Below are 56,508 nucleotides of genomic sequence, written 5' to 3' on the forward strand. Positions count from 1 at the left end.
CCTTTGGGGGGAACTTTTAGCGTTGTTGCTTACTTTCCTTTGCCTTTGTGGGGAGGGGGGGATGTGGGAAGGCGACAAACTTCCAAAAAAGGCCGGTCGCCCCCGGAGCGCGTGCCCCCTTCCCTGGGCCCGACGGGCTCAGCCCTTTAGAGGGCGAGGCACAACGTCACTTGTTGATGCAGGTGTTGCCGAAGGCAGGGTTCAGCAGCCCGATCACCGAGATCGTGTTGCCGCAGACGTTCACGGGGACGTGAATCGGCGCCTGGACGACGTTGCCCGACAGGACACCCGGGGAGTGCACCGCGGCACCCTGGGCACCGGAGTCGGCGACGGCGAGGCCCGCGCCCGCGAGAACCAGGCCACCGGTGGCAGCCGCAGCGGCGACGACCTTCTTGATCATTATTCCTCCTTGTTGGCAATGCGATCACAAGTAGCTGATCGCATCACCTGTAACGAGGAGGAACTAATAGGGCTACGACCTGATGAGCGCGTTCACCCGCGCCGGTCACTGTCAGTACGTCTGGTCGAATACAGAAGTGTGCTTTCAGCGGGTCAATTCAGGACGCATCGATGAACCGGTCGAGCACCCGCACCCCGAATTGCAGCCCGTCCACGGGCACTCGCTCGTCGACGCCGTGGAACATGCCCGCGAAGTCCAGCTCCGGCGGCAGCTTCAGCGGGGCGAAGCCGAAGCCCCGGATGCCGAGGTCGTCGAAGGACTTGGCGTCGGTCCCGCCGGAGAGCATGTAGGGGATCGCCTTGGCCGCCGGGTCCTCGGCCACCAGCGCGGACTGCATCGCCGCCACGAGCGCCCCGTCGAAGCCCGTCTCGACCGCCTTGTCGGCGTGTACGTCCTCGCGGCGCACGTTCGGCCCGAGAAGCAGGTCGAGGTCGGCGAGGAACTCCTCCTCGAAGCCGGGCAGGAAGCGGCCGTCGACGTGCGCGGTGGCCTCGCCGGGAATGACGTTGACCTTGTAGCCGGCGCCGAGCTGCGTGGGGTTGGCCGTGTTGCTGAGGGTCGCGCCGATGAGCTTGGCGATGCCGCCGAGCCTGGCGAGGGTGCCCTCCATGTTCTCCGGGTCGAGTTCGGTGCCGAGGGCGTCGCCGAGTTCGTCGAGGAAGGCCCGGGTGGTCTTGGTGACGCGCACCGGGAACTTGTGCCGGCCCAGCCGGGCCACGGCCTCCGACAGCTCGGTGATCGCGTTGTCCCGGTGGATCATCGATCCGTGCCCGGCGGTACCGGCCACGGTCAGCTTCATCCAGTGCATGCCCTTCTCGGCCGTCTGGATCAGATAGAGCCGCCGCTCCTCGCTCACGGTGAACGAGAACCCGCCCACCTCGCTGATCGCCTCGGTCACGCCCTCGAAGAGCTCCGGGTGCTTGTCGACGAGGAACCGGGCGCCGAACTTGCCGCCGGCCTCCTCGTCGGCGAGGAACGCGAGCACGATGTCCCGCGGGGGGCGGCGCCCGCTGCGCAGCCGGTCGCGGACGACCGCCAGGGTCATCGCGTCCATGTCCTTCATGTCGACGGCCCCGCGCCCCCACACGCACCCGTCCGCGACCTCGCCGGAGAAGGGGTGGTGGGTCCAGTCGTCCGCGTTGGCCGGTACGACGTCGGTGTGGCCGTGGATGAGCAGTGCGGGCCGGGACGGGTCCTCCCCCGCGATCCGCGCCACGGTGGAGGCGCGCCCCGGATGGGACTCGAAGATCCTCGGTTCGAGGCCGACTTCGGCGAGCTTCTCGGCGACGTACTCGGCCGCCTTGCGCTCACCGGGACCCGAGTGGTCGCCGTAGTTGCTGGTGTCGATCTGGATCAGCTCGCGGCAGAGGTCCACGACCTCGTCCTCGCCGGTGACGCCCCTGGCCGTGTCCGTCTCGCTCACGCTGCTTCCTCCCGCGCTGTCGCTGCTGGTGGTTCCCCCTCATCCTCCCCCTCACACCGCCGCCACCCAAGACCGGCCGCGTCCCGTCACACGCCGTTCACGCCACGACGGGGGGTGATCAGGCACCCTCGAAAGCCTGGTAATGTTTCCTCTGTCGCCGCGGGGGAAACCCCGCACGACAGACACCTTGTCCGGGTGGCGGAATGGCAGACGCGCTAGCTTGAGGTGCTAGTGCCCTTTATCGGGCGTGGGGGTTCAAGTCCCCCCTCGGACACCAGCGAAACCCCTGTCAACCAGGGGTTTTTTGCTTTTCCTGGCCGTCTCGGCAACCTGCGGTTCATCTCCGTTTCCACCCTGTCACGCACCGTGTGGGGCATGTCTCGTCCGCCGAAGATCACCAGGTCAACGCAGGTGTACCACCCCCGCGCACGCCCCGAACGGCCTCCCCGAGTGGTGAATCAACGACCGCGAACCTAGCGTCGTACTAAAATTTCCGGCTTGTTACGGAGCTGGAGCCGGACAACCCCAGGCAAACCTGCGGGCCCGCCAGCGCCCCGGAGGCATCCGGGATCAAGACGCGAGGACCGGATGGCAGCCATACACGAGGGCAGCGCTCTCGGCCTGCTCGACGACGAGATCCGCGAGAAGTTCGGCGACACGGCCCGCTTTTCCGGGGGCCAGGCGGCCTCCCCGCGCACCCTCGTCGACATCTTCGAGGCGTCCGTACGCTCGTGTCCCGACGAGCCGGCGCTGGACGACGGCACGACCAGCCTCACCTATCGTGCGCTGGCCGTCGAGGTGCAGCGGCTGCGGCGCAGGCTCGCCGCGGCCGGGGTCGGGCTCGGGGACAGGGTGGGCGTGCGGGTGCCGTCCGGGACCAATGACCTCTACGTCGCGATCCTCGCCGTGCTCGCGGCCGGTGCCGCCTATGTCCCCGTCGACGCCGAGGACCCGGACGAGCGGGCCGAGCTGGTGTTCGGGGAGGCGGACGTACGGGCCGTCGTCGGGGCGGGGCACGAGATCGCCGTGCACGGCACGTCCGGCTCCCCCGCCGCCCGGCCCGGCGTCGAGCACGACGCGTGGATCATCTTCACCTCCGGGTCGACCGGGAAGCCGAAGGGCGTCGCCGTCTCGCACCGCAGTGCCGCCGCGTTCGTGGACGCCGAGGCCGCGCTGTTCCTCACCGAGGAGCCGATCGGGCCCGGCGACCGGGTCATGGCGGGGCTGTCGGTCGCCTTCGACGCGTCCTGCGAGGAGATGTGGCTGGCCTGGCGGTACGGCGCCTGTCTGGTGCCGGTGCCGCGCTCGCAGGTCAGGAGCGGGGCCGATCTCGGGCCGTGGCTGGTGGAGCAGGAGATCACCGTGGTGTCCACGGTTCCCACGCTGGCCGCGCTCTGGGAGCCCGAGGCCCTGGGCGACGTACGCCTGCTGATCTTCGGCGGTGAGGCCTGTCCGCCCGAGCTGGTGCAGCGGCTGGTGACCGAGGGCCGCGAGGTCTGGAACACGTACGGGCCCACCGAGGCGACCGTCGTGGCCTGTGCGTCGCTGATGGGCGGCGAGGAGCCGGTGCGGATCGGGCTGCCGCTGGACGGCTGGGAGCTGGCCGTCGTCGACGAGGCCGGGGAGCCGGTGCCGATGGGCGGCAGCGGGCAGCTGGTGATCGGCGGGGTCGGGCTGGCCCGCTATCTGGACGCCGAGAAGGACGCGGAGAAGTACGCCCCGCTGGAGTCCCTGGGATGGGAGCGGGCGTATCGCAGTGGCGACCTCGTCCAGGCGGAGCCCGAGGGGCTGGTCTTCCTCGGGCGGGCCGACGAGCAGATCAAGCTCGGCGGGCGGCGGATCGAGCTCGGTGAGGTGGATGCCGCGCTGCAGGCGCTGCCCGGGGTGGCCGGTGCGGCTGCCGCCGTGCGGACCGCTCGCAGTGGGAATCAGCTGCTCGTCGGGTACGTCGTCACCCAGGACGGCTGGGATCAGGCGGCGGCGGTCGAGAAGCTGCGGGCGGAACTGCCCGCCGCGCTCGTGCCGCTGCTCGCGCCGGTCGCGGAGCTGCCGACCCGTACGTCGGGCAAGGTGGACCGGGCCGCGCTGCCCTGGCCGCTGGAGGGCCTGGAGAGCGGCGGTGGTCCGGCCGAGCAGCTCTACGGCACCGAGGCCTGGCTCGCCGAGCAGTGGACCGAAGTGCTCGGCATCCCCGTGACCAGTGCTTCCGACGACTTCTTCGCGATCGGTGGCAGCAGTCTGGCCGCCGCTCAGCTGACGACGCGGCTACGGACCCGGTATCCGAGTTCGGCCGTCCTGGACATCTACCAGCAGCCGGTGCTGCGGAAGCTGGCCCGGCGGCTCGAGGCGTCCGTGCACGACGACGGGGCGGAGCGGGTGGTCGCGCCGGTGCCGAAGCGCGCGCAGGTGCTCCAGCTCCTGCTGCTCGTCCCGCTGTTCTCGCTGCTCGGCCTGCGCTGGACGGTCGCGCTGGCCGTGCTCGGGAATCTGCTGCCCGCCTACGGGTGGCTGCCTACGGCCCCTTGGTGGCTGCTCGCCGTCGGAGTCGTCGTCCTGTTCAGCCCGCCGGGACGGCTCGCGCTGGCCGCCGGGGGCGCGCGTGTGCTGCTCAGGGGCGTGAAGCCCGGTCGGTACGCGCGGGGTGGCCGGGTGCATCTGCGTCTGTGGACCGCCGAGCGGCTGGCCGAGTTCAGCGGGGCGACCTCGCTGACCGGGGCGTGGCTGGAGCGGTACGCCAGGGCGCTGGGCGCCAAGGTCGGGTCCGATGTCGACCTGCACTCGTTGCCGCCGGTCACCGGGCTGCTGAAGCTGGGGCGCGGCGCGGCCGTGGAGTCCGAGGTGGATCTGTCCGGGTACTGGCTGGACGGGGACCGGCTTGAGATCGGCGCGGTGAAGGTGGGCGCGCATGCCGTCGTCGGCACGCGCAGCATGCTCTTCCCCGGTGCCCGGGTGGGCAAGCGGGCCGAGGTGGCGCCCGGTTCGGCGGTCACCGGGCAGGTTCCCACCGGTCAGCGGTGGGCGGGCGCACCGGCCGTCAAGCTGGGCAAGGCCAAGCGCAACTGGCCGAAGGACCGGCCGGGGCGCGGAACGTACTGGCGGGTCATGTACGGCATCACGGGCTTCGCGCTGACCGCGCTGCCGGTACTGGCGGGTGCGGCCGCGTTCCTCGTGGCCCGGGTGTTCTTCACGCCGGACGCGCCCCTGGCGGGTGCGGCGCTGGCCCTCGTACCGGCGACGCTCGCCTTCGGGCTGGCGTACGCCGTGCTGATCCTGATCGCCGTGCGGCTGCTGAGCCTCGGTCTGCGCGAGGGCACGCATCCGACGCACAGCCGGGTCGGCTGGCAGGCCTGGACGGTCACGCAGCTGATGGACCGCTCGCGGGAGACGCTGTTCCCGCTGTACGCCGGGCTGGTCACACCGGTGTGGCTGCGGCTGCTCGGGATGCGGATCGGACGGGGCGCCGAGGTGTCGACCGTGCTGGCGCTGCCCAGTCTGACCACGGTCGGTGAGGGCGCGTTCCTGGCCGACGACACGCTGACCGCGCCGTACGAGCTCGGTGGTGGCTGGATGCGGATCGGGCGGGCGGAGATCGGGCGGCGGGCCTTCCTCGGGAACTCGGGGATGACCGCGCCGGGGCGTTCCGTGCCGGACGGCGGGCTTGTCGGTGTGCTGTCGGCGACGCCGAAGAAGGCCAAGAAGGGCACGTCGTATCTGGGGCTGCCGCCGGTGAAGCTGCCGCGTGCCGCGGCCGACGGCGACCAGAGCCTGACGTACGACCCGCCGGCGCGGCTGCTGTGGGCGCGCGGTCTGGTGGAGCTGTGCCGGATCGTGCCGGTGTTCTGCTCGGCGGGGCTGGCGGTGCTGACGATCGCCGCGCTGTGTGCGCTGGGGGTCTGGGCGCCGCTGCTGGCGGGGCTGGTGCTGCTCGGGGCGGGTGCCGCCGCCGGGCTGGTGTCGATCGTCGCGAAGTGGCTGCTGGTGGGGCGGCATCGCAGCGGTGAGCATCCGCTGTGGTCGTCCTTCGTGTGGCGCAACGAGCTGGCGGACACCTTCGTCGAGGTGCTCGCCGTGCCGTGGCTGGCGGGTTCGGTGCCGGGTACGCCGGTGATGACGGCCTGGCTGCGCGGGCTCGGTGCGCGGATCGGCAAGGGCGTGTGGGTGGACAGCTACTGGCTGCCGGAGACGGATCTGGTGACCCTGGAGGACGCGTCCACGGTGAACCGGGGCTGTGTGCTCCAGACGCACCTCTTCCACGACCGGATCTTGCGGACGGATACTGTGGTCCTCCGAGAGGGCGCGACGCTGGGTCCTGGCGGGATCGTTCTGCCCGGCAGCGCGATCGGGGCCCGTACGACGCTGGGTCCCGCGTCGCTCGTCATGGCCGCGGAGTCCGTCCCCGACGACACCCGGTGGCTCGGCAATCCGATCGAGGCGTGGCGTCCCTGATGCCGGCCCACTCGGAGCCGGACAGCGGTGGGCCGGCGGGGAGTGGCATCGGTACGGCGCAGGGAGCACAGACAGCAGTGGCAGTTCAGCAGGCGGCGGGCGCGGACCCGTACTTCCCGGAGCACGGCGATCCCCGGTACCGGGTGCACCGGTACGAGCTCGCGCTGGACTACCGTCCGGGCCCGAACCGGCTCTCGGGGACGGCCCGGATCAACGCCATCGCGGGGCGGGCGCCGCTCACCGAGTTCGTGCTGAACCTGGCCGACTTCAGGATCGGGCGGGTCCGGGTCGACGGTCGGCAGCCGCACTACACGCATCGCGGCGGGCGGCTACGGGTGCGCCCCGCAAAGCCCGTGCGCGCCGGGGCGGCCTTCACGGTCGAGGTGCACTGGTCGGGCAACCCCAGGCCGGTGAACAGCCCCTGGGGCGGTCTCGGTTGGGAGGAGCTGGAGGACGGGGCGCTGGTGGCGAGCCAGCCGATCGGGGCGCCCTCGTGGTACCCGTGCAACGACCGGCCCGCCGACAAGGCGTCGTACCAGATCTCGATCACCACGCCGTCGGCGTACGCGGTGGTCGCGGGCGGGCGCCTGCTGACCCGTACGACGAAGGCGTCCACGACTACCTGGGTGTACGAGCAGTCGGCGCCGACGTCCAGCTATCTGGTCGGACTGTCGATCGGCAAGTACCAGACGGTGCTGCTGGGCGACCCGGGCCTGGGCGGGGTTCCGCAGCACGGGCACATCCCGGCGCATCTGCTGCCGGAGTTCTCCCGGGACTTCGCGCGCCAGCCGCAGATGATGGAGCTCTTCCAGGAGCTGTTCGGGCCGTACCCCTTCGACGAGTACGCGGTCGTGGTGACCGAGGAGGAACTCGACGTGCCCGTCGAGGCCCAGGGGCTGTCGCTGTTCGGCGCCAACCATGTCGACGGGGCGCGGGGTTCGGAGCGGCTGGTGGCGCACGAGCTGGCGCACCAGTGGTTCGGCAATAGCGTGTCCATCGCCGACTGGCGGCACATCTGGCTGAACGAGGGCTTCGCGAAGTACGCGGAGTGGCTGTGGTCGGAGCGGTCGGGTGGGCGTACGGCGCAGCAACTCGCGGCCACCGCGCACCGGTTGCTGTCGTCGATGCCGCAGGATCTGCGGCTGGCGGATCCCGGGCGCAAGTCGATGTTCGACGACCGGCTCTACGAACGCGGCGGGCTCGTGCTGCACGCGGTGCGCTGCGCGATGGGCGACATCGCCTTCTTCCGCATGCTGCGCGCGTGGGGCCAGCTGCACCGGGGCGGCACGGTGACGACGGCCGCCTTCACCTCACACGTGGCCCGCTTCGCGACCGAGCCGGTGGACGAGCTGTTCGAGGCGTGGGTGTATGGGGCGGGGCTGCCGCCGTTGCCGTAGGACGGGGCATGCGACTTACCGAAAAGCACCCCCTCCCGGTATGCAAATCGGTACTCTGACCGGTCCATCGGCTGACGGAAGTGGCGTCGTCGGCTGGCCCCGGCACCTGGACGGTCAGATGGTCCGCAACAGCATTACCTGGTGGCAGCTTTCCGATCTGCACTGGCCGTGTTCCCCTGAACCCGAGCGGGAACAGTACATCGCCGTACTGCTCGACCATCTCCGTGACGTACATGCCAACGAAGGCAGCCCGGACTTCGTGATCTTCACGGGTGACATCGCGCAGTCCGGAAGGGCAGAGGAGTACGACTCCGTCTCGGAGGTTCTCTTCGCTCCGTTGCGCGCCATCGTCGGGGAAGACACTCCGCTTCTCTTCGTTCCCGGCAATCACGACATGGACCGGGAGGAAGCGCAGTTCAAGGCGGCGCATCTGGTGACAGACCTCAAGGACGCGGACGCTGTCGACGCCTTTCTGAAGCATGCGCGCCAGCGCGACAACTTCGGGGATCCCTTCCGGAACTACGAGACCTTCGTCCGCCGCTGGGGCCCTGCGGGCACGGAAGACGTCTATCACTGGTCCCATGACGTCGTCGTGGCCGGCCGACGCTGTCGGGTGCTGGGCATCAACTCCGCCTGGTCGGGCTACTATCACGCCGCCCAGTCGGGGACCGACGATGACCGTGGACGGCTGTTACTGTCCATCTCGCAGATCCCGCGGCTGGAATCAGACGTCGACTACGCCCTCTTCGCCCAGCACCACCCCTTCGACTGGCTGCACCAGCAGATCTCGGCTCCCGCCGTTCAGAGACTGCGGCTCGAGTACCAGGCGGGCCTGTTCGGCCATCTCCACGACCCCCGTGACACGGGAATGCTCACGACGCCTCAATCCCGGCTGCTCCGCGTGCCCTCGATGCTGCTCTTCGGTCGCCCGCACGGCGACTACTCGGCGGAATTCGCCCGCGGTTACGCACGGGGGGAACTGCTCTTCGAGAAGAACCGTTGCCGTATCCGCTATTTCAAGTACGACAACGTCCACAGCGGCCGCTTCCGTGAGTACACCGACGTCTACCCCGAAGGCAAGGGTGCCTCGATGGAGACACTGCAGCCACTGCACCATCAACCCGCGTCGACGGCCGCGCAACAGGTGTCCACGTCATCGCTCGTGACGCTCCTGCCCAGGATCCGGCAGATGCAGTCACTCATCCCCGACCTGTGTGATCTGGACGGCGACTCGGCCCACACCCTGGGCGTCTTTCAGAATCTCCTGGAGCTGATCGACTCCGAGCTACCGCTCACCGCCTTCGGTGACGGCGCACAGGTCGCGCTGGCCCACGTGGCGGCTGAGCTGACGATCGTGCACGGCAGCTCCGGCATGATGCTTCCGGGTGGCGAGGCAGGCAGCACGGCGCGCGTAGCACGTGCCCTGGAGCCTCTTGCCGAAATGACGGACGAGGTCACCGACAAAGACATCACCGCGCTGTGCCGGCTCCTGGGCCACCTCAGCCTGGACGAGCCCGAGCACATTCGGCGCGCCGGAGACCTGCGGGGAAGTCAAGCCGCCGACAGCTTCGCGTTCCTGTGGGGCCTCGCGCGTCTCGCCCAGCTGCTCGACAACCCGGGGCTCATGGACGCGGATGCCATACAGCTGGGCCAGTACCGCAAGAACGTGCTCGGCGTGCGCCGACGCCAGCCTTCGGACGGCACGCTGGTGTTCGACCTGCTCACCACGGACCGGCGGTCGTTCCATCTGACCGCCGAGGCGCAGCACCTGGTCGGTCAGTACTTCACGGAACTGGAGAACGTCTGGCGCAGCTGGCAGGTGGTGCGCCCGCCCGTCCGGTTCGAACTCAATACGCCTCACTGGCGGGATCGCTCCCTGCGCAACCACGAACTACGGGTCGACGCCCGCCCCATCACACGGCTCCTGATGGGATCCGCCCTGTACGGAGACCGGCCCCATGTCTGGCTTCGTGAGCTGGTCCAGAACGCCGTCGACGCCACGGAGATGCGTGCCGCCACCAGCCCGTCCGGCTACGAGCCCCGCATCGACGTGCACCTTGAGGACGCACACCGCCTGGTCATTCGTGACAATGGTGTGGGCATGACCTACCAGCAGGTGGTCAGCCAGTTGTCGGTGCTCGGCCGTTCCGGATGGCGCGATGCTGTCGCCAAGCCCACCGAGGCGGTCACGGACGGGCCCGCGATCTTCGGCCGCTTCGGCATTGGGTTCGCGTCCGTGTTCAGTGTGGCGACCGCGGTCGAGGTACGGACGCGCACAGCCGACAGCCGCCCGGTGGACGGCATCCTTGTGCAGTTCTCCACGCCCGACCGCCCCTTCTACACGGACCACACGACGTGCGAGCCGGGCACGGAGATCCGGGTCCAGCTCGCGGACTCTCTGACCAGCACGGCGTTCCGTGACGCGATGACGGATCTTTTCGCGTACTTGCCGTCCTCGGTCAATGTCTCCCCCGACCTGCGGATGCCCAGCACACTGACCGAGTTTTCTCCGCTGGACCGCAAGCGCAAGCATCTCAACGGCTGGTCGGTGCAGCGGCGCCAGGGCACCACTCACCTCGGGCCGTATCCCGTCGACTTCCAGCTGGACGTGATTCACGATCCTCGGCCGCAGAACCGCAAAGAGGGCCATGTCCGGTCCCAGCAACGCAGCGGGAGCCAGCACGACCGACGGCCGAATTCCAGCGAGCTGGGGCGCACATCCGTGACCTTCTGCGTGGACGGCATCCGCATCACGGAACATGTCGGTCTGCACCCCAACGACGGAGGACGGCCTCGGTCGGACGAGATGAAACACGGGCATCTCACCGGATGCCACCTGACAGTCGACTTCCGTCGGGACAACGCACCCGTGACGGCTTCCCGCAACGCCCTGGAGAGCGACGAGGAGCTGCACAAGGAGGTGGTGAAGCTCGTCCAGACCACCGTGGCCGACATGCTCACGGAGCTCGTCCACACCGTCCAGGCCAACTGCGCCAACGACGCGGCGAGACGGCGCGCCGCATATCGGGCGCTCCGCGACACGCTCATCGGCTGGGACAGCTACCGACCGGACAGCTATCAGTCCTGGGGAGGCTTCCACGCTTCGCCGGAGCTGTCGCGGGCAGCCGCCGAGGTCTACGTCAAGCACTGCCCTGTCACCGTTCGCTCGGCCAACGGCATGAGCAGGTACGTTCCGCTGGCCGAGGTCGACCCGACCCATTGCTCGGTGGCCACGACCACCAAGCTGGCGCAGCACGACCTCTTTCCCACCTTCGCTCGCGCGGCCGGCCTGAACGACTGGATCGTCGCCCTCGAAGGTCGGGAACTCAACCTGATCGAGGAGGCCTGGCCGCATGAGCCGTCGCTCAAAGTGGTCAGCGAACCGTCGCACCTCATGGATGACTTCCAGACCATCTTGCCCGAGGTACGCGAGGGTCACCTGTGGCAGCTGTTGCGCTCCGACTACGCGCTCTCGGAGAGCCAGATCTTCGGGGACGCCCTGGTGGTTCCGCTGCCGACCCGTCGCAATACGGTGAAACCCGCAGACGGCGTAGCAAGACGGCGTCTGAACACCGCCCAAGGGGAACGGCCACGCAAGCTGCTCAACCGGCGGCATCCCGTCCTGTTGGCCGTTGAGCAGTATCTGGGTCGGACGGCCACAGCCGACGACTCGGATACCGCCACAGCCGTGAATGAAGTGATCGGTTGGCTTGATCTCCTGTGCGACCAGGTCCTGGACGAGGACCGCGTCACCGTACGCCGTGAGCGCTGGAACCAGCTCCGGCTGAGGCTCAGGGACATGACCGGCGAGAGTTTCTCCGGCACGTCCGCTGATGCCCTGCACCTGTCGTGGGCGGATACGCACGGCTGAGTCGGCCCACCGCATCCGGGCCATGGCCAGGATCTCCTCGCCCAGGAGCCGACGGCGCCTTGGACATCGGCACCGTGGACAATGGTGACCATGGCTTCCCGACGCAGTTCAGCTCCACGCCGTCAGGCTTCGCGGCCCGCGGTCTCGACAGCGTGTCCGTGTGGGAGTCCGCTGTACACGGCATGCTGTGAGCCGTTCCACCGGAACGAGGTCGGCGCACCCACCGCCGAGGCCCTCATGCGCTCCCGGTACAGCGCGTTCGTCAAGGGCGACGCGGCCTACCTGCTGCGGACCTGGCATCCGCGGACGCGGCCGGCGCGGCTGGAGCTCGATGCGGGGATGCGGTGGAGCGGGCTGGAGATTCTGGGGACGACCGACGGTTCGGCGTTTCACGCCGCGGGGACCGTGACCTTCCGTGCCTCGTTCCGGGGTGGGTCGCTGCATGAGCGGAGCCGGTTCGAGCGGGTCGACGGGGCTTGGGTGTACGTGGACGGGGAGTTCCTGGACCAGTAGGTCTAGGGCGCCAGGATGTCCAGTTCCTGGAGGGCGCCCATGGTGATCTCGCGGGTCAGGTGTTCCGCGCGGACCGCGTCGCCCGCGCGGACCGCCTCCGCGACCTGGACGTGCAGCGTGACCGCGGCCGGGTCGGGGTCCTCGAACATGACCTCGTGGTGGGTGCGGCCCGCGAGGACCTCGGCGACGACGTCCCCGAGGCGGGCGAACATCTCGTTGCCTGAGGCGTTGAGGATGACGCGGTGGAAGGCGACGTCGTGGATGAGGTAGCCCTCCAGCTGGTGGCCGCGTGAGTGGGCGACCATGCCGAGGGCGCACTCGGTGAGTTCGGCGCACTGGTCGGCCGTGGCGTACTTCGCCGCCAGTCCCGCCGCCGCGGGCTCGATCGCCGAGCGCAGCATCGTGAGGGAGCGCAGCTGCTGGGGGCGGTCGGCGCCGGCCAGGCGCCAGCGGATGACCTGGGGGTCGTAGACGTTCCACTCGGCCTTGGGGCGGACGGTGACGCCGACACGGCGGCGGGATTCCACCAGGTGCATGGACTCCAGGACGCGGACCGCCTCGCGCATCACCGAGCGGGAGACGTCGAAGCGCTGGGCCAGTTCGTCGGTGCGCAGCACGCTGCCCGGCGGGTACTCGCCCGCGGTGATCGCGGGGCCGAGGGTTTCCAGTACTTGGCCGTGCAGCCCCCGGCCCGTTGCGCTCATGCACTCAGCGTACGGGTCAGATCACGCGATCAAAAAGTCAGACTTATATGTCACAGCCTCTTGAATTCGTCGTACCTAATGAGTTTCAGTTGCGTCGACATCACGTGTCGACGAAGACAGCAGACAGTGAGGCAGCGATGAGTACCCCCCATGTCGTCGTGGTCATGGGCGTCGCGGGCACCGGCAAGACCACCATCGGTCCCCTGCTCGCGGCCCGGCTCGGCGTCCCGTACGCCGAGGGCGACGACTTCCACCCGCAGGCCAACATCGCCAAGATGTCGGCCGGCACCCCGCTCGACGACGACGACAGGTGGCCGTGGCTGGACGCCATCGGCGCCTGGGCGCACGAGCGGGCCGGACTCGGCGGGGTGGTCAGCTGCTCGGCGCTGAAGCGGTCGTACCGTGACCGGCTGCGGGCCGAGGCGCCCGGGGTCGTGTTCGTGCACCTCGCGGGCGACCGCCCGCTCATCGAGGACCGGATGTCGCACCGGCAGGGGCACTTCATGCCCACGGCGCTGCTCGACTCCCAGTTCGCCACGCTCCAGCCGCTCCAGCAGGACGAGGCCGGAGTGGTCGTGGACGTGTCCGGCGGCCCCGAGGAGATCACCGAACGGGCCGTGTCGGCCCTGACCGTGCTCCCCGAGCCGACCCCGTAGCCCCCACCCCCCGCGCTCCTCCCCCATCCCCGTACCTGCAAGGGAAACCCCCGTGACCAGACTCAGCGTCGAGATGCTGGCAGCAGACACGGTCGAGCCCATCACCTCGGCCGGCCACGCGCAGCTGGGCATCGCCGTTCTGGCGGGCATCGCCGTCATCGTGCTGCTCATCACCAAGTTCAAGCTCCACGCCTTCCTGTCGCTGACCATCGGGTCGCTGGCGCTGGGCGCGTTCGCCGGGGCGCCGCTCGACAAGACCATCGTCAGCTTCACCACCGGCCTCGGCACCACGGTGGCCGGCGTGGGTGTGCTGATCGCGCTCGGCGCGATCCTCGGCAAGATGCTCGCCGACTCCGGCGGCGCCGACCAGATCGTCGACACGATCCTCGCCAGGGCGAGCGGCCGTTCGATGCCGTGGGCGATGGTGCTGATCGCCTCGGTGATCGGGCTGCCGCTGTTCTTCGAGGTCGGCGTCGTGCTGCTGATCCCGGTCGTGCTGATGGTCGCCAAGCGCGGCAACTACTCGCTGATGCGCATCGGCATCCCAGCCCTCGCCGGACTGTCCGTGATGCACGGACTGGTCCCGCCGCACCCGGGGCCGCTGGTCGCGATCGACGCGGTCCAGGCGAACCTCGGTGTCACCCTCGCGCTCGGCGTGCTCGTCGCCATCCCGACGGTGATCATCGCCGGTCCGGTGTTCTCGCGGTACGCGGCCCGCTGGGTGGACGTACCGGCGCCCGAGCGCATGCTTCAGGCACTTGGGGAGTCCGGCCAGACGTCCGACGAGGGCGTCTCCAAGGAACCGGCGAAGCGCCCTGCCTTCGGGCCCACGCTGTTCACGATCCTCCTGCCCGTCGTCCTGATGCTCTCCAAGGCACTGGTCGACATCGTGATCGACGACCCCGAGAACACCGTGCAGCGCGTGTTCGACGTGATCGGCTCGCCGCTGATCGCCCTGCTCGCCTCCGTGCTCGTGGGCATCTTCACGCTGCTCAGGCCGGCCGGGTTCCACAAGGAGCGGATCTCGCCGCTCGTCGAGAAGAGCCTCGCCCCCATCGCCGGCATCCTGCTGATCGTGGGCGCGGGCGGCGGCTTCAAGCAGACGCTGATCGACACCGGCGTGGGTCAGATGGTCCTGGACATCTCCAAGGACTGGTCGATCCCGGCACTGCTGCTGGCCTGGCTGATCGCGGTGGCGATCCGGCTGGCGACGGGTTCGGCGACGGTGGCGACGGTCTCGGCCGCCGGGCTCGTGGCGCCGCTGGCCGCCGACATGTCGACGACCCACGCGGCTCTGCTGGTCCTCGCCATCGGCGCCGGCTCGCTGTTCTTCAGCCATGTCAACGACGCCGGGTTCTGGATGGTGAAGGAGTACTTCGGCCTCAGCGTCGGCCAGAACATCAAGACCTGGTCCGTCATGGAGACGATCATCTCGGTGGTCGCCGGCGGTCTGGTCCTCCTGCTCTCGCTGATCATTTAGGGGTACGACGATGACGGCTCACCCTCTCTTCGACATCAGCGGCCGCACGGCCCTGGTCACCGGCTCCAGCCGGGGCATCGGCCTCGCGCTCGCCCGCGGTCTGGCGGAGGCCGGCTGCACGGTAGTCCTCAACGGACGGGACGCGGAACGCCTCACCAAGGCCGCCGCCGAACTGCCCGGTGACGTCCACACGGCCGTTTTCGACGTGACCGACGGGCCCTCGGTGGCCGCCGGAACAGCGGATGTCGAGGAGCGGGTGGGCCCGCTCGACATCCTGGTCAACAACGCGGGCATGCAACTGCGCGCCCCGCTCCTCGAGTTCACCGACTCCGACTGGCATCGCATCCTCGACACCAACCTCACCAGCGCGTTCCTGGTGGGCCGGGAGGTTGCCCGCCGGATGACGGAACGCGGCCACGGAAAGATCGTCAACATCTGCTCGCTGCAGAGCGAGGTGGTCCGCCCGGGCATAGCGCCCTACGCCGCCACCAAGGGCGCGCTGAAGATGCTCACCAAGGGCATGTGCGCCGACTGGGGCCCGTACGGCGTCCAGGTCAACGGCCTGGGTCCCGGCTACATCGAGACCGAGCTCACCCAACCCCTTGTCGCGGACGAGGAGTTCAGCGCCTGGGTGCGGCGACGCACCCCGGCCGGACGCTGGGGGCGTACCGAGGACCTGGTGGGCGGGGTCCTGTTCCTCGCCTCGCCGGCCGCGGACTTCGTCAGCGGCCAGGTGCTGTACGTCGACGGCGGCATGACGAGCGTGCTGTGAAGGAGGCCATGGGGATGCTCGGTTGTGTGATCCACGGTGCGGGCGACCTGCGGGTCGAGGAACTGCCGGTGCCGGTGCCGGGCCCCGGACAGGCGCTGGTGGCCGTGCGGTACGGCGGGGTCTGCGGCTCCGATCTGCACTACTGGCGGCACGGCGGGGTCGGCGACTTCCGGCTCAGGGAGCCGATGCTGCTCGGGCACGAGGTGGTCGGGACGGTCGTCGCGTACGGCGACGGGGCCTCGGGTCCGGTCGTCGGTACGGCCGTCGCGGTGCACCCCGCCACTCCCTGCACGGTGTGCCCGGAGTGCGCGGACGGTCGGCGCAACGTCTGCCGGGACACCCGCTATCTCGGCAGCGCGGCCCGCTTCCCCCATGTACAGGGCGGATTCGCCGCCCAGGTGGCGGTCCCGGCCGACCAGTTGAGGCCGCTCCCGGCCGGTCTCGACCTGCGGCGGGCGGCGCTCGCCGAGCCGCTGTCCGTCGCGCTGCACGCGGTGCGGCGGGCCGGAGAGCTGGCCGGGAGGCATGTCCTGGTCACCGGGGCCGGGCCCATCGGGTGCCTGGTCGTGGCGGCGGCGAAGGCCGCGGGTGCCGGACAGGTGACGGTGACGGACCTGCTGCCGACGGCTCTCGGGTACGCGCGCACCGCCGGCGCCGACACCCTCGTACAGGCCGATGATCCGGACGACTCCGGGTGGCCCTTCGAGGTGGACGTGGCGATCGAGGCGTCGGGCGTCGCCGCGGGCCTGGACACCTGTCTGCGGCTGGTGCGGCGTGGCGGCGTCGTGGTGCAGCTGGGGATGCTGCCGCCGGGGCGGAGTCCGTTCGCGGGGAACCTCGTCGTGAGCCGGGAGATCGAGCTGCGCGGGGCGTTCCGCTTCGACACGGAGTTCGACGCGGCGCTGGAACTGCTCGCGGCCGAGGCGTCGTTCGACGGGCTGGTCAGCGCGGTCGTGCCGGTGCGGGAGGCCGAGGCGGCGTTCGCGCTGGCGGCGGACCGGGGCAGTTCCTGCAAGGTGCTGCTGGACTTCGCGGGCCCGGATTCCGCGGTGCCGGGTGTCTGAACTCGCACCGACGATCACCTGAAGCGCCTTCCCCGAAGGCGTCTTCGGCCCGATGATGAGGTGTCCCCTGGAGGCTGCCGCAGCCCCCGGGGGCGCGGACGTCGGGGGGTGTCATGGCGGTTTCCCTCGGGATGCGTATCTCGGGGCTGCTCGTCGTGGGGGCGGTGGCGGTGGCCGCCGCGGCCTTCACGAGTGACGGCGGTGGCACTGCCCACGGCGGGGGTGGCGGGGGCGGCTCGATCGTCTCCGCCGGCCCCTCGGCCGGTCCGCGCACGCCGCCGAACGGCCCGCCGTCCGGCGGCACTTCCCCGAAGCGGCAGTCCCCCGACGGTCATGTGCGCGGGCCGGCGGACACCGGCACGCCCAGCCCGTCCCGGGGCGACGTGGTGCGGGAGACTCCGAGCCCCTCCCCCAGCCCCTCCGTGAGCCAGAAGCTCCTCGAAGTCCCCGCCTGGCTCCCGCCCGGCCCCGGCTCGCCGGACGCCGACGGCCTTGCGGACCCGGCGAGCGGGTACGACGCGCTCCGCGATCCCGGCGAGTGCCGGGCCGCCCTGAGCCTGGTCCCCCGGACCACGACCGACGCCGAGTGGACGGTGCTGCGCGCACTGGCCACCGCCTGTCTGGCCGTACAGGGCGAGGGCGGCAGCTGGGCACAGGCGGTACGGGACCATGCCGCCCTCGCGAACAGGGTCGGCACCTGCAAGGGGCGGGCCGCGTACGCCGTGCTCGGGGGTCTGCTCGACTTCCGTCGGCGGCATCCCGGCGCCACCGTGCGTCTGAAGCCCTCGTCGAGCGGCGCCCCCGCCGCCTGCGGCTGTCGGATCGCCGGCGTGGACACCGGCGGTGACGGCGAGGCGAAACCCGGTGAGGTGATCGGGATCGAGGTCGCGGACGCCTACTTCGACCCTGCCGAACTGCCGCGGGGCGGGAGCGTGAGCATCGGTGGACGGCCGGTGCCCGGGGTGCCCGTGCTGACGCCGGGGGCGGGCGCCGGGGTGGTGCTCTCCGTCGTCGTACCGGCGCTGGAACCGGGGGCCGTGGGCGTGGCCGTACGGTACGGCGGAACCGAGACGAGCGTGGCGGCCGCGTTCACGGTCACCGCCCCGGATGTCCCGGAACCCGGTGCCGGCGCGCCGAGCCCGCCGCGCACCGCCTCACTTCCGCCAGAGCGGGTGCTCCCGCTCGGCCCACTCCCGGCTGACCGATCCGGTCCGCATGCCCCTGCGGGCCTCCGGATCGCCCAGCGCCATCCCGATGTGTCCCGCGAGGACGATGCCGATGGTGAGGGCCAGCCAGTCGTGGACGAAGGTCGCGCTGGTGCGCCACACCAGGGGCGTGAGATGGGTGAACCACATGATGAGGCCGGTGCCGAGCATCACCAGCGTCGCGCCGGCGATCCACGCGGCGTAGATCTTCTGCCCGGCGTTGAACTTGCCCGCCGGACGGGACGAGGGCCGCTTGTCGCGGCGCAGGGCGGCGCGCAGCCAGACGCGGTCGTGCGGGCCGAAGCGGTTGAGGAAGCCGAGGTCACCGCGGAAGGCACGGGAGGCGAGGCCGGCCAGGACGGGCACGGGCAGGGCCAGGCCGGCCCACTCGTGGACCCGGACCACCAGCTCGCGGCGCCCGACGAGTTCGGCGAGCTGCGGGACGTAGAGGAAGGCCGCGGTCACCACGCACACGCCCATCAGCGCGGCCGTCGTACGGTGCACCCAGCGTGCGGCGCGGCCGAAGCGCCGCACGCCGGTGGAGCGGCCGGGGGCGTCAAGTCGTAGGCTCATCGTCGCGTCCGTTCGAACGGCCGACCCAGGCGTCGACGTCGTAGCCCCGCTCCTCCCAGTAGCCGGGCCGCACGTCCTTGGTGACGGTGATGCCGGAGAGCCACTTGGCGGACTTGTAGAAGTACATGGGCGCCACGTAGAGGCGGACGGGGCCGCCGTGGGCGTGGCTGAGGTCCTTGTCCTGCATGCGCAGGGCGACCAGGACGTCGGAGCGGCGGGCCTGGTCGAGGGTGAGGCTCTCGGTGTACGTGCCGTCGAAGCAGGTGAAGCGCACCGCCTTGGCGCCCTGGCGTACTCCCGCGGCGTCGAGGAGCCGGGACAGGCGCACCCCTTCGAAGGGGGTGCCGGGGACCCGCCAGCCGGTGACGCACTGGACGTCGCGCACCATGCGGGTCTGCGGGAGGGCGCGCAGATCGGCGAGGGTGTAGGTCCGGGGGCGGTCGACGAGGCCGCCGACCGTGAGGCGGTAGGTGGTGGCGCTCTCGCGGGGGACGGAGGAGGCGACCGAGTAGTAGCGGAAGCCGCCGCCGTTGGGCAGCAGTCCGGTCAGGCCGGTGGGGTCCTTGTCGGACGCGCTCGCGAGGAAGGACTCCAGGCCGCGCTGGAGGGTGGGCGCGGTGACCACGCCGAGGGCGCCCAGGCCGAGAGTGCCGAGGAGGACGCGGCGCCCCACCGGCTTGCCCCGCTGCTCTTCGGGGTGTTCGGAGTTCACGTACTCATCGAACACCCGCGTCCCCCCGCTGGGCCAGGGATCGCGGGCGCCCGTCAGACTTCCGTAACCACCTCTCACCCGGCTCTCACGAGTCGGCGCCGGCGGCCTTCTCCAGCTGGAACGCCTCGTTGCCGAGCCCGATGCGGGCGTGCGTCCCGGGCGCGCGGGAGCGCAGGAGCAGGCCCTGGGCGAGGCCGACGGCGAGGGCGAGGGCGATGACGGCGGGCAGCGCCCAGCTCAGGGCCGAGCCGGGGCCCGCCCCGATCAGGACGTCGAAGTCCTTCACGGTCCAGACGACGATGAACAGCAGTGCGAGGACGGCGAGCCCGGAAGCGGTCAGCCGCCAGAACTGGGCGGTGGCGGCACCCCGGCGCAGGAAGAAGACGATCACCGAGACCGAGGCGGCGGCCATCAGGGCGGTCACGCCCAGCGCGCCGAGGCTGCCCATCCAGGTGAACAGGTGCAGGACCGGCGCGGTGGGGTCGCCGGTCGGCTTGTCGTCGGCGAACGCGAACGCGGCGACGACCACGAGCGAGATCCCGGTCTGGAGCAGCGAGCCGGTGCCGGGGGCGCCGCTCGCGCCACTGGTGCGGCCGAACGCGGCGGGTAGCAGTCCCTCGCGGCCCATGGCGAAGGCGTAGCGGGCGACGACGTTGTGGAAGCTGAGCATCGCCGCGAACATGCCGGTCACGAAGAGCACGTGCAGGACGTCGGTGAAGCCGGTGCCGAGCAGGTCCTCGGTGAGGAAGAACAGCAGTCCGGCGCTCTGCTCCTGGGCGGTGCCGACGATGGCCGAGGGGCCGGCGGCGACGGTGTAGGCCCAGCAGCTGATCGTGTAGAAGACGGCGATGCCGCCGATGGCCAGGTACATCACGCGGGGCACGAGGACGTGCGGGCGGCTGGTCTCCTCGGCGTACACGGGGGCCTGCTCGAAGCCGAGGAAGGCGGCGACGCAGAAGCACAGGGCGGTGCCGATGCCCGCTCCGGTGAGGGTGTCGGGGTTGAAGGCGTGCAGGGAGAGGCCCTCCTTGCCGGGGTCGGCGAGCGCGGCGACGTCGAAGATGACCACGAGGGCGACCTCGATGAGCAGCAGCACGCCGAGCACCCGCGCGTTGAGGTCGATCTTCAGCCAGCCGAGCCCGCCGACCAGGAGCACGGCCACCAGCGCCGGTATCCACCAGGCGACCTCCATGTCGAGGTAGGTGGCGAACAGCCCGGAGACCTCGAAGCCGAAGATGCCGTAGATGCCGACCTGGAGCGCGTTGTAGGCGACGAGGGCCACCATCGCGGCTCCGGCGCCGGCGGTGCCGCCGAGGCCGCGGGAGATGTACGCGTAGAAGGCGCCGGCGTTGTGGACGTGCCGGCTCATCTCGGCGTATCCGACGCTGAACAGCGCGAGGACGAGGCCGAGGATCACGAAGAGCAGCGGCTGTCCGAGGACGCCCATCACCCCGAAAGTCGTGGGCATGACACCCGCGACGACCATCAGAGGGGCCGTGGCGGCCAGCACGGACAGCAGCAGGCCCGTCGTGCCCAGCCGGCCGGCGCGCAGAGCGCGGTCCTGCCCCTTGAACGTACTGATGCCGCCGCCGTCCGCGGTGGCTCTGCTCGTGCTGGAACTGCCCGTGGTCATCGGGGACCGTCCTTGGGTCGACTGCGGTTGGGGGCGTTACGCCGTGCCGAGCGCGGTGTCGCGCGCGGCGCGGAAGGCGGGATACGGATCGAGGTCCGGGTACGACCAGGGCGTGGGGGTGGCGTGCTCGCCGATGCGGTGGAACAGGGCGGCGGCCTCGGCGCCGCGGCCCTCGCAGACCTTGGCGTGGGCGAGGTAGTTCAGGTCGATCAGACGGCGTGGGTGGCCCTCCTGCTCCCACTCCAGCCACCAGTCGAAGGCGGCGCGCATCACCTGCCGGGCCCGGCGGCCGGTCCAGTGCCCGGACGTGGCCGCGTCGCGCTGCTCGTGTCCGGCTCCCGCGAGGACGCGGTAGCGCTCGGCGTGGGCGACGACCGGGAGGATGGCGAGCGGGGAGTCGGCGGGGGCGTGCTCGGCGGCGGCGTTGGCGAAGTCGTACACCTCGTGGAGCGGGTCGGGGCCGGAGCCGGTGCGGTGCTCGGCGAGGCGGGCGACCATCAGGTGGTGGGCGTGGTGGTGGTCGGCGTACCGGGCGCGGACCTCGGCGAAATGACGCCGTACCTCCTCCTCGGCGCCCAGGGCGCTCTCCAGCAGGAGCAGGCCGAGCCAGGGGGTGGGGTCGGCGGGCGCGAGCGCGGCGGCGGTGTGGCAGGACTCGCGGGCGCGGACCGGTTTCTCCTTGCCGCGCAGGGCGCGCCGCACCTTGGCGTGGGCGAGCAGGACGGCGGCGTCCGCGGAGTCGGGCTCGGCGAGCAGCCAGTCGCGGGTCCAGGGGGCGCAGTACGGCTCCTGGGCGAGGACCGTGACGCGGTGCCCTCTGCGGTCCCAGTCGTCGCCGGTCCGGGAGAGCAGCGAGCGGGCCGTCTGCCATCTGCCCTGGGCCAGCGCGGTACGGGCCGCGGCGAGCTCGGCGTCGTCGAGGGCCGCGTCGAAGGCGTGGGATGCGCGCCTGCGGCCGCGGCCGAGGGGTGGCGGAGGTGGGGACACCGTTTTTGGGTTCTGTCGGGGAGAGAATGTGGACTGTCATCAACCGATCACACACAGCAAATCCGCAGCCAATGGTTCACGTCAAGGGCCGCCGACGCGTTACACGCGTCAACTTGCGTGACTGGTGGGGCAGTTGTGGCATGACACCCCAGCGCAATGTCGGATTTGTTCCATTGGTGTGGCGTACGTCATAGCGTCGTCGGCGCGGGCAGCGCAGCATTGCGGGACGCGCACGCCGGGCCTAAGGCCGCTACAGTCGGCCCTTACGCACCCCGTCCGCCCGGCAGGATGATCGAGGTACGCAGCGTGTCGCTTCAGATTCTGATACTCGCCGTCAGCGCTGCGTGCTGCCTGGGCTTCGGCTTCGTACTCCAGCAGAACGCGGCACAGAAGGCGCCACTGAGTGACTTCCTCTCCCCCCGGATCCTCCTCGACCTGATGAAGGTGCCCCGCTGGCTGGGCGGCATCGGGCTCATGGTGGCCGGCATGGCCCTGGGCGCGATGGCGCTCGGCCAGGGTGAGATCTCCCTGGTGGAGCCCTTGCTGGCGACCAACCTGCTGTTCGCGCTCGCGCTCTCCCGTCGCCAGACCAAGCAGCCACTGGGCCGCCAGGGCTGGACGGGGCTCGCCCTGCTCGCGGGCGGTGTCACGGCGTTCATCGTCGCCGGCCAGCCACACGGCGGATCGGCGCCCAGCGGCCCCTTCCGGCAGTGGCTGATCATCGGCGTCATGGTCGGGGTGGCCCTGCTGCTCACGGCGTACGCCAAGCGTTCCCGGCTCAGCTCGGGCCCCGCGCTGCTGGCCACGGCCGCCGGTCTCCTGTACGGCGTCCAGGACGCCCTGACACGGGTGACCGGTCAGCGTTTCGCCGAAGGCGGCATGGCGGAGATCCTGACCAGCTGGCAGCCGTACGCCGTGGTCGCGCTCGGCCTCACCGGGCTGATCCTGGTCCAGAGCGCGTTCGAGACGGCCTCCCTGCGGATGTCCCTGCCGGCCCTGACCGCGGCCCAGCCGCTGGCCGGCATCCTCTGCGGCGTCGGGTTCCTCGGCGACCGGCTGCGCGCCGACGCGGGCGCGCTGGCGTGGGAGGCCGCGGGGCTCGCCGGGATCGTGGTGGGCATCATCCTCCTCGGCACGCATTCCGCGATGCCGTGCGGTGCGGTCCAGCCGAAGCGGACCGCGGCGGCCATGGCGACGAGCTGACCCCACGGGTGCCGTCCTGGTTGGATGGCCCCATGAGCGCTGCTGACGAGATCCTCGACATCGTCGACGAGCAGGACCGGGTCGTCGGACAGTCCCCGCGCGGCGAGGCCTACGCCAAGGGGCTGCGCCATCGCAGCGTCTTCATCGAGGCCCGGGACGCCCGGGGCCGCCTCTTCGTGCATCGCCGCACACCGACGAAGCTGGTGTTCCCCTCGCGGTACGACATGTTCGTCGGCGGAGTGGTCGGCGCGGGCGAGTCGTACGACGACGCCGCGCTGCGCGAGGCCGAGGAGGAACTCGGCGTGAGCGGCCTGCCGCGTCCCTCGTACCTCTTCAAGTTCCTCTACGACGACGGCGCCGGGCAGACCTGGTGGTCGGCGGTGTACGAGGTGCGCTGCGAGCTGCCCGTGAGCCCACAGGTGGAGGAGGTCGCCTGGCACGACTTCCTGCCGGAGGCCGAGGTGGCGCGGCGGCTGCCCGAGTGGCCGTGGGTGCCGGACGGGCTGGCGGCCTACGAACGGCTCAGGGCCTACCGGGCGGCGACCGGCTGATCCACCCGCGGACCGCCCGCGAGCGCGTCGGCGAGAGCCCGCTCCTGGGCGGCGGTGAGGCCCAGGCCGTTCGCCACGGTGCGCGGGCTGTACAGCCCGTCGCACAGCGCCGGCGGGCTGCCGGGCCCGGCCGTGGTGCCGCTGAGCGGACTGCGGCCCCGCACCGCCCAGGTGGGCCCCTCCCAGAACGGGTGGTCCAGCAGCTGCTCCGCCACCTCGGGCGCGGCCTCCTCGGCCACCCCCACCTCGGTGAGCGCACCGGATATCCGGGCCACCGCCTCCGCCTCGGGCACGTCCGCGTCGCCGAAGGCGGGCAGCAGCAGGAGCAGCCGCGCCCCGGGATCCACGCCACCCTCCGCGCCTGCCGGGGCGGACTCGGCCACGGCGACCAGCTCGGGCCAGGACAGTCCCGGTCCGCTGTAGTGGCCGTCGAGCGAGGCCAGGAAGGCGTGCCGGTCCCAGTCGGGGTGGGTGATCAGGTAGTCGGTGCCGGCGTCGTCCGGGAAGTTCCGGTGGACGATCCACAGCGTGTGCCCGCCCGCCACGGGTATGCGGAACGCCGGCCAGACCTCCTCCGCGTCGTGGAGCGCCGAGATCGCCTCGTCGACGTCCGCCGAGTCGGCGCCGAAGGCATCCGGCTCCTGCGCGAACTCGTCCCGGACCGGCATGTGGAACGCCGGCCAGAACCCCGGCAGGCGGAGCAGCCGCTCGGCGGGCGCGATGCCGTGCCCGGGCATCGCGTACCCGGCCAGTGACGTGGGAAGTTCCATGTCCCGAACCGTAGCGGGCGGCACTGACAGCGCCCCCTGACCGCGGCCCGGATAGGGTCGTGCATGTGATCGAGTTCGTACGAAACGCCCGGCTGTGGTTCGCACCGCAGGAGGTCCGGCAGGAGGGCGGTACCCCCGACTACCGGTTCTCGCTGGCCAACGAGCGCACCTTCCTGGCCTGGCTGCGTACCGCCCTCGCCCTCATCGGCGGCGGCTTCGCGGTGGACCAGTTCCTGCCCGACCTGCGCTGGGGCTGGCGGGTCGGGCTGGCGCTGGCGTTGCTCGCGGCGGGCGTGCTGTGCGCGTTGCGCGCGGTCAATCACTGGGTGCGCTGCGAGCGGGCGATGCGCCGGGGCGAGGATCTGCCGGTGTCGCGGTTCCCGGCGGTGCTGAGTCTCGTGGTCGCGGTCGTCGCGGTCGCGATGGTCGTCGTCGTGCTCGTCGGGTGGGAGGGGTGAGCGCCGGGGCGGCCGCCGAGCCGGTGCGGGACCCCGGGCTGCAACCCGAGCGGACGCGCCTCGCGTGGCGCCGTACGACACTGTCCGCCGCCGTGGCCGCCGTACTGGCCGTGAAGAGCGCGCTGCACGGCAGCGTCTCGGTGGCCTCGATCGTCGTCTGCGCCCTGTGCTGCGGGCTGTGGCTGGGCTTCCTGGCCCTCGCCCACCGCCGCATCGGCGTCCTGGCCTCGTCGGTCGAGCCGGCCGCGCTGGCGCCCCGGGTCGCCACGGCCACGGTCCTGTTCACCGTGGCGCTGGCCGCGTGCGGCACCGCCCTCGTCCTGTGAGCCGCCCCCCTCCGGCACGACTCGTACCTGCCCTGGTCCAGCCCTAGTCCGTCGCCTGCCAGAGCCCTTCCGGTGCCACCGGCTCCTCCTCGGTCTCCCAGTCCACCGTCACCACGATCTTGCCGCGGGTGCGGCCCTCCTGGTTCAGCCGGTGGGCGTCCGCCGCCCGTTCCAGCGGGAACGTCCGCGAGACGTGCACGGACACCACGCCCTCCTCCGCCAGCTCGGACAGCCGCAGCAGGTCCGCCGCGTCGGGGCGGACGAAGTAGTAGCGGCCGCCGTAGTCGAAGACGTCCGGGTCGGCGATCGACACCAGGCGGCCCTCCGGGGCGAGGAGGTTGGCCGAGGCCTTCAGCGCCTCGCCGCCGACCGTGTCGAACGCCGCGTCCACGCCTTCGGGCGCGATGCCCCGCACCCGTTCGGTCAGCCCGTCGCCGTACTCGACCGGTTCGCCGCCGAGGCCGCGGACGAAGTCGTGGTTGTGCGCACTCGCCGTCCCGATCACCCGGGCGCCCAGATGACGGGCGAGCTGGACGGCGATCGAGCCCACGCCGCCGGCCGCGGCGTGCACGAGGACGGTCTCGCCGCGTCTCACCTGGAGGACCCGGTTCAGCACCTGATACGCCGTCAGCCCCACCAGCGGCAGACCGGCTGCCTCCTCCCAGGTGAGGTTGCGGGGCTTGCGCGCGAGGGTACGCACGGGCGCGGCGACGTACTCGGCGAAGGTGCCGTGGGAGAGGAGGTCCTCGCGCACGTAGCCGACGACCTCGTCGCCGACGCCGAACTCCGTGACGGACACGCCGGGCTGGACCACCACCCCGGAGACGTCCCAGCCCGGTACCACCGGGAACACCGGCTCCAGCATCCGGTCCATGTGGCCCTCGCGGCACTTCCAGTCGACCGGGTTGACGGCCGCGGCCCGCACCTTGACCAGCACGGAGTCGGGGCCGACGCGCGGGTCGGGCACCTCTCCGTATGCGAGCACCTCGGGCCCGCCGTAGCGTGTGTAGCTGATCCCCTTCATGGGTTCGACCCTCCGGGGTGGCAGGACGCCACGCAAGCCGAATGACCCGATATGCGGCGTTCGCGTGGCAGCCTGTCCGACGTCACAACCCGCGCCTTCGAAGGTGAGCACCATGACCACCCTGCACGTGGAACACCCCGCCCACACGCACACGCACGGTCCGGACTGCGGGCACACCGCGGTACCGCACGGCGACCACACCGACTACGCGCACGACGGCCACCTGCACCGCGAGCACGGCGGCCACTGGGACGAGTGCGAGGCGAACGGGCACACCGCGCACGACGGCCACACCCATCAGCACGGCGCCGACTGCGGACACGAGAGTGTCCTGCACGGCGACCACGTCGACTACCTCCACGACGGCCACCGGCACGCCTCGCACGACGGCCACTGGGACGACCACTGAGCCCGACGGGGCCGTTCCGAGCACGCCCGCGAGCCCGCCGAGAGGCTGCACCCCTTCGGCGCGCTGGCCGGGAAACCACCACCGACAGCTCCCCGGCGCTCCGTACGGGGAGCTGTCGGCCTATCGTGGCCCCGATCACGTTGGGCTTCCCCACTGGACTACATACCGACTGGTCGGCATCATAAGTCAGGTCTGGTTCACCTGCCTGTAGGAGCGACGTATGAGCCCCGACCATCCGCCCGGTCTCGATCTCGACCGGCTGCGCGGCCTGTTCGAGCGCGAGCGGCCCGGTCTGGCACAGGGTCCGCTGACCGGCCGGCTGATCGAGGGCGGACGGTCGAACCTCACCTACACCGTGTCCGACGGCACCTCCAAGTGGGTCGTACGACGCCCCCCGCTCGGCCATGTCCTCGCCACGGCGCACGACATGAAGCGCGAGCACCGGGTCATCAGCGCCCTGCACCCGACGGACGTGCCGGTGCCGCGGCCGGTGCTGCTGTGCGAGGACGAAGAGGTGCTCGGGGCACCGTTCTACGTCATGGAGTTCGTCGAGGGCACCCCGTACCGCACCGCCGACCAGCTGGCCCCGCTCGGTCCCGAGCGCACCCGGGGCGCGGTGCTGTCGCTGGTGGACACCCTCGTGGAGCTGCACGCCGTGGACCCCGCCGAGGTGGGCCTCGCGGACTTCGGCCGGCCCGAGGGCTTCCTGGACCGGCAACTGCGCCGCTGGGGCAAGCAGTTGGACGCCTCCCGCAACCGCGAGCTGGCCGGCATCGACGAGCTGCACGCGACGCTCGGCCGCCGGCTGCCCACCTCCCCCGCCGCAGCGGTCGTGCACGGCGACTACCGGCTCGACAACGTGCTCATCGGTGAGGACGACCGCATCAAGGCGATCCTCGACTGGGAGATGTCCACGCTCGGTGATCCGCTGACCGACCTGGGCCTGCTGGTGATGTACAGCCTGCCGCTGGGTATGCCCGACTCCCCCGTCTCCACCACGGCCGAGGCCCCGGGGCACCCGGCACCGGCCGAACTCGTCGAGCGGTACGCCGCGCGCTCGGGGCGCGACGTCTCCGCGGTCTCCTGGTACACGGCGTTCGCCTGGTTCAAGCTCGCCGTGATCCTGGAGGGCATCCACTACCGCTACACGCTGGGCCAGACGGTCGGCCGTGGCTTCGACCGCATCGGCGACCTGGTCCCCGTCTTCATCCAGCACGGCCTCACCACCCTTCAGGAAGGCTGATCCGCCATGGACTTCGCGTTCGACGCGCGCACCGAGGAACTGCGCGCCAAGCTGCTCGCCTTCATGGACGAGTACGTCTACCCGGCGGAAGCGGTGGCGGAGGAACAGCGGGCCGCGCTCGCGTCCCCGTGGGACACCCCGGCCGTGGTCGAGGAGCTGAAGGCCGAGGCGCGCAGGCAGGGCCTGTGGAACCTCTTCCTGCCGGACGCCGAGTACGGTGCCGGCCTCACCAACCTCCAGTACGCCCCGCTCGCCGAGATCACCGGCCGTTCCCCGCAGCTGGCGCCCACCGCCACGAACTGCGCGGCGCCCGACACCGGGAACATGGAGGTGCTGTCCCAGTTCGCCGACGAGCGGCAGAAGAAGCAGTGGCTGGAGCCGTTGCTGGCCGGCGAGATCCGCTCGGCGTTCGCGATGACCGAGCCGGAGGTGGCCTCGTCCGACGCCACCAACATCACCACGCTGATCGAGCGAGCCTCCGACGGTACGGACGAGTACGTCATCACGGGCCGCAAGTGGTACATCTCCGGGGCGATGAACCCGGACTGCAAGATCTTCATCGTGATGGGCAAGACGGACCCGGACGGCGAGGACATCCGCCGCCAGCAGTCGATGATCCTGGTCCCCCGCGACACCCCGGGTGTCACGGTCAAGCGAGCCATGCGGGTCTTCGGCTACGAGGACCACTACCACGGCGGCCACGCCGAGGTGATCTTCGACCACGCGCGCGTACCGGCGTCCAACCTGATCGGCGAGGAGGGCGGCGGCTTCGCCATCGCGCAGGCACGGCTCGGTCCCGGCCGGATCCACCACTGCATGCGGCTGATCGGCATGGCCGAGCGGGCGATCGAGCTGATGTGCCGCCGGGCCGCGTCCCGTACGGCGTTCGGCAAGGCACTGGCCCAGCAGGGTGTGGTGCACAACTGGATCGCCGACGCGCGGGTGACGGTCGAGCAGCTGCGGCTGCTGGTCCTGAAGACGGCCTGGCTGATGGACACCGTCGGCAACAAGGGTGCCCACACGGAGATCCAGGCCATCAAGATCGCCACGCCGCGTGCGGTGGTCGACATCATCGACCGGGCGATCCAGTTGCACGGTGCGGGTGGTGTGAGCCAGGACTTCCCGCTGGCGGAGCTGTACGCCGGGGCGCGGACGCTGATGATCGCGGACGGGCCGGACGAGGTGCATCAGCGGTCGCTGGCGCGGCGGGAGCTGAAGAAGTACGTGTGACGCCGGGGGCGGGGGGGGGGGGGGGTCCCCCCCCCCCCCCCCCGCCCCTACCCGTCCCATCCCGTTCCTGAGGGCTGCGCCCCCAGATCCCCGCTTCGGCCCTTCGGGCCTCGTCCTCAAACGCCGGACGGGCTGAAGATCAGGGGCGCAGGGCCCGCAGCAGCAGGTCGGCGAGGTGGTCGGCGACCTGTTGGGGGGTCATCGGGCCGTCCGGCCGGTACCAGGTCGACAGGTGGTGGACGGACCCGAAGTGGTAGTCCACCACCAGGTCGGCCGGGGTCGCCTTGGAGAAGACGCCCGTCTCCTGGCCCTCCTCGACGAGCGCGCGGAAGCGTTCGTGGTAGCGCCGGCGCTCGGCACGCACCTGCTTGTTCTTCTCCGGGCTCAGATGGTGCATCGAGCGGAAGAAGATCATCGCGTCGTCGAGGTTCTCGATCGTCGTGACGACCACGTCCGCGGCCGCGCCTCTGAGCCGTTTCTCGATGGGCTCGTCGGCGTCCGCGTAGGCGTCGAGCCGCTCCTGCTGAACGCGCAGCACGCGCGCGTACACCTCGTGCAGAAGGTCGTCCTTGGAACCGAAGTAGTGGTACAGCGCCCCCTTGGTGACGCCGGCCGCCTCCACGATCTCCTGCACCGAGGTGCGGTCGTAGCCCCGCTCGGCGAAGAGCCGGGTGGCGGCGGCGAGCAGCCGCTGGGGGACGGGCGTACCGTCTCCGTCCGTCGTCCTGGCCACTGTGCCGCCACCTGCCCTTCCGAGATGTCTGCCGACTGAACAGCCGTCTTACGCGCGGGAACGAAGGTCCCGTCGGAGGATCTTCCCACTTGCCGTCTTCGGCAGGTCGGGCAGGATCTCCACCTGACGCGGATATTTGTAGGCGGCCAGTCTCTCCCTGCAGTACGCGGCGAGTGCGTCGGGGTCGGCTTCCGCACCCGGACGGAGGCTGATGTACGCCTTGACGGTCTCCCCGCGGTACCCGTCGGGCACCCCGACGACGGCCGCCTCGCGCACCGCCGGGTGGGTGTAGAGCACGTCCTCGACCTCGCGCGGCCAGACCTTGAAGCCGGACGCGTTGATCATGTCCTTCTTGCGGTCGACGACGTACAGCCAGCCCTCGGCGTCCATGAAGCCGATGTCCCCGGTGCGCAGTTCGCCGTCCGGGAAGGTCTCGGCGGTGGCGTCGGGCCGCCGCCAGTAGCCGGGTACGACCTGCGGGCCGCGCACGAGGATCTCGCCCTGTTCGCCGAAGGGGACCTCCTGGCCCTGGTCGTCGACGATGCGTACGACCGTCTCGGGACCGGGCAGACCGACGGCCAGCGTCCCGGAGACCGGGTCGACGGGGGCCTCCAGGCCGGGCGGGACGGAGGCGCAGGGGGCGGTGCACTCGGTGAGGCCGTAGCCGTTGCGGATGTACGGCCCGAAGCCGGCCCGGAACTTCTCGACCAGGGCGGGCGGCAGCGGGGCGCCGCCGGAGGAGATCATCCGGAAGGAGGCGAAGTGATCCCGGGTGACGTCCGGATGGGCGGCCAGCGCCATGAAGGCGGTCGACGGGCCGACGGTGTAGTGCGGCCCGTGCTCGGCGAACGCGTCGAGCACCACCCCGGCCTCGAAGCGGTAGGCCAGCACCAGCGTGCCCGCGCTGTCGAGACAGGCGCCGAGCTGGCAGACCATCCCGGTGATGTGGAAGAGCGGCGCCAGCGCGAAGTAGACGGGTGCGTCGGGCAGTTCCAGGCCGGTGCGCTGCCGCTCCGCGTTGTACATGATGTTGCCGTGCGTGTTGGTGGCGCCCTTGGGGGTGCCGCTGGTGCCCGAGGTGTAGCTGATCAGCGCGATGTCGGACGGGCCGAGGTCACGGCCCTGCGGCGCCTTGTGTCCGGCCCGGGCCACGTCCGTCAGGTCGTCGGTGTCGTCGGCCTCCGGGAGCCGCTCGAAGGTCAGCACGCGCGCGTCGTCGCGCGTCTGGAAGTCCCGCTCGCACCCGGTGAGCACGATCCGCACCGGCGAGTCGGCCGCCGTCTCGCGCAGATACGCGTCCCAGGCCCGGTCGGAGCAGATCAGCGCGGCCACCTCACCGTCCCGCAGGACGTGCCCGACCTCCCCCGACTTGTACATCGGGTTCACGGGTACGACGACCGCCCCCGCCTTCCAGGCGCCGAGCAGGGCGAGCACGAAGTGCGGGGAGTTCTGCATCAGGATCGCCACGCGGTCGCCGCGCTCCAGGCCACGGGCGGCGAGGTGCCCGGCGACGGAGTCGCTGAGCTCGTCGACCTCGCGGTAGGTCAGGCGACCGTCGAAGTAGGCGAGGAAGGCGCGCTCCGGGGTCTCGGCGACCACCCGGCGCAGGGCGTGCACGAGGGTGTGGGCCGGGTCGACCGGGGCGCGCTGGGCGTCGCTGAGCAGGGCGAGCCAGGGCTTGGCCGCGTAACGGGAGGCGGGGGCGTCGGTCACCGGTTCTCCTCCCACTTCTGCTGCAGGTGGTTCATGTTGGTCAGCCAGCGGTCGGGCTCGGCGGCCCGCGCCTGGTAGTACCCGGCGACCTCGGGGTGCGGAAGGATCAGGAAGCGGTCCTCCGCCATGCCCTTGAACAGGGCGTCCGCCACGTCCTCCGGCGCGATGGCGGTGGGCTTCAGCACCAGGTCCCCCGCGCTGCCGGTGGCGTCCAGCATGCCGGTGCGCACGCCCTGCGGGCAGATGGCGTGGACCTTCAGGCCACGGTGCCGGTACGTCAACGACAGGTACTCGGCGAAGGCGAGGGCGCCGTGCTTGGTGACGGCGTAGGGCGCGGCGCCGATCATGGTGAGCAGCCCGGCGGCCGAGACGGTGGAGACGAACCGCCCGCTGCCGCGCTCCAGCCAGTCCGGGAGCAGCTCATGGGCCGCGCGGACGTGTGCCATGACGTTGACGTCCCACGACAGTGACCAGGACTTCTCGTCGAACGGCTGTCCCGGATCCGCGCCTCCGAAGGCGACCCCGGCGTTGGCGCAGTAGACGTCGACGGTGCCGCCGAGGGCGTCCCGGGCAGCCGAGACGATCGAGGAGGCGTCGCCCGGGACCGCGATGCCGCCGATCTCGTCGGCGACAGCGGCGGCCTTCACCCCGTCCAGGTCATTGACGACCACCCGGGCCCCTTCGGCGGCGAAGCGCCGCGCCAGAGCGGCCCCGATGCCACCCCCCGCCCCCGTGACGACCACTCCGGCACCTTGAACGGCTTCCACCATCGGTCTCCTTCGACTGCGGCTCGACTGCATGGCCAGACTAACCGGTCGGTATGTAGCAGGGAAGGGCCACCGCGACGCCCTCCAGGGGCGCGGGACTGTGTCCACTGTGCGGCTCCGCCGCGGGGCGCGACCAGCCACGCGTCGCCCGCGCACTCCCCACGACCGGCGGGAGCACATACGGTGCACCCCATGCGCCTATCCAGACGAGCTCTCCTCGCAGCGACAACGGCAGCAGCGTCCCTCCCCTCGGCAGCGGCGGCGTCCGAACGCCGCACCCGACCACGCACCGGCTTCGAGCGGCTCGCGGCCGACGGATACTCGGTCCTCGAAGGCCAGAAGGTCGCAATCGTCACCAACCCGACCGGCGTGGCCCGGGACGTCCGCCACGTCGTGGACGTCATGCACGTCGACGACAGAGTGAATCTGAGGGCCGTCTTCGGCCCCGAGCACGGCTTCCGCGGCACCGCCCAGGCCGGCGGCTCGGAAGGCCGCTACGACGACCCGGCGACCGGCCTGCCGGTCTACGACACGTATCTCAAGAGCGGTCAGCCCCTCGCGGACATCTTCACGGCCTCCGGCGTCGACACGATCGTCTTCGACATCCAGGACGTGGGCGCACGCTTCTACACCTACATCTGGACCCTCTACGACTGCATGGAGGCGGCCCAGCTGGCCGGCAAGCGCTTTGTGGTGCTGGACCGGCCGAACCCGGTGACCGGACGGTCGGCCCAAGGCCCGGTGCTGCACAAGGAGTTCGCCTCCTTCGTCGGCCGGCAGCCCGTTTCCCAGGCACACGGCATGACGGTCGCGGAGCTGGCGCGCCTGTTCAACGGGGAGTTCCTCACCACCCCGGTGCCACTGGAGACCGTACGGATGACGGGCTGGCGGCGGTCCGACTTCCACGACGCCTCGGGCCTGCCCTGGGTGCCGCCGAGCCCGAACATGCCGACGCCGGACACCGCCCTCGTGTACGCGGGCACGTGCCTCTTCGAGGGCACGAACCTCTCGGAGGGACGCGGTACGACCCGCCCCTTCGAACTGCTGGGCGCGGAAGGCGTCGACGGGCGCTGGGCGGCGGCCGCCAACGAACTCGGCCTCGCCGGTGTGCGCTTCAGGGAGGCGTACTTCGCCCCGACGTTCTCGAAGTTCCAGGGCAAGACCGTCGGCGGCGTACAGATCCATGTCCACGACCGCGCCGCCTACGACCCCGTCCGTACCGGAATCGCCCTGCTGGTGACCGCCAGGAAGGTCTGGAGCGGCTTCGGCTGGCGGCCGGACAACTGGATCGACAAGCTCACCGGCTCCACCCGGGTGCGCACGATGATCGACGCGGGCGCGGGCACCGACGACGTGGTGGCGGGCTGGCAGCGGGAGCTGGCGGCGTTCCGGCGGGTGCGCGAGGAGTACCTGCTGTACAGATGAGCGCCCCCGTCGTGTGCCGCTGATGGGTGACGACGTATGGCCAATCCCGCCCGGTAGCAGGACGATGCGCCCGTATCGCACCGCTTCGGGGGACGAGGGGGCCTGTCATGGCGGAACCGGCAGTGAGCGTGACTCCCTACTGGGAGCTGACCTTCGACGCGGACGGGGATCCGGACGCCCGGCGGCGGGACCGGCTGCTGGCCGGGGTGGCGCGGCACCACGTCCGTGACCTGATCGTCTTCGCGCACGGCTGGAACAGCGACCGCTCGGGGGCCACCCGGCTCTACGACCGCTTCTTCGCGCCGATCCCGCAGCTCGCTCCGGCGGCGAAGATCGGGTACGTGGGCGTGGTCTGGCCGTCGATGCGGTTCTCGGACGAGCCGATCCCGGACTTTCCGCGGGCTGTGGCGGCCGAGATGCCCCGTCGGCCGGTGCTCGACAAGGACACGCGGCACGCGCTGCTGGACACGTTTCCCGGGCGGGCGACCGTGATCGACCAGATCGCGCGGCTCCTGGACCAGCAGCCGCGCGAGGAAGCCGACCTGGAGGAGTTCGGGCGGCTGGTGCGGATGCTGGTGGATGTCGTTCCGCCGGGGCCGCAGGCGCTGTTCGCGGCGGACACGCTGTGCGAGGGGGTGCCGCAGGACGCGCCGGACATGTTCGCGGGCTCGACCGCCGCCCTGTGCGAGGAGTTCGCGCGGGCGCTGGCGCACCTCGAAGCGTCGGGCGGGGCACCGGACGGAACGCCGGACGCCGCGGCGCCCTCGTTCTCGCTGCCGAACCCCTGGGAGGGCGCCCACGAGCTGCTGCGGCAGGCGACGTACTACGCCATGAAGCGCCGCGCGGGGACGGTCGGTGAGCGGGGGCTCGGCCGGGTGATCGGGCAGCTGGCCGAGCGGGCGGACGAGGTGCGGGTGCATCTCGTCGGGCACAGCTTCGGCGCCCGGCTGGTGTCGTTCGCGCTGCGCGGGCTGCCCGAGGGCGTGCGCACGGTGAAGTCCGTGACGCTGCTCCAAGGCGCCTTCTCGCACTACGCGTTCGCGTCCCGGCTGCCGCACGACGCGCGGGCGGGCGGTGTACTGGAGGGCCAGCAGAACCGGGTCGACGGACCGCTGGTGTGCTGCTACTCGCGGCACGACTCGGCCCTGTCGACCATGTATCCGCTGGCCTCCCGCATGGCGGGGGACGCGCGCGGGATCGCGGCCCCGGACGTCGGCCGGATGCTGGGTGCCAAGTGGGGTGCGATGGGGCACGACGGGGTGCAGGCGGTGCCGGGGACCCGGTCGTTGCGGCTGGCCGACGCGCTCGGGGCGGAGCTGCCCACCTCGGGATGCGTGAACATCGACGCGGCGGCGGTCGTCAGGCGGGGCGGGCCGCCGGCGGGAGCGCACAGCGACATCGCGCACCGGGAGCTGGCACGGGTGGTGCTGACGGCGGGCCGTATCCACTGACCCGCCGCCGCTCACCAGTCACCTCGGACACAGGTCACCTGTGTGACGTGAACTCCACGACCTGCTGATACGTCGGCCGGTTCTGCCAGCTGATCCTGCCGTGCTTGATGCCGCCCAGCGTGCGCTGGACGATCGAGTCGGCGCACCACTGGTCGCCGGCCGAGCACTGGTCGTCACCGGGGTAGACCTGGGCCGCGGTCTTGCCGGCCGCCTCCTTCAGGGTGCTGATCAGAAGGTCCCGGCAGGCGCTGAGGCTGCCGCCGCCGCAGTACTTCCGGTCGAGCGGGCCCTGTACCGACTCACCGAGCACGGCCCGGATGTCCTTGTCGACGTAGCTCCACCAGCCGTACTGGAAGGAGCTTCCGGCGTGCGAGCCGGTCGGGCCGTGGGCGGCGGACGGGGACTCGTCGATGGGCAGGTTGGCGGTGATCGCGCCGTACAGCTCGCTGCCGAGGCCCGGTTCGAACTCGGCCTTGACCAGCAGCGGCCACCACGCGTCCAGGACGCGGATCGCGTCGGCGTCGGCGTATGTCTTCGAACCGGCCGACGTCTCGGTGCGCTTGCCGCCCGCCGCCAGCCACGCCTGGAGCCTGCTCACGGCCGCCGCGGCCGTGGAGTCGGTCACCGGGGAGCTGGTGACGACCTTGAGCAGGTCCGGCAGTACGTCCTCGGCCCGCAGGTCGGCGAGGCCCGCGTCGGCCATCGCCTTCACCAGCGAGGCGCGGGTCACCCCGCCCGCGTCGACCAGCTTCTTCACCCGGTTCTCCAGCAGGTTGCCGCGGTGGACGGAGCCGTCGCCCCAGGGGGCGGTCGTGTAGTCCTTGGCCTGCTTGTTGTTCCAGGAGATGTAGTAGTCCTGGTCGATGGAGTTGGGGTGGGCCGAGGGCGGCGTGTACTGCGCCGTGTTCGTGGCCGGGTCCCAGCCCCGCCACTCGTACGCCTGCTGTGCCCACACCGGGAACTCCGCGTCGACGCCGGTCGCCCGCACCGGGTTGTCGCCGCTGTTGTAGTAGGCGGTGTGCTCGGAGTCGACGTAGAACCAGTTGAAGGTGTAGTTGATGTGCTGCACCGCCTTCTGGAAGTCCTGCGGGCCCTTGAGGTAGTCCGGGTCGTTCAGCATCTGGAAGCCGATGATCGAGTCGGCCTCGTGCAGATAGGACGAGCGCAGGGTGGTGTAGGCGACCTTCTTGCCGCCGACGGTGGCGCGGTGCGTGACGGGACCGTACTTCGTCCGCCAGACCCGCATCGTGTACGAGCCCGCGGGGGTGCTGTCGGCGGTCGTCGGTTTCCAGGCGTTCTTCTGCTCGACCTCGTCCATCGCGGTGCAGGTGCCGCGGTACAGGTAGTGGTGGTCGTCCTGGCACAGCTCGACGGCGTAGGTGTCGATGATGTCCTGGCCGGAGGTGGTGGCGCTCCAGGAGTAGTCCTGGCCGCGGCCCAGCTCGACGTACATGCTCAGGCCGGCGAAGGAGGCGCCGCGGGCGCTGATGCCGGGTCCCTGGATCTCCTGGAGCAGCAGGAGCTGGGGTGCGAAGTAGCCGGTCTGCGGTCCGAAGACGGCGACCGGGTGGCCGCTCGCGGTGTGCTCGCCGCCCACCACGAGGGCGTTGGACATGCCGCGCTTCGCCGAGCTCATGGCCGTCTTGGCCGCCGTGGTGGAGGCGGTGCCCGCGGCGGATCCGGCCGCGCTGCCCGTACGGTCGTACACGAGCTGTTCCTCGGCCACGGAACCGGCGTCGGGCAGGGCCTCGCCCTGCGGGTCGTCGGGCTTGGTGGCGTACGGGAAGCTCTTGTCATGAACGGTGACGACCGCCTCGGGGTCGTTGCGTTCGCGGAACGACTCCCAGAGCTTGGTGCCCTCGGCCACGCCGTACTTCTCCTGGGCGGCCAGCAGGGAGATCGCGTTGTTGACCTCGCCGCCGCCCCCGGAGCCGAACAGGGCGCCGATGACGGAGGCCAGCGCGACCAGGTCGGTGATCTTGAAGTGCTCGATCGTGCCGGCGTTGGTGACGGAGTCCTTGTGGCCGGTCAGGACGTACTCGCCGGGGAAGTAGCGGCCGCTGTCGGAGGCGTCGATGTAGGAGTTGATGCCGTCGAGGTAGGCCCTGGCGTCGGCGAGGGCGAGCTGCCCGCGTTCGCCGTTGGTGGCGACGGCGTTGTCGATCTGGGCCTGGAGATCGGCTTCGGTGTAGGGCGCGTGGCGCCAGAACTGCTGCTCCAGACCCTGGTTGGAGGGCGCGCCGCCGGCGAACGAGGTGAGCTGGCCGCGTCCGACGTGACGGAAGACGTCCATGAGCCACAGCCGGTCCTGGGCCGCCGCATAGCCGGCGCCGAACTCGGTGCCGTATCTGGTGGTACCGGTGATGTGCGGGACACCGGTCTTCTTGTCACGGACGATCGTCACGTCGCTGCGCCCGGCGGGACTGAGGGTGGAGGCGACTTGATCGGACGGTACGCCGAACGAGGCGTCGTTGAAAAAGTTGTTGATCGTCGCGTTGGTCAGACCGGAGTAGCCCTTGGCGAGGTTGGCATAGGGGCCCAGCTGGTCCGAGGCGTGTTCGGGCATGGTGCCGAAGGCCTGGTTGAGCAGGATCTGGGCGAGGGTGGCGTTGCCGTTCTGACCAGGCGGAAGGACGTCGGAACACTGGTTGCCGCAGTGATCGGCGGCGGCCGTCGCCTCGGCTGCCGCGGCGGGGGCCGCGGCGGTCGCCGGGGAAAGCGGCGACAAAAGTCCGGCAATCAGAACGCATATGGATGCGGTCTTCAGGAACCCGGGGAATCTGCCGGGAGTTCTCAGTCCGACTAGGGCGTTGCGTGGGGCACGCCGTGGCATGGCCGCTCCTACCGACGAGGGTGAGCCGGGATGTTACCGGCGGTATCCCCGGGATTGAAGATGAACATGCGTCACGTTTGGGAGTCACAGGGCTCGCTTTGGAGGTCATCGGAAATCGGATGGAGCCGAATCGCATGTCGATACGTCTATTCGTCAACGCCGCGCGAAGTCCGTGCGGCGACGCCGAAGTGACCGAAGTACAGGTGCAGGTGTGACGGAGGTGCAGGGCGATGGCCGGTTTCCGGAGTCTGGCGAGACAGGTGCGAGATCCGCGGTGCGATCTGGCGCTACGGCGCTACTCGCTGCGTAAGTGCCTTGAGCGGTTCGCTCCTTACGGGCACAGGGCGACCTGGGACCACTTGTGCTCCCGGGCAGGGTTCGGTCCGGAGGACCGCTCCCCCGATCCTGCGCGGCTCGTGGCCGCGTTGGACGAGCTGGAGGAAGCGCGTTCGGTCTGGCTGGCCTACGAGGTCGAGTTCGCCGAGCGACGCAAGAAGGAAAAGCACGATGGACTGCGCAGGCCGGGCAGTGTGGACGACTGGCACCGGCTGACCTGGGGCGGTTTCGGAGTCGCCTGGTGCGACAACCCCCGGGTCCACCCGAACGAACCGCTGGCCGAGGTGCTGCGCCGGCTGATCTCCGCGCTGGAGCGGGACCCGGACGGTGTGTGCCCGGCGTGCGGCGGGGACCGGCTGATCTACAAGTACGACCTGGCCCATGAACCGTCGTCCGGCCCGGTCTGCACGGACTGCGGGATCGTGGTACCGCGTCCGGTTCTCACGCCCGAAGCGCTGGCGGCGTCCCGGCGCGAACGGCGATTGCTCATGTCCGCCTAGTACGACGGGGGTGCGCCGGGGATGCCGCACCCCCTCCTGTCGGCGCGGGATCGGCATGAGGTCGGAATGATCCAGGTGTGTCTCAACGGGACCCGAGGGGCCGGCGAAGGCGTCGTGGTGCCGCTCTCGCCGGAGGCGCTGGCCGGCTCCGCGGCCGAGGCGGTCGCGGCCGGAGCCACGGACATCCATGTCCACGCCAAGACTCCCTGCGGACGGGACAGCCTGTCGCCGCGCGTGCTGGCCCCGACCCTTGCGGCGCTACGGGCCCGGGTGTCGGTGCCGGTGGGGGTGACCACGGGCGCCTGGGCGGAACCCGACCCGATGGCCCGGGTGGAGCGCGTGCGGAGCTGGACGGTGCTCCCGGACCACGCCTCGGTCAACTGGCATGAGGACGGCGCCGAGGACGTGGCCGCGGCGCTGATCGAGCGGGGCGTGGGCGTCGAGGCCGGCATCTGGTCCGGCACCGACGGGGCGGCGCGGTTCGCCGGCTCGCCGCTGGGGCCGAGGGTGCTGCGGGTGCTGGCCGAGGTGACGGACCCGTCGCCGGAGACAGCCGAGGCGACCGCCCACGCCCTCCTCGCCGACCTGGGCCCGGCGTTCGGCCGTCCCGTGCTGCTGCACGGGGAGGACGACGGGGCATGGCCGGTGCTGAGGCTGGCGGGGCAGCTGGGGCTGGCGAGCCGGATCGGCCTGGAGGACACGCTGGTCCTGCCGGACGGGGAACGCGCTTTGTCCAACGCTCAGTTGGTGGCCACGGGGCTGGTTCAGTACAGACGGTCCCAGCGCTCACTCTGAGGAAGGGCGAGGACTTCGGCGCGCGTTGCCAGGCCGTACTCGCCCGCCGCGTGGAGGCGTGCGGCGCCGGGGCCGGTGAGCCAGGCGCGTGGAGGCGTGCGGCGCCGGGGCCGGTGAGCCAGGCGCGCAGGTCGAAGACTCCGGCGTCCATGGTGTCGTCGTACCACCAGGAGAACGGGGAGTCGTCCGACAGCAGGTCGTAGAGCCAGACGTCGGCGCACCGGGCGAGATGCGCGTCGGCGACCGGGCCGGACACCCATCCCTCCAGGAAGGGGGTCACCGTCCTGGCGATGGTGGCGCAGGTGTCGAAGACGACGTCGATGGCGTACGACGGCTCCGGCGTGGCGAGGGCGTGCTGCCACCAGGCGCGCAGGAACGCCTCGATCGCGGCGGCCTGCTCCGGCGGCCACGAGCGCCAGTCCACCCGCGTCAGCCCGTGCGCCCCGTAGCCGATCGAGCCCAGGGTGCCGTCGGCCATCGCCCGTGCTCCCTGCGGCAGCAGGCGCCGCATCACCGCCGGATGGTCATCGAAGTGGTTGGGCACCTCGAAGAGGTAGTACCGCACCGTGTCCACCGGTATCGGCACGTCCGGCGTGCGCAGATACGCGGTCTCCTCGGGCGCGTGGCAGTAGCCGCAGCCGGTCTCGGCGGGGCTCGCGCACCCGCTGAAGGCGGCGTCGATGTCGGCAAGGGCCGCGTCGAGGGCAGCTGAGGACATGGTGGTCGGTCCCGTCAGGACTCCGTGCGCGGCAGCGGGCCGCCGGCCGAAGATCGCGACGATACCAGCCGCATTTCCGGTCGCTCCAGCCCTTTCCCGTACGGACAGTTGGGGGCGATGAAACCCACCTGAGGAACACCGAGGAGCCCCTCATGTCGACGCTGCGCGTCACCGCCGAAGTGCTGACCGTCCACGAGCATCCGAACGCCGACGCGCTGGAGCTGGCCCAGGTCGGCCTGTACCGGGCCGTCGTCGCCAAGGGCGCGTACCGCACCGGTGAGGCCGCCGTGTACATCCCCGAGCAGTCCGTGCTGCCCGCGGGGCTGATCGACGAGCTGGGGCTGACCGGGCGACTGGCGGGCGGCAAGGCCGACCGGGTCAAGGCGGTCCGGCTGCGCGGTGAGCTGTCGCAGGGCATCGTGTGCCGTCCGAAGGCGCTGGCCGGCGTCGATCTGGCACGGGCGGCCGAGGAGGGCGCCGACTTCGCGATGGGGGTCCCCCCACGCCTTCAAGGCAGTGGGGGAGGCTCGGGATCACCAAGTGGGTGCCGCCGATACCGCCCACGATGTCCGGTGAGGTGGAGTCGGCACCGGACCTGCTGCCCTGGGTCGACATCGAGAACATCCAGCGGTACCCGGGCATCTTCACCCCGGGTGAGCCCGTGGTGCTGACCGAGAAGCTGCACGGCTCGGCCTGCCTGCTGACGTATGTCGCCGACGAGGACCGGGTCCATGTCTCCTCCAAGGGCTTCGGCGCGAAGTCCCTGGCCCTGAAGGAGGAGCCGCGGAACCTGTACTGGCGGGCGATGCGCGGGCACGGTGTCGCCGAGGCGGCGGCCCGGCTGGCCGAGCGGCTGGGGGCGCGCCGGGTGGGCGTCTTCGGCGAGGTCTACGGCGCGGGGGTGCAGGACCTGACGTACGGCGCCGACGGCCGGCGGGAGACCCTGGGGTACGCGGTGTTCGACGTGTCCGCGGAGATCGACGGCCGGGTGCGGTGGCTGGACGCGGCCGAGGTCCTGGAGGGTGAACTGCCCCTGGTGCCGAGGCTGTTCGAGGGGCCGTACGACATCGAGCGGGTACTGGAGGTGGCCACGGGGCGCGAGACGGTCTCGGAGCGGGAGCTGCATCTGCGGGAGGGCGTGGTGATACGCCCGGCGGTCGAGCGGTACAGCGCGGTGACCGGGGGTCGGGCGATCGCGAAGGCGGTCAGCCCGGCGTATCTGACGCGGAAGGGCGGAACCGAGTACGAGTGAGCGGTGCGGGGGTGCCCGGCATTGGCCGGGCGGTGCCCTTTTTGACGCCCATGAGCTCGGGGCCTCCGATGCGATGGCGGCTGCGGGTTCTATGTGGCTGGTCGCGCAGTTCCCCGCGCCCCTTGGGGCGTTGTAGCGCCGCTCTGCTCCGCCATCAGCCTCGAACCCGTCAGTCGTTCACCGAACACGTCGTCCGGGTTGGACAGGACGCACGTGTCCAAGGAAAGGCAGCCGCAGCCGATGCAGTCGGTCAAGTGGTCGCGGAGGCGGTTGAGTTGCTTGATGCGCTCGTCGAGTTCCGAGCGCCATGCCTCCGACAACCGTGCCCAGTCCTCGTGGGTGGGGGTGCGCTCCTCGGGGAGTTCGGCAAGGGCGTCGCGGATCGTCGCCAGGGGGATGCCGACGCGTTGCGCGGCCCGGACGAAAGCGACCCGGCGGAGCGTGTCACGGGTGTAGCGGCGCTGGTTGCCGGAGGTGCGGCGGCTGCTGATCAAGCCCTTGGACTCGTAGAAGTGCAGGGCGGAGACCGCCGCGCCGCTACGGGCGGAGAGCTGGCCTACCGTGAGCTCGTGGATCTTCTCGGGGATCTGGGGCACGCCCTCCAACCTACCTACCGCGTCACACCCGCGGTCCATTGACAGGGGCTTCGCTCGCTACCATACTAAGCAGTTGCTTAGACATAGTCATCCGGAACACGTGACGCGAGAGGCCTGGACATGGCAGAGCCGAGGATCTTCACCTCCGCCGACGACCTGAAGGCGGCGGTGGGCGAGCAGCTGGGGCACACGGACTGGCTGGAGGTCGACCAGAAGCGGATCGACCTGTTCGCGGAGGCCACCGGCGACCACCAGTGGATCCATGTGGACCCCGAGAAGGCCGCCGCGGGCCCCTTCGGGACCACCATCGCCCACGGGTATCTCACGCTGTCGCTGCTTCCGCTCTTCGGACCTCAGCTCATCAAGGTCGAGAACGTGAAGATGGGCGTCAACTACGGGACGAACAAGGTGCGTTTCCCCGCCCCGGTCCCGGTCGGCTCGCGCCTGCGCGCCACCGCCACCATCACCGGCGTCGAGGACGTGACGGGCGGCGTCCAGGTCTCCCTCGCCTTCTCCGTGGAGCGCGAGGGCGGGGACAAGCCCGTGTGCGTCGCCGAGTCCGTCTCGCGCTACTACCTCTAGACGGCCCCGGCCGCCCGGCGGGCTACTTCGCCCCCACCATCCGCAGCACGAGGTCGGCGTACAGCGCGCCGACCTCGTCGGGGGTCCAGTGGCCGTCGACGTTGAACCAGCGGGCCACGTCGATGCACAGCGACAGGACGGCGAGGGTCGTGCCCTTGACGTCCAGCACGTCGAAGTCACCGGCCGCCACGCCGTCCTCGATGATCGCGCGCACCTCGGCGTCGCACTGCCGGCGCAGCGCGAGGATCTCGTCGCGGGCGTCCGGGCCGAGGGAGTCCAGTTCGTACTGCACGACCCGGGCGGTGGTACGCCCCCCGGCGTGCCAGCGGACGAAGGAACTCACGGCGTCGGCGAGCCGCTCCGCGGGGGTGCCCTCGCGCCGGGCCGCCGTCCGAAGGATCTCCAGCGCCTTCTCGTGGCCGATCCGGCTGATCCGGTGGAGCAGCTCTTCCTTGGTCTTGTAGTGGATGTAGAGCGCGGCCGGGCTCATGCCCGCGCGGCCGGCGATGTCACGGGTCGTGGTGGCGTGGTAGCCGCGCTCGGCGAAGGCCTCCACGGCGGCGATCAGCAACCGCCGGGCCGCGTCGGGTGTGACCTCACCCCACGCCGACGTCTCTTCGCCGGCCGTGTCCTCCGCCGTACTCATCGCTCACTCGCCCCTCTCGCTGACAGAACCCCCACCATACCGCCGATACTGAGCGGGCGCTTAGCGAGTGGGCCGGGTCTTCTCGAAGGGGTCGTGCTCGGCCAGCAGCTTCTCCAGCCGTGCCTGGTCGACCCGGCTGACGATCTGCCCGGCCTCCTGGCGGTCCCGGATGACCTTGGCGAGCGTGAAGGCCGAGGTCACCAGGTAGAGGACCGCGATCGCCAGGAAGCCGCGCACCCAGGCGTTGGCGTTCAGCTGGTAGATGCCGATGCCGGTGGCGGCCATGGCGACCGCGAAGGACGCGACCGACTGGCCGTAGAAGGCGCCCGTGTTCTGCTGCTTGACCGGTGTCTCACTCATGGGGAACAGGGTCGGCGGTCGCGGTGGCGGCCACATCCGCCGAAGTACTCAGCCCGCTACTCAGAACCCGTACGCTCAGAAGGCCGAAACCCCGGTCAGGGCCCGCCCGATGACCAGCTTCTGGATCTGGCTCGTGCCCTCGTAGAGGGTCATCACGCGGGCGTCGCGCAGCAGCTTGCCCGCCGGGTACTCGTCGATGTAGCCGTAACCGCCGAAGACCTGGAGGGCGTTGTTGGCGGCGCGGACTGCGGCCTCCGAGGCGAACAGCTTGGCCTTGGAGGACTCGACGGCGAAGGGCAGCCCGCGGTCGATCAGGTCGGCGACCCGCCAGGTCAGCAGCCGGGCCGCGTCCACATCGACGGCGATGTCGCTGATCAGTTCCTGGACCAGCTGATGACGGGCGATGGGCTTGCCGAACTGCTCGCGCTCACCGGCGTACCGGACGGCCGCGTCCAGGGCGGCCTGGGCTATGCCGACGCACCCCGCGGCGACCGACATCCGCCCCTTGGCCAGGGCCGACATCGCGACCGCGAAACCCTTGCCGTCCTCCCCCACCATGGCCGTGGCGGGCACCCTTACGTCCTGCAGCACCAGCTCCGCGGTGGCCTGGCCGCGCAGGCCGAGCTTGCCGTGGATGGTGCGGCGGGTCAGACCGGGGGTGTCGGTGGGCACCAGGAAGGCCGAGACGCCCTTGTGGCCCGGCGCGTCGGTGGAGCGGGCGAAGAGCAGGACGACGTCGGCCCAAGTGCCGTTGGTGATGAACATCTTGGTGCCGTTGAGGACGTAGTCGCCGCCGTCCCGGACCGCGCGCGTGGCGAGGTTGCCGGCGTCGGAGCCGGTGCCCGGCTCGGTGAGGCCGAAGCAGCCAACCAGTTCGCCCCCGGTGAGCCCGGGGAGCCAGCGGCGCCTCTGCTCCTCGCTCCCCCAGGCCGCGACCGTCTTGGCGACCAAGCCGAGCGAGACCGACACGATGCCGCGCACCGAGGAGTCGCCCCGGCCCAGCTCCTCCGTGACCAGGCAGTACGCGAGATGGTCGCCACCCGAGCCGCCGTACTCCTCGTCGACCGTCAGCCCCAGGAAGCCGACCTCGCCGAGCTTCTTGACGATCGCGCGGTCGACCTCCTCGGCACGGTCCCACTCGACCACGTGCGGGGCGATCTCGCGGTCCACGAAGTCCCTGGCGAGCTGCCGGGCAGCGGTCTGCTCCTCGCTGAGCTCCAGATTCATGCCGAGTCACCCCATCAGACGGTGGCCACCCGCACGGACAGCGGCCGTGGGGAGCCGTACCTTGAAAGCCGTACATTTAAATTAGCACTGCTAGTTTCCTTTGGGCAGCCCTACTATGTGCGCCATGGCCCGACCGCGCAAGCCCCTCCTCAGCTACGACCGGATCGTCGAGACGGCGCGCGAACTCGTGGACGCGGAGGGCCTCGCGGCCGTCTCCACGCGTCGGCTCGCCGCCGAACTGGGCGTGAGCGGACCGTCCCTCTACAACCACTTCCGCACGAAGGACGAGATCCTGGAGGCGGTGGCCGACTCGGTCAGCGCGCAGGTCGACCTGTCGATGTTCGAGGGTGGGCGGGACTGGCGGACCGCGCTGCACGACTGGGCCGTCTCCTACCGGGCGGCCCTGCGCGACCACCCGAACATCGTCCCGGTCCTGGCCCGCGGCCCCGGCCGCCGTCCGGCCGGACTGCGGCTCGCCGACGCCGTCTACGGCGCGATGGTCGCCGCGGGCTGGCCGCCGGCGCAGGCCACCTCCATCGGCGCGCTGATGCGCTACTTCATCATGGGCTCGGCGCTCGGCTCGTTCGCCGGGGGGTTCGTGGACGACGCGAGCGCGTACGACCCCGCCGACTACCCGCACCTCGGGCAGGCCCACCTCCTCGCCGACCAGCAGGAGAAGATCGACGAGCGGGCCTTCGAGACGGGCCTGACGGCCCTGCTGGACGGCCTCGCGCAGCAGTACGAGCAGGTCGGGCGCACCCCCTAGGGCGGCCCTGGCCCAGCACGCTTCGGCCCACGCCGAAGTGTCCGTGCCGCATGCTGGGATCCATGACCACCAGGGATCCCCAGGCCCCCCAGCTGGCCCGGCTCGCCGCGCTCATGGCCGACGAGACCCGGGCCGCCTGTCTGCTGGCGCTGCTCGACGGGCGGGCGTGGACCGCCGGTGAGCTGGCGCGGCACGCCGGGGTCGCCGCGTCCACCCTGAGCGAGCATCTGGGCAAGCTGGTCGCGGGCGGACTGCTCACCGAGGAACGGCAGGGGCGGCACCGGTACGTCCGGCTGGCCGACGCGCGGGTGGCGCAACTGCTGGAGGACCTGGCCGCGCAGGTCGCCCCGCAGGCCGCCGGGCGGCCCCGGAATCTGCGGGAGTCCAGTGCCGGATCCGCCATGGCACGCGGGCGCACCTGCTACGACCATCTGGCCGGGCGGCTCGGTATCGCGGTCACGGACGCGTTGACGGCGCGCGGGCTGTTGCGGCAGGACACGGGGTTCGCGCTGACGGACGCGGGGCTTGGTTGGTTCGACAGCGCCGGGATCCGCCTCGACCACACCGGCCGCCGCCCCCTGGCCCGCGCCTGCCTCGACTGGACGGAACGCCGACCACACCTCGCGGGAGTCGCGGGGGCGGCCCTGTGCCGGCACGCGCTGGATGCGGGCTGGTGCGTACGGATCGGGTCGGAGCGGGCCGTGAAGGTGACCGAGTCGGGGGAGCGGGCCCTGTACGAGGTGCTGGGCATTGATCGGGCGACGCTGCGCTGAGCGCCCCTGCGGGGCACAGACGGCCACAGCCCCGTCCGAAATCCGCGAGCTCGCGAATCCTCACATACCTAGTCTCTGGAGCATGATGAACGTCCTTCCCGCCCATCCCACCCGCCGCACGCGACTGCTCGCGGCGGGCGCGGCCACCGTCACCGTCGTCCTGTGGGCCTCCGCCTTCGTCTCCATCCGCAGTGCGGGCGAGGAGTACTCGCCGGGCGCGCTGGCGTTGGGCCGGCTGCTCGTCGGGGCCCTGGTGCTGGGCGGCATCTGCCTCGTCCGGCGGGAAGGGCTGCCGCCCCGGGCTGCCTGGCCCGGCATCGCGATATCGGGGCTGCTGTGGTTCGGCTTCTACAGCGTCGTGCTGAACTGGGGCGAGCAGCAGGTGGACGCCGGTACGGCGGCCCTCGTGGTGAACATCGGGCCCATCCTGATGGCGCTGCTGGCCGCCCGGGTGCTCGGCGATCCGGTGCCGCCGCGGCTGCTGGCCGGGATGGCCGTGTCGTTCGCCGGCGCGGTGACCGTGGGGTTGTCGATGTCGGGCGGGGGCGGTTCGTCACTGCTCGGCGTGGTGCTGTGCCTGCTCGCCGCGATCGGCTACGCGGGCGGCGCCGTGGCGCAGAAGCCGGCGCTCGGCCATGCGAGCGCGCTCCAGGTGACGACGTACGGGTGTCTCGTCGGCGCGGTCCTGTGTCTGCCCTTCACGGGGCAGCTGATCGGCGACGTGGCCGACGCCTCGCTGTCCGCGACGCTCAACATGGTCTACCTGGGCGTCTTCTCGCTGGCGCTCGCCTTCACGACGTGGGCGTACGCCCTCGCCCGTACGACCGCCGCCCGCATGGGAGCGACCACGTACGCGGTGCCCGCGCTGGTCGTGCTGATGTCCTGGCTGGCGCTGGGCGAGGTGCCGGGGCTGCTCACGCTGGCGGGCGGAGGGCTGTGCCTCGCGGGCGTGGCCGTGTCGAGGTCCCGGACGCGGTCCGCTCGGGTCGTGGCGGCGACGCCGCAACCCGAGCAGACCCGCGAATCAGCTTGATCCGGCGGCACGCGCCCGGCCGGCGAGGACCTTGATGGACAGCAGGGCGATCACCGCGAGGCCGATGATGTAGCCGGAGACCGCCATCGAGGTGCCCGTGGCCTCCAGCAGCAGCACCATGACGAACGGGGCGAGGCCGCCACCGAGCACGGCCGCGATCTGGTAGCCGAGGGAGGCGCCCGTGTAGCGCATCTCGGGCGTGAACAGCTCGGCGAACAGGGCCGCCTGCGGGCCGTACATGATGCTGAGGAAGCAGCTGGCGACGAACGTGCCGACCGCCAGCCACAGCAGCGAGCCGGTGTCGATCAGCAGGAACAGCGGTACGGCCCACAGGCCGATACCGGCCGCGCCGAGGGCGTAGATGCGGATGCGGCCGATCTTGTCCGAGAGCGCGGCGGCGGCCGGGATCAGCACCAGCTGGGTGAGGCTGATGCAGAGCGAGACGGTCAGGACGGCGCTCTTCTTCATACCGAGTTCGCGCGTCGTGTAGTCGAGCACGCCGGTGATGATGATGTAGAAGGTCGCGGTGTTCACGGCGAAGGAGCCGCCGGCCAGGAGCACCGTACCGAGGTGGCCGCGCATGATCGTGCGCAGCGGGGAGGACTGCTCGGACTTCTCCTTCTCGGCCAGCTTCTTCTCCGCCGCCCGGAATTCGGGGGTCTCCTCGACGCGCGTGTGGATGTACCAGGCGAGCACGAGGACGAACAGACCGACGAGGAACGGCGCCCGCCAGCCCCAGGCCGCGAACTGGGAGTCGGTGGTGAACGCTCCGGCCAGCAGGAACACCGTGTTGGCGGTCACCACGCCGATGGGGACGCCGAGCTGGACGAAGCTGCCGTAGATGCCGCGCTTGCCCTCGGGGGCGTACTCGGTGGCCATCAGCATCGCGCCGCCCCACTGGGCGCCTACCGCGATGCCCTGGAGCACCCGGAAGAGGACCAGCAGGATCGGCGCGGCGACACCGATCGTGTCGTACGTCGGGAGCAGGCCGATACCGGTGGTGGCGAGGCCCATCAGGGTGAGCGCGAGGACCAGCATCGGCTTGCGGCCGCGCTTGTCGCCGAGCTGACCCGCGACGATGCCGCCGAGGGGGCGGGCGAGGAAACCGACGGCGAAGGTGGCGAAGGAGGCGAGCACTCCCGCGGTGGAGCTGCCGGCCGGGAAGTACAGGTCGCCGAGCACGAGGGCGGCGGCGATACCGAAGACGAAGTAGTCGTACCACTCCACGGCCGAGGCGAGCGCCGCGGCGGTGGCCACGCGACGGCGGTTGCCGACGGCGGAAGCGGTAGGGGTGAGCGGCTGGGCGGGGGGCGCCGTGTCCATGCGTGCACACTCCGGTGGGTGCGGGGGACGGAACGGGGGGTGGCTCAGGTTCGGGGAACGTACTGACCGGACGGTATGTACGTCAACGGGTCGCACGGCAGGAGTTTTGCCTGTATACGGCACGGAGAATGGATCCGGGCATGCCGCGGGCCCCGGCCTCGCGGGGACGGCCGGGGCGTGCGCGGCGGGCGCGGCGGGCGCTAGAAGATCACCAGCGCCCGGCCTCCCTTGCCCGCGAGCATGTTCTCGAACGCCGCCGGGATGCCCTCCAGGTCGATCCGTTCCGTCACCAGCGCGCCCAGGTCCAGGCGGCCCGCGCGGACGTGCTCGGCGAGGACCGGCAGGTCGCGCGCCGGGTCGGAGTCGCCGTAGACGCAGCCGGAGAGGGTGCGGCCCCAGTGGAAGATCTCCAGGGCGTTGAAGGTGACCTGCTGGTCCTTGCCGCCGATGCCGACGACCGTGGTGCGGCCGCCGCGGCGGGTGGAGTCCCAGGCCGCGCGGATCGTGGTCGCGCGGCCCACGCACTCGACCGCCACGTCCACGCCCTGCTTGCCCGTGAGGCCGCGGATCTCGCGGGCGGTGTTCTCGGAGGCGATCACATAGTCGGTGGCCCCCGCCGCGCGGGCCAGCTCCTCCTTCTCGGGGGAGACGTCGACCGCGACGATCTTCGCCGCGCCCGCGATCCGGGCCGACTGGAGCGCGGCCAGGCCCACGCCGCCGACACCGAACACCGCGACCGTCTCCCCCGCCCCGACCCGCGCCGAGTGGTGGACGGCGCCGTAGCCGGTGAGCACGGCACAGCCCAGCAGGGCGGCGTCGGTGAGCGGGATGCCGTCCGGGAGCGGCAGGAGGCAGCCGGCCGGCACGACCGTCTCCTCGGCGAACGCGGCGACGTTCAGGCCGGGGTGGAGGTCGGTGCCGTCGGCGGTGCGGGCGTAGACGTCGGCGGCGCCGTTCAGCGCGTTGGCGCACAGCCAGACCTCGCCGAGCCCGCAGGCGTGGCAACTGCCGCAGGACGGAGCCCAGTTGAGGACGACCCCGGCACCGGGCGCGAAGTGCGTGACGCCCTCCCCCACGGCGACGACGGTGCCGGCGCCCTCGTGGCCCAGGACCGCGGGGACCGGGACGCGCATGGTGCCGTTCGACAGGGAGAGGTCGGAGTGACAGACGCCGGCGGCGGCGAGGCGGACGCGGACCTGGCCGGGTCCGGGGTCGGGCAGGTCGATCTCGGTGACCTCCAGCGGGGCACCGATGGCGGGCAGGACGGCGGCGCGGACGGCCATGACGGGGGACTCCCTTGGGGCTGTGCGGGACTGGAGGACCGGAACGGGCCGGCGGTTAGAACTGGAGGGACTTGGTCTGGAGGTACTCGGCCAGGCCGTGCGCCCCGAGTTCGCGCCCCACTCCCGACTGCTTGTAGCCGCCGAAGGGGGCGAGGGGGTTGAAGCGGCCCCCGTTGATGTCGACCTGCCCGGTGTCCATCCGGCGCGCGAAGGCCACCGCCTCCGCCTCCTCGCCCGCCCAGACGGCACCGGCGAGGCCGTAGACCGTGCCGTTGGCGATCCGCAGGGCGTCCTCCTCGTCGTCGTAGCGCAGGATCGACAGGACGGGGCCGAAGATCTCCTCCTGCGCGACGGTCATCTCGGGTGTCACGTCGGCGAGGACGGTCGGGCTGACGAAGCAGCCCCGCTCGCGCGGCGATTCGGGGCCGCCCGCGACCACGCGCGCCCCTTCGGCCACCCCCTTCTCGATGTAGCCGAGCACCCGCTCCTGCTGCGCGGCGTTGACCACCGGGCCGATGCGCTCGCCGTACTTCGCGGCGGCGGCCGCGGCCAGCTGCACGGCCTCGTCGTACTGGTCCCGGTGCACCAGCATCCGTGTCCAGGCGCTGCACGTCTGCCCGGAGTTGGACATGACGTTGGCGACGCCGACGTTGACCGCCTTCGCCAGGTCGGCGCTCGGCAGGATGACGTTGGCGGACTTGCCGCCCAGCTCCAGGGCGACCTTCTTGATCGCCGCGCCGGCCACCGCGCCGATCCGCCGGCCGACGGCCGTGGAGCCGGTGAAGGAGACCAGGTCGACGCCCGGGTGCTCGGCGAGCGCCTGGCCGGCGACCGGGCCGCGGCCGGTGACGAGGTTGAAGACGCCCGCGGGGAGGCCGGCCTCGTGGACCGCCTCGGCGAAGAGCTGGGCGACCAGCGGGGTGTCCTCGGCGGGCTTCACCACCACCGTGCAGCCCGCCGCCAGCGCCGGGGCGACCTTGGCGACGATCTGGTGCAGCGGGTAGTTCCAGGGCGTGATGGCGCCGACCACGCCGATGGGCTCGTGGTACACGGTCGAGTTGCCGACCTTCTCCTCGAAGGCGTACGTCGCCGCCAGCTCGGCGTACGAGCCCGCGACCGCGATCGGGACGGCCGCGTGGACCGCCTGGGAGAACTTCAGGGGGGAGCCGAGCTCGGCGGTGACCGTCTCGGCGATCTCGTCCTTGCGGGCGTCGAGGAGGTCGCGCAGGGCGGCGAGCCGCGCGGCGCGCTCGGCGGGCGGGGCGGCGGCCCAGCCCGGGAGGGCGGCGCGGGCGGCGCGTACGGCGGTGTCGACGTCGGCCGCGGTGCCGGCCGGGACCCGGCCGACGACCTGCTCGTCGGCCGGGTTCACCACCTCGATCACATCCGGGCCCGCGGCGGGGCGCCAGGCGCCGTCGATGTACATGCCGTCGTGTGCCTTCATCGCGTTTCCTCCTGGGCGGGCCCTCTTGACGTCCGACACATAAACTAGCGGCGATAGTTTTTATGCACCAGACGTCCCATGACATCAGAAGTCGACGCGCGCCTCGTCGTCCACCCTCCCCACCGCCTCCTGACCGAAGGTCTTCTGGTAGGCCCGGCGGATCTCCTCGATCCTGCGGTCGCTGCTCCGCGCCTGTTCCCGCGGGTAGAGCAGGATCAACTCGTACGACCGTTCCTTCTCGATCGTCCCGCTCGCGTCCCGCCACTGTCCGCGCCCGGACTGGATGGTGAGCCCGTCCGGGAAGTCCGGTGTGACCTCCTTGTCGACGAAGGCCATGAACTGGCGGTCGGTGACGGCCGGACCGCCGTCGGGCCGGGCGGTGCCGAAGAAGAGCTGGGTCTCGACGTACGGATCTCCGCGCCGCGGCGCGGCGGGGGCGGGCGGGTCCGCGTCGTCGAGAGTGGCGTACGCGGTCGGCGCCCCGACGGCGAGCAGGAGCCCAACGGTGGCGAGGACGGCCCGAGTTCGGGTGAAGTGCACGTTCATGGCCCATAGCTAGCCATACCTCGCGGACTTCACTCCTCCAGATCGGGCAGCCGGGCCGGATCCGGGCAGATCCGCTCACCGTGGTGGTCGAAGACGAACAGGTGGGCGATGTCGACGAGGAGCGGGACCTGCATGCCGTGCCGGAGCTCGAAGTCGGGCGTGGTGCGGACGATGAGGTCGCCGGGCAGACGGCCCTCGGGCGGCGCCGGGTCGGGGGCGGCGTCGCCGGGATGCTCCAGCGTCACCACGGGCCCGGCACGCAGGGCGCCCGCCCGGCCGCGGAGCCGGTCCAGCACGGTGCCGGCGTCCCGGCGGCGGCGCCGGACCGGGGGGACGGGGCGCGGCGCCTCCAGGTCGGGGACGACGGCGGGGCGCGAGCCGGTGTTGAAGTGCACGAGGACCTCGTGGCCCTGGAACTCCACCTGCTCGACCAGGCCGGTGATGTGCACCTCGCCCGGGCGGGCCGCGGCAGGCTCGGCGATCCGGACCGCCTCCGAGCGCAGGCCCACTATGACCTCGCGCCCCTGCTGGACGCGGAGCAACTGGTGGTCCAGGGTCAGGGGCTCGGGCAGGCGGAGGTACTGCTTGCCGAGGCTGATGGTCATCGCCCCGTCCAGGGGGGCGCGCACGACGCCGCGCAGGAGGTTGATGCGCGGGGTGCCGATGAAGGCGGCGACGAAGACGTTGCGGGGCAGCGCGTACACCGAACGCGGGGTGCCCACCTGCTGGAGGACGCCGCCGCGCAGGACGGCCACCCGGTCGCCGAGGGACATCGCCTCCGCCTGGTCGTGGGTGACGTACACCGTGGTGACGCCCAGTTCGCGGGTGAGGGCGGAGATCTCGGCGCGCAGGTGGCTGCGGAGCTTGGCGTCGAGGTTGGACAGCGGTTCGTCCATCAGGAACGCGGTGGGGTGGCGGGCGATGGCCCGGCCCATGGCGACACGCTGGCGTTCGCCGCCGGAGAGCTGGGCGGGGAAGCGGTCGAGGAGGTCCTCGATGCCCAGCATGCGGGCGGTGGTGTCCACGCGCGGGCGCGGGTCCGCGCCGGGTGCCTCGATGCGCAGGGGGAAGCCGATGTTGTCGCGGCTGGTCATGTTCGGGTAGAGGGCGAAGTTCTGGAAGACCATCGCCATCCGCCGAGCGGCGGGCAGCAGGTCGTTGGCGTACTCGCCGTCCAGCAGCAGGTCGCCCTCGTCGATCTCCTCCAGACCGGCGATCATCCTGAGCACGGTGGACTTGCCGCAGCCGGAGGGCCCGAGGAGGACGAGGAACTCGCCGGGTTCGATGTCCAGCGAGAAGCGTTCCACGACGCGAACGCCTCGCGTGTATGCCTTGCTCACGTCGTGCAGAGATATGGCGCGTGTCATGACGGCTGCCCCCGAGGGCTCATTTGCTCCGCGGTCGAACGCCTCGTGCGGGTCGTACGGGGCGTGTGAGTCACGGAAGCTAACGGAATGTGTGCGGGTGGGGGAAGGGGACGGGCAGGATCGGGCGCGGCGGTCCAGCAAGTGAGAAACCGGACCACCCTGTTCAGCGCTTGCCGGACCCCGCGGAAGCCTCACGGGTGGAGGTGAGATGAGCGAAGACCACGACGTTGCCCGAGTAGCCGCTCTTGCGGTCGTAGTTGCCACCACAGGTGATCAGCCGCAGCTCCGGGCGCGCCCGGGCGCCGTACACCACGTCGTTGGGGAACTTGTCCTTCTCGTAGGACTTGATGGCGTCGACGGAGTAGACGGCGGTCCGTCCGTCGGCGCGCCGGACCTCGACGCGTTTGCCACGCTTGAGTTCACCGAGTCCGCCGAAGACGGCGGTGCCGGTGTTGGTGTCGAGGTGGCCCACGGCGACGGCGGTGCCCTGCTCGCCGGGTGACGGCCCGTCCGCGTACCAGCCGGCGATGTCGGGCTCGTCCTCCGGGGGTGCGGGCAGTCGCCGCTCGCTGTCGAGGCGGAGGTCGATGAGCGGGGCGTCGATGCCGACGAAGGGGATGACCAGGCGGGTCGCGCGGGAGCGGGGCAGGGGGCGGGGCGCGGGGCGGCCCTTGTCGGCCTTCCCGCTGCGGGTGGGGCGAGGGGGTTGCGAGGCCGGGCTCTCGGTCGCCCGGCCGGTGCCGGCCGGGCCGGGCGAGGCGGGGCCGGGCGAGGCGGGGCCGGGCGAGGCCGGGCCCACGGTGCCGACGGCGGGCCAGGGCGACGCCTCGCCCGGACCCGCGACGCCCGGCCGGGAGTCGGCGCCGGAACGGGCGCCCTCCCCGCCGGCACCGACTCCGGTGCCGGCGGCTCGGGCCTCGGAGGTCTCGGCGGGGCCCGGAGCGGCCACATCGGCTCCGGGCCTGTGGTGGTCGCACCGGACGCCGACCGCCACCAGCGCGACGGTCAGCACGGCCGTCCTCGCCAGGCGGTAGGCGCGCCTGCGGTACCAGGGCCTGCGCCGCCTTCTACGCGCCATGCGTGCGGCGACGGAGCCGGAACCAGATCACCCCGCCCACCGCGGCCAGGCCCACGGCGCCCGCGCCGGCGACCGTGGTGAACGCCTCATCGCGGGCGATCCCGCCACCGCCGGCGGGCGGACCGCCCTGCGGGCCGGGCGTCGACATCGAGGCACGGCAGTCGACCGTGAAGGTCTTCTGCCTCTCGGCACCCGTCATGCCCACGAACGACCAGGACAGCTGGTACTGCCCGTCGGGCAGGTTCTGGTCCTCGGTGTGGCCGATGCCGGTGTCGTTCGGGAGGTTGAGGGTCCCGCGGAGCGTGGCACCACCCGTCACCGGCGGCTGGGTCTCGATGCGCCAGGTGACGGCGTCGACGGTCTCGAAGCCGGCCGCGTCGAGGTAGAACCGGCAGACCCGCGGCTCGTCGATCGCGTCACCGTACGGCGTGCGCTGGACCCCGTCCCACGGCGCCGTGTGGATCTTGAGGGTGCCGTTGTCCCCGGGGGCCATCGGCGCGGCTCCCGCCGGCAACCCGGAGAGCGGGGTGAGCGCGGCAGTGAGCGCCGTGACGGCGGCGATACGCAGTCCGGCGCGGCGTGGCAGAGGCGTGGTGGGCATGCGAGTCCTCCGAGTCAGACGATTTTCGTACAAATCGCTCTTCGTCTGACTCTCTTTCACATGTGCCCGGCGAATCCTGGCAGCAGCGCCTAACGGCCCATCAGATACCACTCTTTCGACGCAAGATCGCGCCGGATCCGCCCCGCCTCCCGGCGTCCGCCTCGCCCCCCGGTCTCGACGGCGCCCGCATCGCCGTTGCCGCCGACACCAGCAACAGCGCTCCCAGCATCACGAACGGCGCCGCCACCCCCGCGACGCCCGCGACCAGGCCCGCCGACGCCGGGGCGGCGACCTGGCCGAGGCGGTTGCCGGTCAGGCGCAGGGCCAGGGCGGTGGAGCGGGCGCCGTCGGGGGCCGCCTGGACGACCGTCGTCATGGACAGGGGCTGTCCGACACCGAGGCAGAAGCCGAGCACCGCCAGCATCACGGCCAGCCCCCACACGGGCACCGGCAGCGCGATCCCCGCGCACAGCAGGGCGGCCAGCAGACAGGTCACCGTCAGCAGCAGGGACCGGCCCAGCAGCCGCAGCAGGGGCGTCAGGACCAGGCGGCAGGCGATGGTGGCCGCCGCGCGCAGGCTGAGCAGGAGGCCGATCACGGACGGGGCGATGCCCCGGTGCTCGCCGACCACCGGGAGGTAGGCGGTGAGGATGTCGGTGGCGGACAGCACGGCGAGGCTGATGAAGATGCCGGCGGGCACGCCCCGGGCGCGCAGGATGCGCTGGACGGGGACGCGGTCGCCGCGTTCCTCGCGGGACCCGGCCGTCGTACGGCTCTCTATGCGCCACAGCGAGGTGAGCGCGACGGCGCCGCCCGCGCCCGCCACCAGCAGGGCGAGTGCGCTGGTCCCCGCCATGTCCCGGCCGCCGATCAGCGCGCCGGCGGCGATCGGGCCGATCAGCTGGCCGAGCGAGGCACCGATGGTGAAGTGGCCGAAGTTGCGGTCCTGTTCGTGCGGGGCGGACTGGCGGGCGACCAGGGACTGGGCACCGATGACGAAGCTGAGGTGACCGAGGCCCATCACCCCGCTCCAGATCGCCATCGCCCACAGGGAGCCCGCCAGGCCGCTCAGCGCGCAGCCCCCGGATATCAGGACGACGCCGACGGGCAGCAGCGGCGCACAGCGGCCGTGGTCGGTGCGGCGGCCCAGCGGGACGGCGGCGAACAGCGGGAGCAGGGCGTAGACCCCCGCGATCACGCCGATGGCCCGCTCGTCCGCACCCAACGCCAGAGCCCGGTAGGAGACGGCG

General features: G+C 71.4%; 51 protein-coding genes, 1 tRNA gene and 1 pseudogene (1 of these 53 only partly in view). 27 read left to right on the forward strand and 26 right to left on the reverse strand.

Annotated elements, in window-relative coordinates:
• Positions 1-166: 166 nt before the first annotated feature.
• Entirely contained in the window at positions 167-400 is a 234-nt protein-coding gene (gene chpH / locus ACFU95_RS28695) for a chaplin ChpH (RefSeq protein ID WP_048584573.1), read from the reverse strand.
• Positions 401-557: 157 nt separating this feature from the next.
• Positions 558-1,883 (reverse strand): M20/M25/M40 family metallo-hydrolase, encoded by a 1,326-nt coding sequence (locus ACFU95_RS28700; protein WP_383832863.1) that lies wholly within the window; start codon positions 1,881-1,883, stop codon positions 558-560.
• Positions 1,884-2,072: 189 nt separating this feature from the next.
• On the opposite strand from ACFU95_RS28700, the gene ACFU95_RS28705 reads away from it, so the two are divergent.
• The 6 genes from ACFU95_RS28705 (at position 2,073) to ACFU95_RS28730 (ending at position 12,110) form a co-directional block, all read left to right on the forward strand.
• Positions 2,073-2,160 (forward strand) — tRNA-Leu (locus tag ACFU95_RS28705).
• Positions 2,161-2,471: 311 nt separating this feature from the next.
• Positions 2,472-6,329: a Pls/PosA family non-ribosomal peptide synthetase gene (locus tag ACFU95_RS28710; protein ID WP_383832865.1), complete on the forward strand. Its 3,858-nt coding sequence runs from the start codon at positions 2,472-2,474 to the stop codon at positions 6,327-6,329.
• Between the two features lie 77 nt (positions 6,330-6,406).
• Positions 6,407-7,726, forward strand: coding sequence for a M1 family metallopeptidase (locus ACFU95_RS28715; RefSeq protein WP_383832867.1), 1,320 nt, complete (start codon positions 6,407-6,409; stop codon positions 7,724-7,726).
• Between the two features lie 118 nt (positions 7,727-7,844).
• Positions 7,845-11,597 carry a metallophosphoesterase gene (locus ACFU95_RS28720; protein ID WP_383832869.1) on the forward strand — a complete coding sequence of 1,251 codons (3,753 nt, stop codon included), beginning with the start codon at positions 7,845-7,847 and terminating at the stop codon, positions 11,595-11,597.
• Positions 11,598-11,656: 59 nt separating this feature from the next.
• Positions 11,657-11,788, forward strand: a complete 132-nt coding sequence (locus tag ACFU95_RS28725; protein ID WP_383833065.1) for a hypothetical protein — start codon at positions 11,657-11,659, stop codon at positions 11,786-11,788.
• On the forward strand, positions 11,769-12,110 hold the full coding sequence (locus tag ACFU95_RS28730; protein WP_383833054.1) for a YchJ family protein: 342 nt from the start codon (positions 11,769-11,771) through the stop codon (positions 12,108-12,110). Before ACFU95_RS28725 ends, ACFU95_RS28730 begins: the two co-directional genes overlap by 20 nt.
• 2 nt (positions 12,111-12,112) lie before the next feature.
• Here the strand turns inward: ACFU95_RS28730 and ACFU95_RS28735 are convergent, their stop codons facing one another.
• The gene (locus ACFU95_RS28735) at positions 12,113-12,814 is read right to left on the reverse strand and encodes a FadR/GntR family transcriptional regulator (protein WP_383832871.1); all 702 of its coding nucleotides are present in this window, start codon (positions 12,812-12,814) and stop codon (positions 12,113-12,115) included.
• Between the two features lie 137 nt (positions 12,815-12,951).
• On the opposite strand from ACFU95_RS28735, the gene ACFU95_RS28740 reads away from it, so the two are divergent.
• Genes ACFU95_RS28740 through ACFU95_RS28755 form a run of 4 tightly spaced genes read left to right on the forward strand, consistent with a single transcriptional unit; the run spans position 12,952 to position 16,786 of the window.
• Positions 12,952-13,470, forward strand: a complete 519-nt coding sequence (locus tag ACFU95_RS28740) for a gluconokinase (protein WP_383832873.1) — start codon at positions 12,952-12,954, stop codon at positions 13,468-13,470.
• A 52-nt stretch (positions 13,471-13,522) separates the two neighbouring features.
• Positions 13,523-14,950, forward strand: a complete 1,428-nt coding sequence (locus tag ACFU95_RS28745; RefSeq protein WP_383832875.1) for a GntP family permease — start codon at positions 13,523-13,525, stop codon at positions 14,948-14,950.
• Positions 14,951-14,960: 10 nt separating this feature from the next.
• Positions 14,961-15,722: an SDR family oxidoreductase gene (locus tag ACFU95_RS28750; protein ID WP_383832877.1), complete on the forward strand. Its 762-nt coding sequence runs from the start codon at positions 14,961-14,963 to the stop codon at positions 15,720-15,722.
• 14 nt (positions 15,723-15,736) lie between these two features.
• Positions 15,737-16,786: an L-idonate 5-dehydrogenase gene (locus ACFU95_RS28755; RefSeq protein ID WP_383833057.1), complete on the forward strand. Its 1,050-nt coding sequence runs from the start codon at positions 15,737-15,739 to the stop codon at positions 16,784-16,786.
• Positions 16,787-17,681: 895 nt separating this feature from the next.
• On the opposite strand, the gene ACFU95_RS28760 is transcribed toward ACFU95_RS28755, so the two are convergent.
• The 5 genes from ACFU95_RS28760 to ACFU95_RS28780 all read right to left on the reverse strand — a co-directional run bounded on the left by ACFU95_RS28760 (position 17,682) and on the right by ACFU95_RS28780 (position 21,896).
• A complete protein-coding gene (locus ACFU95_RS28760) occupies positions 17,682-17,885 on the reverse strand; it encodes a hypothetical protein (protein WP_383832879.1) in 204 nt (67 codons plus the stop codon).
• A 55-nt stretch (positions 17,886-17,940) separates the two neighbouring features.
• Positions 17,941-18,564 (reverse strand): cytochrome b/b6 domain-containing protein, encoded by a 624-nt coding sequence (locus ACFU95_RS28765; RefSeq protein ID WP_383832880.1) that lies wholly within the window; start codon positions 18,562-18,564, stop codon positions 17,941-17,943.
• Entirely contained in the window at positions 18,548-19,276 is a 729-nt protein-coding gene (locus tag ACFU95_RS28770) for a molybdopterin-dependent oxidoreductase (RefSeq protein ID WP_383832882.1), read from the reverse strand. Before ACFU95_RS28770 ends, ACFU95_RS28765 begins: the two co-directional genes overlap by 17 nt.
• A gap of 85 nt (positions 19,277-19,361) precedes the next feature.
• Positions 19,362-20,909 (reverse strand): APC family permease, encoded by a 1,548-nt coding sequence (locus ACFU95_RS28775; protein WP_383832884.1) that lies wholly within the window; start codon positions 20,907-20,909, stop codon positions 19,362-19,364.
• Positions 20,910-20,945: 36 nt separating this feature from the next.
• Entirely contained in the window at positions 20,946-21,896 is a 951-nt protein-coding gene (locus tag ACFU95_RS28780) for a hypothetical protein (protein ID WP_383832886.1), read from the reverse strand.
• 306 nt (positions 21,897-22,202) lie between these two features.
• Between ACFU95_RS28780 and ACFU95_RS28785 the strand changes: the two genes are divergently transcribed.
• Positions 22,203-23,099, forward strand: coding sequence for a DMT family transporter (locus ACFU95_RS28785; RefSeq protein ID WP_383832888.1), 897 nt, complete (start codon positions 22,203-22,205; stop codon positions 23,097-23,099).
• 32 nt (positions 23,100-23,131) lie between these two features.
• A complete protein-coding gene (locus ACFU95_RS28790) occupies positions 23,132-23,650 on the forward strand; it encodes an NUDIX hydrolase (protein ID WP_383832890.1) in 519 nt (172 codons plus the stop codon).
• On the opposite strand, the gene ACFU95_RS28795 is transcribed toward ACFU95_RS28790, so the two are convergent.
• Positions 23,629-24,420, reverse strand: coding sequence for a hypothetical protein (locus tag ACFU95_RS28795; RefSeq protein ID WP_383832892.1), 792 nt, complete (start codon positions 24,418-24,420; stop codon positions 23,629-23,631). The two genes, ACFU95_RS28790 and ACFU95_RS28795, sit on opposite strands and share 22 nt — an antisense overlap.
• Before the next feature lie 65 nt (positions 24,421-24,485).
• Here ACFU95_RS28795 and ACFU95_RS28800 point away from each other — a divergent pair, with 65 nt between their 5' ends.
• Entirely contained in the window at positions 24,486-24,878 is a 393-nt protein-coding gene (locus tag ACFU95_RS28800; RefSeq protein WP_383832894.1) for a YidH family protein, read from the forward strand.
• Complete coding sequence (locus ACFU95_RS28805) at positions 24,875-25,204, forward strand: DUF202 domain-containing protein (protein ID WP_383832897.1); 330 nt, start codon at positions 24,875-24,877, stop codon at positions 25,202-25,204. Before ACFU95_RS28800 ends, ACFU95_RS28805 begins: the two co-directional genes overlap by 4 nt.
• Before the next feature lie 43 nt (positions 25,205-25,247).
• Here ACFU95_RS28805 and ACFU95_RS28810 read toward each other — a convergent pair whose 3' ends face one another.
• A complete protein-coding gene (locus ACFU95_RS28810; RefSeq protein ID WP_383832899.1) occupies positions 25,248-26,228 on the reverse strand; it encodes an NADP-dependent oxidoreductase in 981 nt (326 codons plus the stop codon).
• Positions 26,229-26,340: 112 nt separating this feature from the next.
• Between ACFU95_RS28810 and ACFU95_RS28815 the strand changes: the two genes are divergently transcribed.
• From ACFU95_RS28815 to ACFU95_RS28825, 3 genes are all read left to right on the forward strand, one after another.
• Positions 26,341-26,637, forward strand: a complete 297-nt coding sequence (locus ACFU95_RS28815) for a hypothetical protein (RefSeq protein ID WP_383832901.1) — start codon at positions 26,341-26,343, stop codon at positions 26,635-26,637.
• Positions 26,638-26,857: 220 nt separating this feature from the next.
• Positions 26,858-27,880: a phosphotransferase family protein gene (locus ACFU95_RS28820; RefSeq protein WP_383832903.1), complete on the forward strand. Its 1,023-nt coding sequence runs from the start codon at positions 26,858-26,860 to the stop codon at positions 27,878-27,880.
• Positions 27,881-27,886: 6 nt separating this feature from the next.
• On the forward strand, positions 27,887-29,110 hold the full coding sequence (locus ACFU95_RS28825; RefSeq protein ID WP_383832905.1) for an acyl-CoA dehydrogenase family protein: 1,224 nt from the start codon (positions 27,887-27,889) through the stop codon (positions 29,108-29,110).
• Positions 29,111-29,249: 139 nt separating this feature from the next.
• Here ACFU95_RS28825 and ACFU95_RS28830 read toward each other — a convergent pair whose 3' ends face one another.
• The 3 genes from ACFU95_RS28830 to ACFU95_RS28840 are packed head-to-tail and all read right to left on the reverse strand — an operon-like array spanning position 29,250 to position 32,326.
• Positions 29,250-29,843 (reverse strand): TetR/AcrR family transcriptional regulator, encoded by a 594-nt coding sequence (locus ACFU95_RS28830; RefSeq protein ID WP_383832907.1) that lies wholly within the window; start codon positions 29,841-29,843, stop codon positions 29,250-29,252.
• Between the two features lie 48 nt (positions 29,844-29,891).
• Positions 29,892-31,556: a class I adenylate-forming enzyme family protein gene (locus tag ACFU95_RS28835; RefSeq protein WP_383832909.1), complete on the reverse strand. Its 1,665-nt coding sequence runs from the start codon at positions 31,554-31,556 to the stop codon at positions 29,892-29,894.
• Positions 31,553-32,326 carry an SDR family oxidoreductase gene (locus ACFU95_RS28840; RefSeq protein ID WP_383832911.1) on the reverse strand — a complete coding sequence of 258 codons (774 nt, stop codon included), beginning with the start codon at positions 32,324-32,326 and terminating at the stop codon, positions 31,553-31,555. The genes ACFU95_RS28835 and ACFU95_RS28840 overlap by 4 nt, the downstream gene beginning before the upstream one ends.
• 189 nt (positions 32,327-32,515) lie before the next feature.
• On the opposite strand from ACFU95_RS28840, the gene ACFU95_RS28845 reads away from it, so the two are divergent.
• Complete coding sequence (locus tag ACFU95_RS28845) at positions 32,516-33,748, forward strand: exo-beta-N-acetylmuramidase NamZ domain-containing protein (RefSeq protein ID WP_383832913.1); 1,233 nt, start codon at positions 32,516-32,518, stop codon at positions 33,746-33,748.
• A 107-nt stretch (positions 33,749-33,855) separates the two neighbouring features.
• Positions 33,856-35,199: a serine-threonine protein kinase gene (locus tag ACFU95_RS28850; RefSeq protein ID WP_383832915.1), complete on the forward strand. Its 1,344-nt coding sequence runs from the start codon at positions 33,856-33,858 to the stop codon at positions 35,197-35,199.
• Positions 35,200-35,233: 34 nt separating this feature from the next.
• Here ACFU95_RS28850 and ACFU95_RS28855 read toward each other — a convergent pair whose 3' ends face one another.
• A complete protein-coding gene (locus ACFU95_RS28855) occupies positions 35,234-38,032 on the reverse strand; it encodes a penicillin acylase family protein (protein ID WP_383832917.1) in 2,799 nt (932 codons plus the stop codon).
• A gap of 230 nt (positions 38,033-38,262) precedes the next feature.
• Between ACFU95_RS28855 and ACFU95_RS28860 the strand changes: the two genes are divergently transcribed.
• The 4 genes and pseudogenes from ACFU95_RS28860 to ACFU95_RS28875 all read left to right on the forward strand — a co-directional run bounded on the left by ACFU95_RS28860 (position 38,263) and on the right by ACFU95_RS28875 (position 41,633).
• Positions 38,263-38,868, forward strand: a complete 606-nt coding sequence (locus ACFU95_RS28860; protein ID WP_383832919.1) for a hypothetical protein — start codon at positions 38,263-38,265, stop codon at positions 38,866-38,868.
• Positions 38,869-38,934: 66 nt separating this feature from the next.
• A complete protein-coding gene (locus ACFU95_RS28865) occupies positions 38,935-39,663 on the forward strand; it encodes a 3-keto-5-aminohexanoate cleavage protein (protein ID WP_383833059.1) in 729 nt (242 codons plus the stop codon).
• Positions 39,664-39,953: 290 nt separating this feature from the next.
• Positions 39,954-40,112 (forward strand): hypothetical protein, encoded by a 159-nt coding sequence (locus tag ACFU95_RS28870; RefSeq protein WP_383832921.1) that lies wholly within the window; start codon positions 39,954-39,956, stop codon positions 40,110-40,112.
• 421 nt (positions 40,113-40,533) lie between these two features.
• Positions 40,534-41,633: pseudogene (locus ACFU95_RS28875) on the forward strand (RNA ligase (ATP)).
• An 89-nt stretch (positions 41,634-41,722) separates the two neighbouring features.
• Here ACFU95_RS28875 and soxR read toward each other — a convergent pair.
• Positions 41,723-42,229 (reverse strand): redox-sensitive transcriptional activator SoxR, encoded by a 507-nt coding sequence (soxR, locus tag ACFU95_RS28880; protein WP_383832923.1) that lies wholly within the window; start codon positions 42,227-42,229, stop codon positions 41,723-41,725.
• Between the two features lie 120 nt (positions 42,230-42,349).
• Here soxR and ACFU95_RS28885 point away from each other — a divergent pair, with 120 nt between their 5' ends.
• On the forward strand, positions 42,350-42,811 hold the full coding sequence (locus ACFU95_RS28885) for a MaoC family dehydratase (protein ID WP_383832925.1): 462 nt from the start codon (positions 42,350-42,352) through the stop codon (positions 42,809-42,811).
• A 22-nt stretch (positions 42,812-42,833) separates the two neighbouring features.
• Here ACFU95_RS28885 and ACFU95_RS28890 read toward each other — a convergent pair whose 3' ends face one another.
• From ACFU95_RS28890 to ACFU95_RS28900, 3 genes are all read right to left on the reverse strand, one after another.
• On the reverse strand, positions 42,834-43,457 hold the full coding sequence (locus ACFU95_RS28890) for a TetR family transcriptional regulator (RefSeq protein WP_383832927.1): 624 nt from the start codon (positions 43,455-43,457) through the stop codon (positions 42,834-42,836).
• 60 nt (positions 43,458-43,517) lie between these two features.
• A complete protein-coding gene (locus tag ACFU95_RS28895) occupies positions 43,518-43,817 on the reverse strand; it encodes a YiaA/YiaB family inner membrane protein (protein ID WP_383832928.1) in 300 nt (99 codons plus the stop codon).
• Positions 43,818-43,892: 75 nt separating this feature from the next.
• Positions 43,893-45,044: an acyl-CoA dehydrogenase family protein gene (locus ACFU95_RS28900; RefSeq protein ID WP_383832930.1), complete on the reverse strand. Its 1,152-nt coding sequence runs from the start codon at positions 45,042-45,044 to the stop codon at positions 43,893-43,895.
• A 124-nt stretch (positions 45,045-45,168) separates the two neighbouring features.
• Between ACFU95_RS28900 and ACFU95_RS28905 the strand changes: the two genes are divergently transcribed.
• From ACFU95_RS28905 to ACFU95_RS28915, 3 genes are all read left to right on the forward strand, one after another.
• On the forward strand, positions 45,169-45,810 hold the full coding sequence (locus ACFU95_RS28905; protein ID WP_383832932.1) for a TetR/AcrR family transcriptional regulator: 642 nt from the start codon (positions 45,169-45,171) through the stop codon (positions 45,808-45,810).
• Between the two features lie 62 nt (positions 45,811-45,872).
• Positions 45,873-46,583, forward strand: a complete 711-nt coding sequence (locus ACFU95_RS28910) for an ArsR/SmtB family transcription factor (protein WP_383832934.1) — start codon at positions 45,873-45,875, stop codon at positions 46,581-46,583.
• An 82-nt stretch (positions 46,584-46,665) separates the two neighbouring features.
• The gene (locus ACFU95_RS28915; protein ID WP_383832936.1) at positions 46,666-47,616 is read left to right on the forward strand and encodes a DMT family transporter; all 951 of its coding nucleotides are present in this window, start codon (positions 46,666-46,668) and stop codon (positions 47,614-47,616) included.
• Here ACFU95_RS28915 and ACFU95_RS28920 read toward each other — a convergent pair.
• The 8 genes from ACFU95_RS28920 to ACFU95_RS28955 form a co-directional block, all read right to left on the reverse strand.
• Positions 47,608-48,939, reverse strand: a complete 1,332-nt coding sequence (locus tag ACFU95_RS28920; RefSeq protein ID WP_383832938.1) for an MFS transporter — start codon at positions 48,937-48,939, stop codon at positions 47,608-47,610. The genes ACFU95_RS28915 and ACFU95_RS28920 overlap by 9 nt on opposite strands.
• A 200-nt stretch (positions 48,940-49,139) precedes the next feature.
• The gene (locus tag ACFU95_RS28925) at positions 49,140-50,222 is read right to left on the reverse strand and encodes a Zn-dependent alcohol dehydrogenase (protein ID WP_383832940.1); all 1,083 of its coding nucleotides are present in this window, start codon (positions 50,220-50,222) and stop codon (positions 49,140-49,142) included.
• 55 nt (positions 50,223-50,277) lie between these two features.
• On the reverse strand, positions 50,278-51,666 hold the full coding sequence (locus tag ACFU95_RS28930; RefSeq protein ID WP_383832942.1) for an aldehyde dehydrogenase family protein: 1,389 nt from the start codon (positions 51,664-51,666) through the stop codon (positions 50,278-50,280).
• A gap of 84 nt (positions 51,667-51,750) precedes the next feature.
• The gene (locus ACFU95_RS28935) at positions 51,751-52,212 is read right to left on the reverse strand and encodes a DUF3574 domain-containing protein (RefSeq protein WP_383832944.1); all 462 of its coding nucleotides are present in this window, start codon (positions 52,210-52,212) and stop codon (positions 51,751-51,753) included.
• A 29-nt stretch (positions 52,213-52,241) separates the two neighbouring features.
• A complete protein-coding gene (locus ACFU95_RS28940) occupies positions 52,242-53,579 on the reverse strand; it encodes an ABC transporter ATP-binding protein (RefSeq protein WP_383832946.1) in 1,338 nt (445 codons plus the stop codon).
• A 163-nt stretch (positions 53,580-53,742) separates the two neighbouring features.
• Positions 53,743-54,657, reverse strand: a complete 915-nt coding sequence (locus ACFU95_RS28945; RefSeq protein WP_383832948.1) for a class F sortase — start codon at positions 54,655-54,657, stop codon at positions 53,743-53,745.
• Positions 54,647-55,258, reverse strand: a complete 612-nt coding sequence (locus ACFU95_RS28950; RefSeq protein ID WP_383832950.1) for a hypothetical protein — start codon at positions 55,256-55,258, stop codon at positions 54,647-54,649. The genes ACFU95_RS28945 and ACFU95_RS28950 overlap by 11 nt, the downstream gene beginning before the upstream one ends.
• A 100-nt stretch (positions 55,259-55,358) precedes the next feature.
• On the reverse strand, positions 55,359-56,508 hold the 3' portion of the coding sequence (locus ACFU95_RS28955; RefSeq protein ID WP_383832952.1) for an MFS transporter. 86 nt of this gene lie beyond the right edge of the window; the window shows 1,150 of its 1,236 coding nt (coding positions 87-1,236); its start codon lies off the right edge, out of view; it ends in the stop codon at positions 55,359-55,361.

Source organism: Streptomyces sp. NPDC057623, from assembly GCF_042800355.1.
Taxonomy (GTDB): Bacteria; Actinomycetota; Actinomycetes; order Streptomycetales; family Streptomycetaceae; genus Streptomyces.

Bases quoted from the DNA above. Each gene is read 5' to 3' on its own strand.
- ACFU95_RS28915 (WP_383832936.1), top strand. From the start codon at position 46,666: ATGATGAACGTCCTTCCCGCCCATCCCACCCGCCGCACGCGACTGCTC.
- ACFU95_RS28825 (WP_383832905.1), top strand. From the start codon at position 27,887: ATGGACTTCGCGTTCGACGCGCGCACCGAGGAACTGCGCGCCAAGCTG.
- ACFU95_RS28755 (WP_383833057.1), top strand. From the start codon at position 15,737: ATGCTCGGTTGTGTGATCCACGGTGCGGGCGACCTGCGGGTCGAGGAA.
- ACFU95_RS28820 (WP_383832903.1), top strand. From the start codon at position 26,858: ATGAGCCCCGACCATCCGCCCGGTCTCGATCTCGACCGGCTGCGCGGC.
- ACFU95_RS28860 (WP_383832919.1), top strand. From the start codon at position 38,263: ATGGCCGGTTTCCGGAGTCTGGCGAGACAGGTGCGAGATCCGCGGTGC.
- ACFU95_RS28895 (WP_383832928.1), bottom strand. From the start codon at position 43,817: ATGAGTGAGACACCGGTCAAGCAGCAGAACACGGGCGCCTTCTACGGC.
- ACFU95_RS28905 (WP_383832932.1), top strand. From the start codon at position 45,169: ATGGCCCGACCGCGCAAGCCCCTCCTCAGCTACGACCGGATCGTCGAG.
- ACFU95_RS28865 (WP_383833059.1), top strand. From the start codon at position 38,935: ATGATCCAGGTGTGTCTCAACGGGACCCGAGGGGCCGGCGAAGGCGTC.
- ACFU95_RS28940 (WP_383832946.1), bottom strand. From the start codon at position 53,579: ATGACACGCGCCATATCTCTGCACGACGTGAGCAAGGCATACACGCGA.
- ACFU95_RS28775 (WP_383832884.1), bottom strand. From the start codon at position 20,909: ATGACCACGGGCAGTTCCAGCACGAGCAGAGCCACCGCGGACGGCGGC.
- ACFU95_RS28735 (WP_383832871.1), bottom strand. From the start codon at position 12,814: ATGAGCGCAACGGGCCGGGGGCTGCACGGCCAAGTACTGGAAACCCTC.
- ACFU95_RS28945 (WP_383832948.1), bottom strand. From the start codon at position 54,657: ATGGCGCGTAGAAGGCGGCGCAGGCCCTGGTACCGCAGGCGCGCCTAC.
- ACFU95_RS28795 (WP_383832892.1), bottom strand. From the start codon at position 24,420: ATGGAACTTCCCACGTCACTGGCCGGGTACGCGATGCCCGGGCACGGC.
- ACFU95_RS28840 (WP_383832911.1), bottom strand. From the start codon at position 32,326: ATGGTGGAAGCCGTTCAAGGTGCCGGAGTGGTCGTCACGGGGGCGGGG.
- ACFU95_RS28855 (WP_383832917.1), bottom strand. From the start codon at position 38,032: ATGCCACGGCGTGCCCCACGCAACGCCCTAGTCGGACTGAGAACTCCC.
- ACFU95_RS28815 (WP_383832901.1), top strand. From the start codon at position 26,341: ATGACCACCCTGCACGTGGAACACCCCGCCCACACGCACACGCACGGT.
- ACFU95_RS28870 (WP_383832921.1), top strand. From the start codon at position 39,954: ATGGTGGCGCAGGTGTCGAAGACGACGTCGATGGCGTACGACGGCTCC.
- ACFU95_RS28910 (WP_383832934.1), top strand. From the start codon at position 45,873: ATGACCACCAGGGATCCCCAGGCCCCCCAGCTGGCCCGGCTCGCCGCG.
- ACFU95_RS28900 (WP_383832930.1), bottom strand. From the start codon at position 45,044: ATGAATCTGGAGCTCAGCGAGGAGCAGACCGCTGCCCGGCAGCTCGCC.
- ACFU95_RS28750 (WP_383832877.1), top strand. From the start codon at position 14,961: ATGACGGCTCACCCTCTCTTCGACATCAGCGGCCGCACGGCCCTGGTC.
- ACFU95_RS28925 (WP_383832940.1), bottom strand. From the start codon at position 50,222: ATGGCCGTCCGCGCCGCCGTCCTGCCCGCCATCGGTGCCCCGCTGGAG.
- ACFU95_RS28850 (WP_383832915.1), top strand. From the start codon at position 33,856: ATGGCGGAACCGGCAGTGAGCGTGACTCCCTACTGGGAGCTGACCTTC.
- ACFU95_RS28920 (WP_383832938.1), bottom strand. From the start codon at position 48,939: ATGGACACGGCGCCCCCCGCCCAGCCGCTCACCCCTACCGCTTCCGCC.
- ACFU95_RS28890 (WP_383832927.1), bottom strand. From the start codon at position 43,457: ATGAGTACGGCGGAGGACACGGCCGGCGAAGAGACGTCGGCGTGGGGT.
- ACFU95_RS28710 (WP_383832865.1), top strand. From the start codon at position 2,472: ATGGCAGCCATACACGAGGGCAGCGCTCTCGGCCTGCTCGACGACGAG.
- ACFU95_RS28885 (WP_383832925.1), top strand. From the start codon at position 42,350: ATGGCAGAGCCGAGGATCTTCACCTCCGCCGACGACCTGAAGGCGGCG.
- ACFU95_RS28740 (WP_383832873.1), top strand. From the start codon at position 12,952: ATGAGTACCCCCCATGTCGTCGTGGTCATGGGCGTCGCGGGCACCGGC.
- ACFU95_RS28765 (WP_383832880.1), bottom strand. From the start codon at position 18,564: ATGAGCCTACGACTTGACGCCCCCGGCCGCTCCACCGGCGTGCGGCGC.
- ACFU95_RS28720 (WP_383832869.1), top strand. From the start codon at position 7,845: ATGGTCCGCAACAGCATTACCTGGTGGCAGCTTTCCGATCTGCACTGG.
- ACFU95_RS28810 (WP_383832899.1), bottom strand. From the start codon at position 26,228: ATGAAGGGGATCAGCTACACACGCTACGGCGGGCCCGAGGTGCTCGCA.
- ACFU95_RS28950 (WP_383832950.1), bottom strand. From the start codon at position 55,258: ATGCCCACCACGCCTCTGCCACGCCGCGCCGGACTGCGTATCGCCGCC.
- chpH (WP_048584573.1), bottom strand. From the start codon at position 400: ATGATCAAGAAGGTCGTCGCCGCTGCGGCTGCCACCGGTGGCCTGGTT.
- ACFU95_RS28935 (WP_383832944.1), bottom strand. From the start codon at position 52,212: ATGAACGTGCACTTCACCCGAACTCGGGCCGTCCTCGCCACCGTTGGG.
- ACFU95_RS28845 (WP_383832913.1), top strand. From the start codon at position 32,516: ATGCGCCTATCCAGACGAGCTCTCCTCGCAGCGACAACGGCAGCAGCG.
- ACFU95_RS28930 (WP_383832942.1), bottom strand. From the start codon at position 51,666: ATGAAGGCACACGACGGCATGTACATCGACGGCGCCTGGCGCCCCGCC.
- ACFU95_RS28790 (WP_383832890.1), top strand. From the start codon at position 23,132: ATGAGCGCTGCTGACGAGATCCTCGACATCGTCGACGAGCAGGACCGG.